The organism is Terriglobales bacterium (assembly GCA_035624455.1).
GTDB lineage: Bacteria > Acidobacteriota > Terriglobia > Terriglobales > Acidobacteriaceae > DASPRM01.
On record DASPRM010000068.1, the window covers coordinates 1 to 57,671 of the forward strand.

At 58.3% G+C, this 57,671-nt stretch carries 41 protein-coding genes and 1 tRNA gene (1 of these 42 running past the window's edge); 18 read left to right on the forward strand and 24 right to left on the reverse strand.

The features are described from left to right. From VEG30_07120 to VEG30_07130, 3 genes are all read right to left on the reverse strand, one after another. Positions 1-510 (reverse strand): DNA gyrase subunit A (locus tag VEG30_07120; protein HXZ79683.1); only part of this gene is annotated, 510 nt, incomplete at its 3' end. Positions 511-888: 378 nt separating this feature from the next. Then, positions 889-2,700: an ATP-binding protein gene (locus VEG30_07125; protein HXZ79684.1), complete on the reverse strand. Its 1,812-nt coding sequence runs from the start codon at positions 2,698-2,700 to the stop codon at positions 889-891. Between the two features lie 233 nt (positions 2,701-2,933). Next, on the reverse strand, positions 2,934-3,758 hold the full coding sequence (locus tag VEG30_07130; protein ID HXZ79685.1) for a hypothetical protein: 825 nt from the start codon (positions 3,756-3,758) through the stop codon (positions 2,934-2,936). A gap of 161 nt (positions 3,759-3,919) precedes the next feature. Here VEG30_07130 and VEG30_07135 point away from each other — a divergent pair, with 161 nt between their 5' ends. The 4 genes from VEG30_07135 (at position 3,920) to galU (ending at position 11,200) form a co-directional block, all read left to right on the forward strand. Further along, the gene (locus VEG30_07135) at positions 3,920-4,690 is read left to right on the forward strand and encodes a PilZ domain-containing protein (GenBank protein HXZ79686.1); all 771 of its coding nucleotides are present in this window, start codon (positions 3,920-3,922) and stop codon (positions 4,688-4,690) included. 133 nt (positions 4,691-4,823) lie between these two features. Beyond that, complete coding sequence (mfd, locus tag VEG30_07140; protein ID HXZ79687.1) at positions 4,824-8,375, forward strand: transcription-repair coupling factor; 3,552 nt, start codon at positions 4,824-4,826, stop codon at positions 8,373-8,375. Between the two features lie 175 nt (positions 8,376-8,550). Continuing rightward, on the forward strand, positions 8,551-10,260 hold the full coding sequence (locus VEG30_07145) for a DUF885 domain-containing protein (protein HXZ79688.1): 1,710 nt from the start codon (positions 8,551-8,553) through the stop codon (positions 10,258-10,260). 64 nt (positions 10,261-10,324) lie between these two features. Continuing rightward, a complete protein-coding gene (gene galU, locus VEG30_07150) occupies positions 10,325-11,200 on the forward strand; it encodes a UTP--glucose-1-phosphate uridylyltransferase GalU (protein ID HXZ79689.1) in 876 nt (291 codons plus the stop codon). Between the two features lie 16 nt (positions 11,201-11,216). On the opposite strand, the gene purD is transcribed toward galU, so the two are convergent. Further along, complete coding sequence (purD, locus tag VEG30_07155) at positions 11,217-12,488, reverse strand: phosphoribosylamine--glycine ligase (protein HXZ79690.1); 1,272 nt, start codon at positions 12,486-12,488, stop codon at positions 11,217-11,219. 185 nt (positions 12,489-12,673) lie between these two features. Between purD and VEG30_07160 the strand changes: the two genes are divergently transcribed. The 3 genes from VEG30_07160 (at position 12,674) to acnA (ending at position 17,591) form a co-directional block, all read left to right on the forward strand. After that, positions 12,674-13,366: a metal-dependent transcriptional regulator gene (locus tag VEG30_07160; GenBank protein ID HXZ79691.1), complete on the forward strand. Its 693-nt coding sequence runs from the start codon at positions 12,674-12,676 to the stop codon at positions 13,364-13,366. 72 nt (positions 13,367-13,438) lie between these two features. Then, positions 13,439-14,770: an Nramp family divalent metal transporter gene (locus VEG30_07165; protein ID HXZ79692.1), complete on the forward strand. Its 1,332-nt coding sequence runs from the start codon at positions 13,439-13,441 to the stop codon at positions 14,768-14,770. Between the two features lie 121 nt (positions 14,771-14,891). Further along, positions 14,892-17,591: an aconitate hydratase AcnA gene (acnA, locus tag VEG30_07170; protein HXZ79693.1), complete on the forward strand. Its 2,700-nt coding sequence runs from the start codon at positions 14,892-14,894 to the stop codon at positions 17,589-17,591. Positions 17,592-17,731: 140 nt separating this feature from the next. Here the strand turns inward: acnA and VEG30_07175 are convergent, their stop codons facing one another. From VEG30_07175 to VEG30_07190, 4 genes are all read right to left on the reverse strand, one after another. Next, complete coding sequence (locus VEG30_07175) at positions 17,732-18,865, reverse strand: glycosyltransferase family 39 protein (protein HXZ79694.1); 1,134 nt, start codon at positions 18,863-18,865, stop codon at positions 17,732-17,734. 122 nt (positions 18,866-18,987) lie between these two features. Continuing rightward, positions 18,988-19,947: a HEAT repeat domain-containing protein gene (locus VEG30_07180; GenBank protein ID HXZ79695.1), complete on the reverse strand. Its 960-nt coding sequence runs from the start codon at positions 19,945-19,947 to the stop codon at positions 18,988-18,990. A gap of 54 nt (positions 19,948-20,001) precedes the next feature. Next, positions 20,002-20,985: a HEAT repeat domain-containing protein gene (locus VEG30_07185; GenBank protein HXZ79696.1), complete on the reverse strand. Its 984-nt coding sequence runs from the start codon at positions 20,983-20,985 to the stop codon at positions 20,002-20,004. A gap of 165 nt (positions 20,986-21,150) precedes the next feature. Then, complete coding sequence (locus VEG30_07190) at positions 21,151-21,570, reverse strand: luciferase family protein (protein ID HXZ79697.1); 420 nt, start codon at positions 21,568-21,570, stop codon at positions 21,151-21,153. 161 nt (positions 21,571-21,731) lie between these two features. Between VEG30_07190 and VEG30_07195 the strand changes: the two genes are divergently transcribed. Both VEG30_07195 and VEG30_07200 read left to right on the forward strand, forming a co-directional pair. Further along, positions 21,732-22,532, forward strand: a complete 801-nt coding sequence (locus VEG30_07195) for a hypothetical protein (GenBank protein ID HXZ79698.1) — start codon at positions 21,732-21,734, stop codon at positions 22,530-22,532. Between the two features lie 269 nt (positions 22,533-22,801). Continuing rightward, the gene (locus tag VEG30_07200) at positions 22,802-23,170 is read left to right on the forward strand and encodes a nitroreductase/quinone reductase family protein (protein ID HXZ79699.1); all 369 of its coding nucleotides are present in this window, start codon (positions 22,802-22,804) and stop codon (positions 23,168-23,170) included. 259 nt (positions 23,171-23,429) lie between these two features. Here the strand turns inward: VEG30_07200 and VEG30_07205 are convergent, their stop codons facing one another. From VEG30_07205 to VEG30_07225, 5 genes are all read right to left on the reverse strand, one after another. After that, the gene (locus VEG30_07205) at positions 23,430-24,611 is read right to left on the reverse strand and encodes a PQQ-binding-like beta-propeller repeat protein (GenBank protein ID HXZ79700.1); all 1,182 of its coding nucleotides are present in this window, start codon (positions 24,609-24,611) and stop codon (positions 23,430-23,432) included. A 338-nt stretch (positions 24,612-24,949) separates the two neighbouring features. Then, positions 24,950-26,647: an RNA polymerase sigma factor RpoD gene (gene rpoD, locus VEG30_07210; protein ID HXZ79701.1), complete on the reverse strand. Its 1,698-nt coding sequence runs from the start codon at positions 26,645-26,647 to the stop codon at positions 24,950-24,952. A gap of 283 nt (positions 26,648-26,930) precedes the next feature. Next, positions 26,931-28,787, reverse strand: coding sequence for a DNA primase (gene dnaG / locus VEG30_07215; GenBank protein HXZ79702.1), 1,857 nt, complete (start codon positions 28,785-28,787; stop codon positions 26,931-26,933). Positions 28,788-29,041: 254 nt separating this feature from the next. After that, positions 29,042-29,914: an NAD(P)H-binding protein gene (locus tag VEG30_07220; GenBank protein ID HXZ79703.1), complete on the reverse strand. Its 873-nt coding sequence runs from the start codon at positions 29,912-29,914 to the stop codon at positions 29,042-29,044. A 122-nt stretch (positions 29,915-30,036) separates the two neighbouring features. Further along, positions 30,037-32,490, reverse strand: coding sequence for an endonuclease MutS2 (locus tag VEG30_07225; GenBank protein HXZ79704.1), 2,454 nt, complete (start codon positions 32,488-32,490; stop codon positions 30,037-30,039). Positions 32,491-32,585: 95 nt separating this feature from the next. On the opposite strand from VEG30_07225, the gene VEG30_07230 reads away from it, so the two are divergent. From VEG30_07230 to glmM, 5 genes are all read left to right on the forward strand, one after another. Then, positions 32,586-32,810 carry a DUF2905 domain-containing protein gene (locus VEG30_07230; protein ID HXZ79705.1) on the forward strand — a complete coding sequence of 75 codons (225 nt, stop codon included), beginning with the start codon at positions 32,586-32,588 and terminating at the stop codon, positions 32,808-32,810. Between the two features lie 82 nt (positions 32,811-32,892). Beyond that, positions 32,893-34,260 carry an exodeoxyribonuclease VII large subunit gene (gene xseA / locus VEG30_07235; GenBank protein ID HXZ79706.1) on the forward strand — a complete coding sequence of 456 codons (1,368 nt, stop codon included), beginning with the start codon at positions 32,893-32,895 and terminating at the stop codon, positions 34,258-34,260. A gap of 127 nt (positions 34,261-34,387) precedes the next feature. Beyond that, positions 34,388-35,269: a diadenylate cyclase CdaA gene (cdaA, locus tag VEG30_07240; GenBank protein ID HXZ79707.1), complete on the forward strand. Its 882-nt coding sequence runs from the start codon at positions 34,388-34,390 to the stop codon at positions 35,267-35,269. Between the two features lie 2 nt (positions 35,270-35,271). Further along, a complete protein-coding gene (locus VEG30_07245; protein HXZ79708.1) occupies positions 35,272-35,931 on the forward strand; it encodes a CdaR family protein in 660 nt (219 codons plus the stop codon). Between the two features lie 22 nt (positions 35,932-35,953). Next, on the forward strand, positions 35,954-37,330 hold the full coding sequence (gene glmM, locus VEG30_07250; protein HXZ79709.1) for a phosphoglucosamine mutase: 1,377 nt from the start codon (positions 35,954-35,956) through the stop codon (positions 37,328-37,330). 119 nt (positions 37,331-37,449) lie between these two features. Here the strand turns inward: glmM and polA are convergent, their stop codons facing one another. Both polA and VEG30_07260 read right to left on the reverse strand, forming a co-directional pair. Continuing rightward, positions 37,450-40,230, reverse strand: coding sequence for a DNA polymerase I (gene polA, locus VEG30_07255; GenBank protein HXZ79710.1), 2,781 nt, complete (start codon positions 40,228-40,230; stop codon positions 37,450-37,452). Positions 40,231-40,347: 117 nt separating this feature from the next. After that, on the reverse strand, positions 40,348-40,578 hold the full coding sequence (locus VEG30_07260) for a hypothetical protein (GenBank protein HXZ79711.1): 231 nt from the start codon (positions 40,576-40,578) through the stop codon (positions 40,348-40,350). 140 nt (positions 40,579-40,718) lie between these two features. Between VEG30_07260 and recG the strand changes: the two genes are divergently transcribed. The 3 genes from recG (at position 40,719) to cynS (ending at position 44,102) form a co-directional block, all read left to right on the forward strand. Further along, positions 40,719-42,905, forward strand: a complete 2,187-nt coding sequence (gene recG / locus VEG30_07265) for an ATP-dependent DNA helicase RecG (protein ID HXZ79712.1) — start codon at positions 40,719-40,721, stop codon at positions 42,903-42,905. Positions 42,906-43,031: 126 nt separating this feature from the next. After that, entirely contained in the window at positions 43,032-43,388 is a 357-nt protein-coding gene (locus tag VEG30_07270) for an STAS domain-containing protein (protein HXZ79713.1), read from the forward strand. Positions 43,389-43,661: 273 nt separating this feature from the next. Continuing rightward, positions 43,662-44,102 (forward strand): cyanase, encoded by a 441-nt coding sequence (cynS, locus tag VEG30_07275; protein HXZ79714.1) that lies wholly within the window; start codon positions 43,662-43,664, stop codon positions 44,100-44,102. Positions 44,103-44,363: 261 nt separating this feature from the next. Here cynS and VEG30_07280 read toward each other — a convergent pair whose 3' ends face one another. Together VEG30_07280 and VEG30_07285 are read right to left on the reverse strand one after the other, a co-directional pair. Then, entirely contained in the window at positions 44,364-46,604 is a 2,241-nt protein-coding gene (locus tag VEG30_07280; protein ID HXZ79715.1) for a PBP1A family penicillin-binding protein, read from the reverse strand. 123 nt (positions 46,605-46,727) lie between these two features. Continuing rightward, positions 46,728-47,945 carry a S41 family peptidase gene (locus tag VEG30_07285; GenBank protein ID HXZ79716.1) on the reverse strand — a complete coding sequence of 406 codons (1,218 nt, stop codon included), beginning with the start codon at positions 47,943-47,945 and terminating at the stop codon, positions 46,728-46,730. Positions 47,946-48,365: 420 nt separating this feature from the next. Here VEG30_07285 and VEG30_07290 point away from each other — a divergent pair. Next, a tRNA-Met gene (locus tag VEG30_07290) sits at positions 48,366-48,442 on the forward strand. 85 nt (positions 48,443-48,527) lie between these two features. On the opposite strand, the gene VEG30_07295 is transcribed toward VEG30_07290, so the two are convergent. The 7 genes from VEG30_07295 to VEG30_07325 all read right to left on the reverse strand — a co-directional run. Next, positions 48,528-49,268, reverse strand: coding sequence for an HD-GYP domain-containing protein (locus tag VEG30_07295; GenBank protein ID HXZ79717.1), 741 nt, complete (start codon positions 49,266-49,268; stop codon positions 48,528-48,530). Positions 49,269-49,289: 21 nt separating this feature from the next. Further along, the gene (locus VEG30_07300) at positions 49,290-50,606 is read right to left on the reverse strand and encodes a S8 family serine peptidase (GenBank protein HXZ79718.1); all 1,317 of its coding nucleotides are present in this window, start codon (positions 50,604-50,606) and stop codon (positions 49,290-49,292) included. Between the two features lie 124 nt (positions 50,607-50,730). After that, positions 50,731-51,201, reverse strand: a complete 471-nt coding sequence (locus VEG30_07305; GenBank protein HXZ79719.1) for a hypothetical protein — start codon at positions 51,199-51,201, stop codon at positions 50,731-50,733. A gap of 251 nt (positions 51,202-51,452) precedes the next feature. Beyond that, positions 51,453-54,311 (reverse strand): CHAT domain-containing tetratricopeptide repeat protein, encoded by a 2,859-nt coding sequence (locus VEG30_07310; protein HXZ79720.1) that lies wholly within the window; start codon positions 54,309-54,311, stop codon positions 51,453-51,455. Next, entirely contained in the window at positions 54,311-54,898 is a 588-nt protein-coding gene (locus VEG30_07315; protein ID HXZ79721.1) for a sigma-70 family RNA polymerase sigma factor, read from the reverse strand. The genes VEG30_07310 and VEG30_07315 overlap by 1 nt, the downstream gene beginning before the upstream one ends. Further along, a complete protein-coding gene (locus VEG30_07320; GenBank protein ID HXZ79722.1) occupies positions 54,895-56,667 on the reverse strand; it encodes an ABC transporter substrate-binding protein in 1,773 nt (590 codons plus the stop codon). The genes VEG30_07315 and VEG30_07320 overlap by 4 nt, the downstream gene beginning before the upstream one ends. Positions 56,668-56,697: 30 nt before the next feature. Continuing rightward, positions 56,698-57,671, reverse strand: partial view of an ABC transporter permease gene (locus VEG30_07325; protein ID HXZ79723.1) — the 3' portion only. The gene runs 40 nt beyond the window's last position; only the last 974 of its 1,014 coding nucleotides appear in the window; the start codon falls outside the window, past its right edge; it ends in the stop codon at positions 56,698-56,700.

Here is a 57,671-nt window from a genome sequence, read left to right on the forward strand (position 1 = left end):
GAAGTTCTCGACAAAATCGACCGTGTCTTTCTCGATGTCGGCCATCATCTCTTCGGCGATGGCGGTGAGGCGGCACTCGGTATAACGGTAGGCCGCGGGAGGATCGCCATCGACGGAGCCGAAATTGCCCTGGCCGTCGATGAGCGGATAGCGCATGTTCCAGGGCTGGGCCAGGCGGACGAGGGCGTCGTAGACAGCGCTATCGCCGTGCGGGTGATATTTCTTCAGACACTCGCCGACCACACCGGCGCACTTCATGTGCTTGCGGTTATGCAGCACACCCATGTCGTACATGGCGTAAAGAATGCGGCGATGGACGGGCTTCAGGCCGTCGCGAATGTCGGGCAGTGCGCGCCCGATGATGACCGACATTGAATAGTCGAGATACGAACGCCGCATCTCTTCTTCAATGTTGATCGGCTGAATGTTGGCGGCGCCAGGGCCCATGCCGCCGCCGCTGCCATCACCCCCGAGGGGGAGTTGATCTTGGGGATTCTGTTCGTCTGCCATTGGTTAGCGTTCCTTCAAGAGCTCAGTTCGTGCTCAAAATCTCGGGCTGCGACTTTTCATTGCGGAGGTCGAGCCCGCGTCACAATCTGCCGGAGCAGGGCTGCGGTGATCGATGTTGACAAAAACTCTGGGAGCGGCGAGATTCTGCGTAAATAATTGCATTTACAGGAAGTTACGGGTCGTTTGGGTACAAAGAAATTATATCACGGGGTACGAACGTAATATGGGTCGGAACTAACTGGAAGCAAGGGAGTTAATGGCTCAATTCTCGGGGGGGCCGAGCTGGGCTCGGCTTGACCGGACGACCACCCCAGCAAACCAAAAGCGGGTTTGCCGGGGACCCCGGACGAGGATGTCCGGTCCTACGTAATTACTAAATTAACTTGCGTCAAGCAATTCGCGGACCTTGCGCACCAGGAACTCGGTGCGAAACGGCTTATCGATCACATTTTCCCCTTCCGGCAGGGTTCCCTCGCGAGTCATAGCCTCAGTTCCATATCCCGACATATAGAGGATTTTGATCTCCGGCCGCCGCTTGCGGATCCGCCCTGCTGCTTGCGGTCCGGAGAGTCCGGGCATGATGACGTCGGTGATCATGAGGTGAATTGGACCCTGGTGCGCAACGGACGCCGCCACGGCCTGCTCCCCGTCCTTCGCCAGCAGCACCTGGTAGCCCTTGGCTCGCAGGATGTGATCGAGGAGAATGCGCAGGTCATCGGCATCTTCGGCGATCAGCAGTGTTTCCGCGGCCCGGGGGCCCTCGGCAGCCTGGGCGGCGAGAATCGGAACGGTTGCGGGTTTGGTTTCCAGTTTCTCCTCAGTTTTCGCCAGGTAAACCCGGAAGGTTGTTCCGCAGCCGAGTTCGCTTTCGACGGCAATGTGGCCACCACTCTGGGTAACGATGCCGTAAGTGGTGGATAGTCCCAATCCGGTGCCTTCACCCACCAGCTTGGTAGTGAAGAAAGGCTCAAAGATGTGGGACATGGTTTCATGGCTCATCCCGATACCGGTATCGGTGACCGCGAGCATCGTGTAGGAACCCGCTGTGACCTGGTGGGAGCGCGCGTAGTTTTCGTCGAGGTCGATGTTGGCAGTTTCGATGGTGAGGCTGCCACCGTCGGGCATTGCATCGCGCGCATTGACCACCAGGTTCATCAGGACTTGTTCCATCTGCGTGGGGTCGGCCTTGATCGCCCACAGGGCAGGAGCGGGATGGATGTGCAGCCGGATCTTCTCCCCGAGAATTTGCCGGAAGATAGTTCCCATCTCCGCCAGAATGCTATTCAAATCGAGCGCCACCGGATTGAGCTCCTGGCGGCGGCTAAAGGCGAGCAGCTTGCGAACCAGCGCTGTGGCCTTCTCCCCGGCCTTGATCACCTGATGGGTTTTCAGGCGCAGAGGATCTTCTGCAGCGAGCCGTGCTTCGATCAGGCTGGTGTAGCCCATCATCACGTTCAGAAGGTTGTTGAAGTCGTGAGCCACGCCGCCGGCGAGTTGACCGATGGCCTGCAGCTTCTGCATCTGGCGAAGTTGTTCTTCCAGCTCATGGCGCTCGCGCTCGGCAGTTTTTAGAGCAGAGATGTCGAGCGCGTAGATCACGCCGATCTGAGGAGTGCCCTCCAGCATGGCGCCGCCAAAGATCGCGTGAACCCGCGATCCATCCTTGCGCAGGAACTCCTTCTCGGAATTCGGCACCAGGCCGGTCGTTTCCAACTGCTGCCGCGCCAGTTGGTCGCGTTCGTGGTCTTCCGGTGGAGAAATCCGCTGCCAGCGCAGCAGACCCGATTTGAGATCCTCGCGGGTGTAGCCCAACATATCGAGGAAAGCTTCGTTCGCGTAACGCAGCGAGCCATCTTTCTCCCAGAAGAAAGTTCCGATCAGGTTGGCCTGGATTATCCGCCGCACGGCAGATTCGGCGCGTCGTCGAGCGGTGTATTCCTTCACCTCCGCGGATTGGAAGGCAAGCAGCAGGCAAAGACCGGTAAGAAGTACGAATATCAGCCCCTTGAGGCTTTCGAGCTTCCAAATAACCGGAGACGCGCCGAGGATCAGATGAAGGATGGCATCGGAGAACACCACCCAAAGCGCAGATAAGAGAATATAGGCGATGGCTATGCGAGACGACGCGGGACCGAGCGAAAAACCACGAGAGGTTTTCTGCCGCGAGGAAGAGTTGTTTTCGCCTGCCATGGCTTTGAAGGCACAACCGCCTGTGCTTTTGAGGAAACAGAAAATCCGAGACGGTGAATGTTATCCGCTAAATGAGCGAGCCCCAAGTCTAACGCGACGTGGTTAAGGTTTTGTGAGGATTTGAAGTGTGTTGCCCGGGAAACCTATGTAGCCCGTGGTCGAGAAACAAAAGGTGTTTCGACTCGGGCCGGGAACTCTTGGCCCGGCCCTCGCTCAACATGACAGGATCAAGGTCAATTTTTGTACGACGCAGGCAGGCTGAACTCTACGCCGCGATCTTCATTCACCTTCGCCGTCTGGTCCAGATCCAGGTCGGCGAGTTTGATCCGGTGGGCAACGAACGTCCCCAGATCAAACAGGGTGTCGCCCACAATCGCGTAGTTGGTGACCTGCTGTTGGTGGCCGTCCTTGAAAACAAGCACAGTTGGGGTGAGAGACCTTGGTGGCGCGCTTGGAGGTTCGGAAACCTGGGCGTCAGCAGCGGCGTTGGCTGGAGGTTGGGGGTCAGCTAACTTAGCCCTCTGGTCATAGTACCGGGGTCCTTCATAGGGTCCACTCTGCATTGGCGCGTACGGTCCATTGCCATAACGGTCGTACACGGTTGGGCCGGGGGGCTCTTCCTGTGGCTGATCTTCGTCCTGGGCGGAGGAATCCACGGCTACCGGGTATGGATACGCATACGGAACATAGACCGGATACCCGCCGCGACGGTCGTGGTCTGGGCGCCCATTATGCGTGCCTCTGGTATTTATCTTCTGCCCCAACAGCACGCGCCCGTTGGTGAAATCGATTGTCGGAGTGAAAGCGGGATTGATGCATCCCACGGGAGAAGCACACGCAAATCCGGGCGTGTAGCCGCGAGGTCCAAGCGAGGTCACGCTGGGACGCGCGCCCGGCGCAATATTTGTTCCGTTGTAGGAAGTGACGCTCGGCGCCGGGCCGTTGGCAAACTTTCCTGTAAACGAAGTGACCGATGGCGGTACGCCATAAATTTGCGCGAACAGCGGGGCAGCCGTTAGCGCAATCACCAACAACCCGAATTGGAATACGCGTTTCACAGTGGAATCGTACCTCTAAACGGGACCGGCGCAACTGGTTCCGTTAACTCTATACCTAATTAGAAACCTTTGTAGGACCAATGGTTGCGCAAAATCTGGGCCAGACGCGGAGTTCGCCGTCCTGGGACGAGCCTCAGTGGGCCAGCGAGAGCTGACAAAAAATGTCTCTCTGGCCCCAAGTACATGACCTCACGTGCGTTACTCCCGGTCAGGGCAACGCCTATCATGTCTGGGTGATGGAATTGCGCTCATTGCTGCTCAGTCGCGACGCCGAGATGACGGATGTGCTGAAGCGCGCCATGAGCGAGTTAGGCATCGGAGTATTCGTTTACACGATGCCGGAGTGGGCGGGCGAGGACCTACGCCGCCACAAGTTCGACGCGGTGATCATCGATTGTGACGACCTGCCGGAAGGCGTGGACGTGCTGCAGGCAGTAAAGAATACGCCTTCCAACAGCGATTCCATGGCATTTGCCATTGTCAACGGCCGCACCAGTCTGCAGGCGGCACTTGATATGGGAGCTCATCTGGCGCTCGAGAAGCCGATCTCGGCGGAGCGCGCCAAGTCGAGTTTTCGAGCAGCCTACGGCCTGATGGTGAGCGAACGGCGCCGTTACTTCCGATATGACATTGAGGCACCCGTAGGAGTGAGTCTCGATGAGAAGACGGAGTATGCCGGAGTCGCAGTTAACATCAGCGAAGGCGGGATGGCGCTGAAAATGAACTGCGTGATTGCTCCCAAGTCAGTGGCCCAGCTGCGATTTACCTTGCCGGGAAGTTCACAGGTGCAGTTGCGGGCGGTTGTGGTCTGGTCCGATGAGCAGGGCCGCGCGGGAGTGCGATTTGAACAGGTTCCTGCGGCCGCACGCAAGCATTTGGCTGAGTGGTTTGCGAAGCAGGAAGCGGCCATGGGACAAAAGCCCGCAGAGTAGCCACTAAGCGGCACAGCTCTTCGGTAATAACTCAGAAAGCAACGCCAAGTTCACCGAAATTTTCCGATAGCTCTCGCAATCCTCGCGGGCAGGAGTGCCTGCGCCACACATCGTCCTGTAAAATTGAAGAGCGATGATTCTGCCGTTCGTCCGCGAGCTGTTTGCGGACGTGGAGAAAACTTCCGCCTTTGCGCGCCTGACCTCCCACCTCAAGACGGGCGCGGGACGGATAGGTATGTCCGGGCTCGTTCCGACAGCTAAATCCCTGCTCATTCCGCTGCTGGCGCGCGCGGCGTCGCGGCCGCTGATCCTGGTAGTGGCCGATAACCGCGCCGCCGAAGAGATGCTCCCCCGGGTGCAAGGTTTTTGCGAGCTGACGGGAGCGCTTGCAGCGGATGCGATCGTCAGCGTTCCCGCCTATGACGTACTTCCCTTCGAAAATCTCTCGCCGCACGCTGAAATTCAGGAGGCACGAGCCAAGGCGCTGTGGCGGATTACCACCGGCGAAGCTCGCGTGGCGATCATTCCGGTAGCTGCCGCTGTCATGAAACTACAGTCGCCAGAGTATTACTTCGACTTGGGGCAGGTGTTCCACCGCGGCGAGGTCGTGGATATCGAGAAACTGGTGGCGCAGCTCAACCTGGTCGGCTATTCACGTACCGACGTGGTAGAGATGCCGGGTGAATACGCAATTCGCGGCGGAATTCTCGATGTATATCCGCCAGAATTTGATCGCCCGCTACGTGTCGAGCTGTTCGGGGATGAGATCGAATCGATCCGCAAGTTTGATCCGGCAACGCAACGTTCTTCCAGCCCGGTCGACGATCTGGTGCTGATGCCGCTGACGGATACACCCGTACGCGAAGAAACCCTGGGAGCGATTCACGCACGGCTGACCGGGGCGCGGGTCAGCGGGCGTGAAGAAGTAATCGAGGACGCGATACGCGCGGGAGGTATCACAGTGTTTCCCGGGTGGGAGCTGTATGCGCCTGTGGCAGGAGCTGGAGAGAGCATCTTCGGACTGCTACCGCAGGCAAGCGTGCTGATCAACGAACCCTCGCTGGTCAAGAGCGAACTGGAGCATTGGTGGGAGAAAGTAGAGAGTGCTCACGAACGCAGCGGGATTGGAAATCTGGTGCGACCGGAGGATCTCTATTTCGCTCCCGATGGTTGGTGGATGCGGGTCGATTCCATGACCGGCGCCGATTTGGAGCACCTCGGACTTGGCACTGATGAGGAAAGCCTGCACCTAAGTTTCAGCACGCAGCCGGCAATGAAATTTCATGGTTCCGTGGCGGCCATGGTGGAGGAGGTGAAAAAACTCGCTGCTGAGAATCAGCGCGTTGTCTTCGCTGCCGGCAATACAGGCGAAGTGGAGCGGTTGGCAGAAATTTTCAGTGAATACGGGGTCAGCTTCCGCCTGGGCAGCCGTACACCACGTCCAGGCGAGACGCACGTGGATGACGCCGCTTACCTGGCGGGCGAAGAAGTGCTGACGACGATCGTCAAAGGCTTCGTCCCAGATGGAGTGACGCTGCCCGAAGTCAACCTGGTGATCTTTGGCGCCAGTGACCTGTTTGATGAGTCGGAAGTGGCTGCGATTCGACCTCTGCGGCAAAAATCAAAGACTGCCGCCTTCGCATCCGATTTTCGCGATCTGGCCGTGGGCGACTACGTGGTTCATGTGGAGCATGGGATCGGGCAGTACGACGGACTGAAGGAAATACCGCAGACGGATGGATCGAATGCGGAATTCATGGTGCTGGAGTACGCGGAGGCAGCGCGGCTGTATGTTCCTCTGACCCGGCTTGATCTCGTACAGAAATATCGCTCCGCCGAGGGAGCCCGGCCGGTGCTGAACCGGCTCGGCACCGCGCAGTGGCAGAAGACCAAGGCGCGGGTCAAGAAAGCCATGCGGGACATGGCGGAAGAGCTACTCAAGCTCTATGCCCAGCGCAAGCTGGCGGAGGGCCATGCGTATCCCGCCGATACCGAGTGGCAGCGGGAATTCGAGGACGCCTTCGAATTCAACGAGACCGAAGATCAGCTTACAGCCATCTCCGACGTGAAGCGCGACATGCAGTTGGGAACGCCTATGGACCGTCTGCTCTGCGGCGATGTCGGCTACGGCAAAACTGAGGTCGCCATGCGCGCGGCCTTCAAGGCGGTCAGCGACAATCGGCAGGTGGCGGTGCTCGCTCCTACCACGGTGCTCGCATTTCAACATTTCGGGACGTTCAAGCAGCGATTCGCCGCATTTCCCATTCGCGTGGAGATGCTAAGCCGCTTCCGCACACCAAAAGAGCAGAAAGAGATTGCACAAAAGGTGGAGCACGGGCAGGTGGATGTCGTGATCGGCACCCACCGGCTACTTTCAAAGGACGTGAATTTTGCCGACCTCGGGCTGGTGATCATCGATGAAGAGCAGCGCTTTGGCGTACGCCACAAAGAACGGCTGAAGCAGCTGCGGAAGGAAGTGGACGTTCTGGCCATGTCGGCTACGCCCATCCCGCGGACTCTGCACATGTCACTCGTGGGTCTGCGCGACATGAGCGTGATCGAAACTCCACCCAAAGACCGGATTGCAATTCAGACCGTGGTCGCGCCGTACGAAGAGAAGCTAGTGCGTTCGGCGCTTGAACATGAGTTGGAACGCGGCGGGCAGGTCTATTTCATCCACAATCGTGTGGAATCGATTTACGAGATCGCCTCCCACGTGCAGGAAATGGTGCCACGGGCGCGAGTGATCGCGGGGCACGGACAGATGTCGGAGGGCGAACTGGAAAAAGTGATGCTCAAATTCGTGCGCCATGAAGCCGACATCCTGGTGGCCACGACCATTGTGGAGAACGGGCTGGACATTCCGCTGTGCAACACCATCATTATTAATCGTGCCGACCGCTACGGACTCTCGGAACTGTACCAGTTGCGCGGGCGGGTAGGACGCTCGAACCGCCGTGCTTATGCATACCTGCTGATCCCACCTGATACGGAACTGACGCCGCTGGCGCGGCGGCGGCTTGCCGCATTGAAGGAGTTTTCCGATCTGGGAGCTGGCTTCAAGATTGCCGCCCTCGATCTTGAGTTGCGCGGCGCCGGCAACATGTTGGGTGGTGAGCAGAGCGGCCACGTCGATGCTGTCGGATTCGAGCTGTACACATCAATGTTGGAGCGCACGGTTCGCGAGTTGAAGGGAGAGGTGGCCCCGCAGGAGGTGGAGACGCAGCTCAATCTCGGCATCAACATTCGCATTCCCGCGACTTACATTGCCGAAGAGAACCAGCGACTGCGCATGTACAAGCGCGTGGCGGGAGTAGAGAGCGAGAGCCAGCTGGCCGATGTCGCGGGTGAATTGGAAGATCGGTACGGGCCCCCGCCTGCGGCGGTGGGAAACCTGCTGGAGTATGCGACGCTCAAACTGCTGTGCCAGCGCGTCGGCGTGATTGGCATCGACCGCCATCGCGATGTGGTAAATATCAAGTTCGCGGAAAACGCAGGAATCGACCCAGAACGGCTGATGCGCTTCATCTCCCGGCAGAAGGGGGCGCAGTTCACACCGGCAGGCATTCTGAAATTCACCATGACAGCGACCGCGGCCGAAGAGGTGCTGGCCCGGCTCAAACGTTTATTGGAGGAATTGGCCGCGGAGCAGGTGGGAGCAACCGGAGATCAGGTGGTTCGGTAGTTCCGCAGCACTTGCTTATATCTTCCGGTGTATACAAACCCGACAAATGTGCTTTCCTATGGTAAGTTGAATCGTCTACAGACTGTCTATGCAAACTACAATTCGAGCCGTTCTCCTTGTGTTGATCGCGTGTTCTTTTTTCACTCAAGCCCAAACTCAGCAAGGAAACCATAAGATGGCGCAGCAAGCCGTGGCTCCTCCCAGTTCTAGCGCGGCGCTCGAGTCGTGGAACAAGCTGGTGGATGAGTATTTTGACGGGTTTTTCGGTTACCACCCCAGCGAAGCTACCGCCACGGGTTTTCATCAATACGATACGCAGCTAGAGGACTATTCGCGGAAGAATATCGATCAGCAGATCGCCTTCAACCGCCAATTTCGCGCCCGGCTGGAGAAATTCGATGCCTCAAGTTTGCCCCTGGAAGCGCAGCAGGATTACCAGTTGATCGTAGCCAGCATCAACAGCACGCTGCTGAGTTTGGAGAGCATCCGGCCATGGGAGAAGAATCCGGACCGCTATTCCAGCGGGATCACCGGCAGCGCATTCGTGATCATGTCGCGCAAATTCGCGCCGCCGGAGGATCGCCTGCGATCTCTGATCGCGCGAGAGAAGCAGATGCCGGCGGTATTTACGGCCGCCCGTGCCAACCTCAACAATCCACCCAAGGTGTACACCCAGGTGGCCATCGAGCAGATGCCGGGGCTTATCTCTTTTTTCCAAAAGGATGTGCCTGAAGCATTTGCCGGCGTGAAAGATCCGGCGTTGCTGGCGGAATTCAAAGAATCGAACCAGGGGGTGATCAGCGCGCTGGAAAAGTATCAGAACTTCCTGCAGGAAGATCTGCTACCCATTTCCCAGGGGGACTTCCGCATCGGTGCGGAGAACTACCGCAAGAAGCTGGAATACGACGAAATGGTCGATACGCCGCTCGACCGTCTGCTGGAGATCGGATACCAGGATCTGCGTAAGAACCAGCAGCATTTCAAGGAGGTAGCGGCGCAAATCGATCCCAAGAAGACGCCGCAGGAGATCCTGGACGATCTGGAAAAAGATCACCCGACCGGGGATAACCTGCTGCAGAGCTTTCGAGATGTCCTCAGCGGCCTGCGTCAGTACATCGAGAGAAACCACATTGTGACCATTCCGTCGCAGGTGATGCCGATTGTGGAAGAGACGCCTCCATTTGCCAGGGCGCTGACCTCGGCTTCTATGGATACACCCGGTCCCTATGAAACCAAGGCTACCGAGGCGTACTTTAACGTAACCCTTCCCGATGCTCGCTGGTCCAAACAACAAACCGAAGAATGGCTGCAGGGATTCAATCGCGGCACCATCATCAGCACGGCGGTGCATGAGGCGTTTCCCGGTCACTATACGCAGTTCCTGTGGCTTTACCACGCTCCGTCCAAGGTGCGGAAACTGGCCGGGTGCGCTTCCAATGCGGAAGGTTGGGCGCATTACACCGAGCAGATGATGCTGGATGAGGGCTATGGGCGCCCCCCAGGCTCACCGGCGGACCCTCGTTTCCTGCAGTTACGCCTCGGGCAGTTGCAGGATGCCTTGCTGCGAGATGCGCGCTTTATTGTGGGCATCTCCATGCACACCGGCAAAATGACGCTGGAACAAGCAACCGATTTCTTTGTCAAAGACGGATATCAGACGCACGCCGTAGCCGAACGCGAGGCTAAGCGCGGCACTTCCGATCCCACTTACCTGGTGTACACGCTGGGTAAGCTGCAAATCATGAAGCTGCGCGAGGACTACAAGCAGATCAAAGGCGACAAATTCTCGCTGCAGGAATTCCACGATACTTTTCTCAAACAGGGCTTCCCTCCGGTGAAGCTCATCCGTGAAACCATGCTGGGAAACAACAGCCCAGTGCTCTAAGACAACTCTGTTAGGCAATCGGGGAATCAGAGCGTATGCTCGCCAGCCCGACTGAGCCGAGATTATGAAAGTAAGGAAAGCAGTCTTCCCCGCAGCAGGATTAGGCACGCGCTTCCTGCCGGCCACCAAAGCCCAGCCCAAGGAAATGCTGCCGCTGGTCGACAAACCCATCATCCAGTATGGCGTGGAGGAGGCATTGGCGGCAGGCTGCGACCAGATCATCATCGTCACCGGACGCGGCAAGCAGGCCATCGAAGATCACTTCGACACCAGCTACGAACTGGAGAAGATGCTGGAAGAGCGAAAGAAATTCGATCTGCTAGCCATCGTGCGCCAGATCTCCGACATGATTCATGTCGCGTATGTGCGACAGAAGGAAGCCTTGGGCCTTGGACATGCCGTACTGACTGCGCGCGAGCTGGTGGGCGATGAACCTTTCGCCGTACTGCTTGCTGACGACGTCATCGATGCCCCCGTTCCCTGCCTGAAGCAGATGATGGAAGTATTCGAGCAGACTCAATGCTCAGTGATTGCCAATCAGGTAGTGGAAGGAGCCGCGATTTCTGCCTATGGCGTGATCGCCGCCAATCCTGTGGACGGGAAGTTCTCCGGAAGGCTGCATGAGATTACCAATCTGGTCGAGAAACCGCGACCTCAGGAAGCCCCATCGAAGTTCGCCATCATTGGGCGCTATATTCTGACCCCGCGCATCTTTGAGGCTTTGGAATCTACCGGTGTGGGCAGTGGCGGAGAGCTGCAACTCACCGATGGACTGCGCCAGCTGCTGAAGCACGAGAAAATCTACGGGTTCCTGTTTGAAGGCAAGCGTCACGACACGGGAGACAAACTGGGGTTTCTGAAGGCGACAGTGGAGTTCGCGCTGAAGCGCCCAGACCTGGGAAAAGAATTGAGGAGTTGGCTGAAGGATTTGCCGTTGTAGAAGCCGGGCCTGTTCGTCATCGCTTCACCGCCCGGGCTGCAATGTCCTTGCGGTACTGCATGCCATCGAATTGGATTTTGCCCGCCGCTTCGTAAGCGCGTGAGACCGCGGTGGCGAGATCGGGAGCACGGGATGTGACTCCGAGCACGCGGCCGCCGGTGGTGTAGTAGGTGTTGCCTTCTTTTCGGGTTCCCGCGTGAAAGACCTTGACGCCTTCCACGCGCGCTGCGTCTTCGAGCCCGAAGATCGGTTTACCCACTTCCGGGGTGTCGGGATATCCCTTCGATGCCAGCACCACGCAGACCGTGGAATCGTCCGACCACTTGAAGTCTCCGTCACTCACTCGTCCTTCTGTGGAAGCCATGAAGGCACCGAACAGATCGCTTTCCAGGCGCATGAGAATGGGCTGGGTTTCGGGATCGCCGAAGCGAGCGTTGAACTCCAGCACCATAGGTCCGCGGGCGGTCATCATCAAGCCACAATAAAGGATGCCGCGATATTCGATGCCCTCGGCTCGCATGTGGCTGATGGTGGGGCGCGCGATGTGCGTGACCAGCCAATCGCGCATCTTGTCGTCCACAATTGCAGGGCTGGAATAGGCGCCCATGCCGCCAGTGTTGGGACCGGTATCGCCGTCGCCGATGCGTTTGTAATCCTGTGCGGCGACCAAAGGAACTACGCGTTCGCCGTCACTCACCACTAGAAATGAGAGCTCTTCGCCGCGGAGATATTCCTCGAGCACGACGGCTTTGCCGGCATCGCCTAGAAGCTGGCCACTGAGCATCTTCTGGGCGACCTCGGAGGCCTCCTCGCGGCTCTGCGCCAGAACGACTCCCTTTCCCGCCGCCAGCCCGTCAGCTTTGATCACGATGGGAGCGCTGAAGTGCGGGAGAGCGCTTTTCAGTTCCTGCAAGTTTGTGCAGATAACGAAATGCGAGGCCGGAATGCGATGCCGCAACATGAATTCTTTGGCGAAAATCTTGCTCGACTCCAGGCGGGCGGCGGAAGCGGTAGGGCCGAAGATGCGGAAGCCACTGCGGCGGAATTCATCCACAACGCCGTTGGCCAGTGGCAGCTCGGGTCCGACGATGGTGAGGTCGGGTTCGATGCGGCGCGCAATCTGCAGCAGGGAAGGCACATCTTTGACCTCTGCGGGAATGCATTCAGCTTCGTCGCAGATACCACCGTTTCCCGGTACGCAATAAAGCTGTGAAATGCGAGGCGATTGGCGCAGTTTCCAGACAATCGCGTGTTCCCTGCCCCCACTGCCGATGACCAGGACTTTCATGTGTCTCCCGCGACCAAGGTTAGGGAAGTAACGCCTGCCGTGTCAAACGCTTAACCAGGCTTCGGCGGGGGCGTTTGCGATTCGATTTGAGGGTCGCGCCTGTACCGAAGTAACCGGGTTTTACCGCAGGAATTGATATTCTTGTGTTAATCGTAGTTAACCCATAGCGTATAATTGTAATTTGCATGATCACGGTATCCAAAGAGGACTACATCAAGGCCATTATGGAAGCCGAGAGCGAGGGCACGGATGTGATCTCGGCGACCCTGGCGCACTGGCTTTCGGTATCGGCGCCGGCCGTAACTATGGCGCTACGCCGCTTGAAGAAGGATGGTCTAGTGACGGTGCACGCCGATGGGCGGGTTCGTCTGACGGCGGCGGGGCGCGAGATCGCTCGCCATCTGATGGTGCGCCACCACCTGATCGAGCGGATGCTCCACGAAGTGTTTGGCATGGAATGGTACAAAACCCACGACGAGGCAGAGCGGCTGGAACACGCGGTTTCAGCGGATTTCGAGGCTCGCTTGGTGGAAAAACTGGGACGCGGGAGGGCCTGTCCGCACGGCAATCTGACCACGCCGGAGAGCCCCGCATCGCGCCGACGGCGGGGTCTGGTGCTGCTGTCCAGCGCCGAACCAGGAAAGACATACACCGTAGCTGCGCTGTACGAGCGCGACCGCAAGCTGCTGGAGTTTCTCGACAGCCGCGGCGTGCGTCCCGGGGCCAAGATTCATGTGGTGAACCGTAACTACGACCAAACCCTCACACTGGAAGGCGAGGCTGGGGTTGTGCCGCTGGGTGGAGCAGCGGCGGAGAGGGTTTGGGTTTCGGCAGACAAAAATCATCGCCATGGCGGGCGCTCAGAAACACGGGGTTAACTCCGGTTCACCTTTCTAAATTTGCTCCTGCTAAAGGGCAACAGCGGATCGATTGGCAAGGTCTTAGGCACTATGGCGAGCGATAGCAAAACCTGGAACCTGGAGCGAGAACAGCAGAGCCTGCCAGAGGTGCACCGCACGCTTCCCATACCTGACTCGCCGGCATTTCTGCGCAAACTAATCGCCTTCGCCGGTCCCGGCTTCCTGGTAGCAGTGGGATACATGGATCCCGGAAATTGGGCCACCGACCTGGCTGGCGGCTCCATGTACAACTACAAGCTGCTGTCGGTGATCATGATCTCCAACCTCATGGCCATTTTGCTGCAGAGCCTGGCGTTGAAGTTGGGAATCGTTTCCGGACGCGACCTGGCGCAGGCCTGCCGCGACTCGTTCAGCCGGCGAACCACAATTCTGCTGTGGGTGTTTGCCGAAGTTGCGATTGCCGCCTGCGATTTGGCGGAGGTGATTGGCTCGGCCATTGCTCTCAATCTTCTATTTCACATCCCCCTGCTGTGGGGCGTGTGCATTACCGCTCTGGACGTCCTGGTGATTCTTTTCCTGCAGCAGAAAGGATTTCGCTACATTGAGGCGGTTGTCATCACTCTTATCGCGGTGATCGGGGTGTGCTTCGGGCTGGAGATCTTGTTCTCGCGACCGAGCATGTTAGGAATCGCCCAGGGGTTCATTCCTTCGGCGCAAATCCTGAAAGATCCGGGCATGTTGTATATCGCCATCGGAATCCTCGGCGCGACGGTGATGCCACATAACTTGTATCTGCACTCGGCGATCGTGCAGACGCGTGATTTTGCCCGCACCCGCGAAGGCATGAGGGAAGCGATCAAGTATTCGCAGATCGATTCGGCGGGGGCGCTGACGATCGCGCTGCTTGTGAACGCCGCCATCTTGATCGTTTCAGCGGCCACGTTCTACCAGGCTGGATACAACCACATAGCCGAAATTCAGGACGCTTACAAGCTACTTTCCCCGTTGCTGGGAGTGACGGGTGCGAGCACGATCTTTGCCCTGGCTTTGCTGGCTTCAGGGCAGAACTCCACGCTGACCGGAACCCTGGCCGGTCAGGTGGTGATGGAGGGATTTCTGAATATCCGTTTGCGGCCCTGGCTGCGGCGGCTGATTACGCGTGCGCTGGCCATCATACCCGCAGTGATAGTCACGGCGATTGCCGGCGCCAGCGGTACTGCCAGGCTGCTCGTCCTCAGCCAGGTCGTGCTGAGCATGCAATTGAGTTTCGCCGTAGTTCCCCTCGTTATGTTCACCAGCGATCGCCGCAAAATGGGCGAGTTCGTCAATCCGGCGTGGTTGAAAGCACTGGCGTGGGTGACGGCTGTGTTCATTGCGGTGTTGAATGCGTGGCTGCTGGTGCAGGCCGTGCATACTGTTTAGCTGAAGAGTACAAAAAGCATTCCCGAGAGATTACACTAATCTGTTTGGGAGACGGGTCTCCGGCGTCCTGTTTGCATCGCACTCCCGAACCCTACATCCAACCTAATTGAAGGTACTTCACATGAATAGTTTTGGCAGCCGCTCCGTGTTTCGCGTCGGAGGCCGGGAATTCGAGATCTATGGTCTCGACGCTCTGGATAAACAGGGAATCGCCACCCGGCATTTGCCTTATTCGCTGCGAATCCTGCTCGAAAACCTGCTCCGCAATGAGAACGGCACGGTCAAGAAAGACGACATCCTCACGCTCGCGAAATGGGATGGTAAGAAGCCTTCGAGCCAGGAGATCGCGTTCATGCCGGCCCGCGTCTTGATGCAGGATTTCACCGGCGTGCCTGCGGTCGTGGACCTGGCGGCGATGCGCGATGCCATGGCGCGGCTGGGAGGCGATCCCTCCAGAATCAATCCCATTCAGCCGGCGGAATTGGTGATCGATCATTCAGTGCAGGTGGATGAGTTTGGAACCCCGGCGTCATTTCAGCTCAATGCGGAGATGGAATTCCAGCGCAACAAGGAGCGTTATGCCTTCCTGCGGTGGGGACAAACGGCGTTCAAGAACTTCGCCATTGTGCCACCCGACACCGGCATCGTTCACCAGGTGAATTTGGAATATCTGGCGCGGGTGGTGTTTATCGGGCCAAAAGGACAGAGCGGCCATCCGATGGCATATCCCGACACGCTTGTCGGCACGGATTCGCACACTACCATGATTAACGGGCTCGGCGTGCTGGGTTGGGGCGTGGGTGGAATTGAAGCCGAAGCCGCCATGCTGAATCAGCCGGTTTCAATGCTGATTCCGGAAGTCGTCGGGGTGCGGTTGACTGGCAATCTGCGGGAGGGGTCGACCGCTACCGACCTGGTACTCACGATTACGGAGATGCTCCGCAAGGAAGGCGTGGTAGGCAAATTCGTGGAGTACTTCGGTCCGGGTCTAGCGAATTTGCCGCTCGCTGACCGCGCCACTATCGGCAACATGTCGCCGGAATACGGGGCTACGTGCGGTATCTTCCCAGTGGACCAGGAGACGCTGCGCTTTCTGGCTTTTAGCGGCCGGTCCAAAGAGCAGATCGAACTGGTCGAAGCCTATTGCAAAGAGCAGGGGCTGTTCCACACACCTGATTTTCCAGAAGCGACCTACTCCAAGGTTCTGCGTCTGGATCTGGCGAGTGTGGAGCCCAGCGTTTCCGGACCTAAGCGCCCGCAGGACCGGGTTGCGCTCAGCCACATCAACCAGTCGTTTAGCGATGCTCTGCCTTCGTTGCTGAAGCCTAATGCCAAGACTCCGGCGAATGCGGCAAAAGTATCCGGCAATGGCGATCTGCGGTCCAATTTGCACCACGGGAGCGTAGTGATCGCGGCTATCACCAGCTGCACCAATACTTCGAATCCATCGGTCATGCTGGCCGCAGGTTTGCTGGCCAAGAAGGCGGTCGAGAAGGGGCTGAAGCGGCCCGCATGGGTGAAAACATCGCTGGCGCCCGGCTCGAAAGTCGTGACCGAGTATTACAAGACTGCGGGACTGACGAAGTACCTCGATGAACTGGGCTTCAACCTGGTGGGATACGGTTGTACGACGTGCATCGGGAATTCCGGACCGTTGCCCCAGGAAGTGTCGGAGTTGGTGAACGAACAAGATTTGGTGGTGGCCTCGGTGCTGTCCGGTAACCGCAACTTCGAAGGGCGCATTAACTCCGAAGTGAGGGCCAACTACCTGATGTCACCGCCATTGGTGGTGGCGTTCGCGCTGGCTGGACGCATCGACTTCGATCCCGTGAATGATCCGCTGGGCAAAGGCAAGGATGGCAAGCCGGTCTATCTGCGCGACGTCTGGCCCACGCAGAAAGAAGTGGATGAGACGATCCGCCGGTGTGTGAAGGCGGAACAGTTCAGCAAGACCTATAGCGAAGTCTTTGAAGGAGACGAGCGCTGGCGGTCGCTGAATGTGCCGCAAGGCCAGACATTCCGCTGGGACGACAAATCCACCTACATCCGGCAGGCCCCATACTTTGACGGCATGAGTACGACCGTGCCGCCGGTTCAGGAGATCACAGGAGCGCGCGTACTGGCAAAGCTGGGCCATAGCGTGACTACCGATCACGTCTCGCCCGCGGGATCGATAAAGCCGGACAGCCCGGCAGGAAAGTACCTGATCGAGCGTGGCGTGGCAGTGAAGGATTTCAATTCATATGGCTCACGCCGCGGCAATCATGAAGTGATGGTGCGCGGCACCTTCGCCAATACGCGGATTCGCAACAAGCTCGTTCCCAGCCGCGAGGGCGGCTACACGCGTCATCTTACTGATGGTCAGGAGATGAGCATCTACGATGCCGCGATGAAGTACAAAGCTGAAGGCGTGCCGCTGATTGTTCTGGCAGGTAAAGAGTACGGTTCGGGATCGTCGCGCGATTGGGCGGCGAAAGGACCGGCGCTGCAGGGTGTGCGCTGCGTGATCGCCGAGAGCTTCGAGCGTATCCACCGTTCGAATCTGGTGGGCATGGGCATTCTGCCGCTGCAGTTCCTTCCCGACCAGGACGGGGACAAGCTCGGGCTCACCGGCGAGGAGGTGTTCGACATCATCGGACTGCGGGCAATGCTCGACAACTTTAAGCCCGGCAGCACGGTGAAAGTGCGGACGAAAAAGAGCGACGGCAGTACGTCAGAGTTTGCCTGCACGCTGCGCATCGATACACCGCAGGAAGTGCTGTACTACAAGCACGGCGGAATTTTGCAGTATGTGCTTAGGCAACTGCTGGGAGGCAAGTAGGGCCACGGATCAAGACGGATAACACCGATCCTGAATTTCCCTCAGGGGCTAAGGCCCGATCGATTTTTGCAGCTTTTAGGGACGGCCTGAAGGCCGTCCCTTCAAAACCCTTCGCCACAAGTGAGTCTTTCCGCAACTTTTTACAGGCGCAGCAAACCGCTGAGGCTGAAGATCACGTGTCCCAGGCATACTCCCAGAACAACGCCCAGCGCCACTCCCGCGTAGCGTGACTCCAGCAGATCAGAAAAAACTCCAGCGATGAAAACGTATGCGAAGGGCAATGCGATCGGGTAGAAAACGAATCCGCCTTGATGGGGGAGCAAGAACCCCATCCCCAGCAGCAGAAGGAACACCAGCAAGGGTGCGATCACGCCGAAATAACGGGGGCGGGGCCAGGCAGCGAAGGTCGCGAGGGCAATCACCAGCAACAGAGCGACCGCTGGGACCTCCCAAAAGAACGCGGCCAACAGGTTGTAGGTGATCTTTATGCCAAGCATCTGGGTTTGGAATTGCAGCGCGCGCGAGCTGCTTACCGCCTGCACCAGTGTGGCGAGGTGGAATCCGTACGAGGCGAGCAGCAGGAGCACTCCAATCGCGCAACCCGCAGCCAGGATGGCGATTGCGGCTCCCCGCCGTTCCGGAACCAGATAGAGCATGAACGCAGCGGCTAGCGGCAGCAGGACGATGAGCGAACACTGCGAGGCCACGGCCACGCCCAAAGCCACGCCCAGAAGCAGGATGCGCCGCCAGTTCCAGAGCACTACCTCGCGCTGGGCATAGAGCGTATGGGCTACAGCAATTGAAGTAAAGATCAGCCCAAAGGCTCCCCAGGCAGCGCCCGATCCGGGCTGAACCGTGGAACTGCGGATCACATCCACAGGCGAAAAGGCAAAGAGCACCAGGGACAGGTAACCGCCGCGGTTTCCAAACAACCGCCGGGAGACGTACCACAGGGAGGCTCCCAAAGCGACTCCCATGAACATGAATGGCAGCCGCGCGAGCCAGCGCCAGTAACCGGGCGGCTCGTCTCCGCTCAGCACGTGACGCACAACTGGCGCGGCGGCAAGCAGGCCAGTCAGGGGCGAAGCCTGTTCCGTCTGCGGGACTTCGCCAGCCTTCCATTGCCGCAGCCCCTGATCAATCGTATTCAGTTCCCGGTCGCGCAGCGGAACCCTGCCAGCAAACCACAGGCACTGAACAAAGAACGCCAACAGCAAGATTCCGGCGATGAATTGGGGAGTGCCGAAGCGCCCACGTGTGAAGTAGGAAGCCATGCAGGACGAAGCAAATGTTGTATCACGGAGAGAAGCAGTCAGCACTTCAGCAGTCAGTAATCAGTAATCAGTAATCAGTAATCAGCAGTCAGCAAAGCAAATCTCGCGAGTGTGCCTGAAGACTACGGGTGCGGGCTGGTACCTGGCTCCGTTTTCGGCTGATTCAGGCGCTGGTCCCACCATCCTTGCCACGCCCAGGTATCGTCTTGCAGGTCGGTTCTGCCAGTGATCTCGCGCAGTGCGTCGAAGACGTTATGCCGATCGGGATCTGTGAGACGTCCGGATAACTCGATCAATTCCGGTACGGCGTGCCAGCGCTGCTCCTCGGTGAGCATGCCGGTGCGGGCGGTGCTGTGGGAGGCCTGGGCGCGCACCTGCGGGTCGGAATCGTCGCGGATGATCTTCAGCAGATCGGAGGCGGAATCCTCGCTGCCAATCATGGCCAAGGCCTGCACCGCCGCTACACGCACCTTGGGGTCGGGGTCGTGCAGCCAGGTGAGAAGCCATTCGCGCACGCGCTGCGGCTGCACTCCGCGGTTGGCCAGCATGCCGAGCAGACTAGTGACTTTGACCCGCCTCGATGGATCAACCTGGGCTTCGTTGATGAGCCTGCTGACGGTTTCAGGCGTCTTCTCCAGGTCGAGAATCGCCAGCCGAACTTCAATGGCTGCGGCGCGCACGCGCACGTCATTGGCCGCCATGGCTTCATTCTCAAAGGTGGTCAGCGATTCTGTGCGGGCAATGTGCCCGTACCAGGTGGGCGCCAGCTTCTCTATGACCTCGGTAGCGCCCTCATCGTGGTTGACCGCGGCTTGCAAGAGCCGCTCCGCTTGCTCTTGTGGAGGACGGCTCGGGATGTATTCGGTTTCATGCTCCGAATATTTGGAGTGAGTTGCCGGCAAAACCGGCCCTGTGACACTGGCATTGTGTCCCGTGATGTAGTGCCACGCGGCCTGGGCCACACCCGAACTCACGCCAAGTACGCCTATGAAGATGACCACACACGCGGCTGCGAGCGTCCATTGCAAGCGACGGCGGCTGATGGAGATGGTGAACAGGGCGGGTTCGGGATCGCCGATCATTTTTTTCTGCGCTTCGTTTTCTCGCGCCGTCCGGTTAGCCCTTGCTCTCGGCGGCTAGCTGTTGCCGCGCACTGTCCAGGTTTCCGGACCGTAGGGCTTGGCATGACCGTCTTCGTTCAGCCACTTCCGCCACGCACTGGCATCATTGGGAAGGCTCACATTGGTGATCTCGCGCAGCGCCTGGAAGAACCAGGTGCGAGTTTCCGGATCGACATCGTTGCGCTCCACATACTCCACCAGCGTGGAAACGGCCAGCATGCGTTCCTCCTGCGTGTAGGCACCGGATTTCGCCAGGCCACAGCCTGCGCGCTCACGCTGCGTGCGGGTTTTGCCGTCATGAAAGATCCGCAGCAGAATTGGTATGGTTTCCTTGGTGCCGACGATCGCGATCGATTCCACCGCCCAGAACTGAGTCTTGTCGTCAGGATCGTCGACATAGCGCTCGAGGGCATCGATGACGCGCTCCGTCTGCACGCCACGATTGCCCAGCATTCCCAGCGCCCAGGTGGCGTGCGGGCGAGCAGAAGGATTTTCCGCTGCCATGCTTACCAGCCGGTCGACGGTCTCGCCATCTTTGGGGTAGTTGAAGGTCGCAAGCAGGAGCTCAGTGGTGGCAGCGCGGACGCGCAGGTCATTGCTGTAGCGGGCAGTCAGATCGAGATCGTTGAGCTTCTGGGTGAACTCGAGGTGGCCGCGCCATTCATCCACGTGCTGCTCGATGAGATCGGTGGCGCCCTCGTAATGGTTGGTGGCGGCCTGCAAGAGCTGCTCGGCCTGCTGCTGCGGAGGAAGGCCGAGGATGCGGTCGATCTCGCGCTGATCAAGCTTACGGCCGGTGGCTTCAACCGGCGGCCCCGCCACACGGATGCGCTCGCCCGTAAGCTGCTTCCATGCCGCCTGCACGGCGCCTGACTGCGCCAGGGCTCCCGCCGCTGCCAGCAGGGCTACCAGCAAGATGATCCGGCGCAGGCTGGATCGAGTTATCCCGACCGTGACGACGTCCCTGGCATTCTCTTCTGCAGACGTGGTTAGCGGCATAGTCCTCCGCCGTCCGAGTTCTGGGGAGGAGCGCGGCAAGCTCAGACCTCCATCATCCGCATTATTTAGGAAAACGCACTCTTTGGTGGGCACCTGCACGTTCCCAAAGTAACTTGCAGGGACAAGGGGAGGTGAAGCTGAGGCTGCGGAATAAGCCGGTGCCTGTCAAATTGCGTGAGCAAACAGCGGAACAAACGGCTGAAACAGCGATTCCAACTCGGCACTCAGGTGCAGGCGCTCACTCTCGGTCTTAAGCAGCGCACGCGGATCAGGCGCCGTCTTCAGCGCATAACGCAGGTAGGACAACCGCATGAGCCAGATGGCATGCTCGAGATCCTCTTCTTTGCGCACATGAAATGTCGCCCAGCCGGAATTTGGGACCCAGTGGTGCTCCTCGGCCAACCCCTTCGCCAACAGGGCATCACGCACCGGCCGCGGAAAGGGAATGTCCACAGTCCCATTCGTGTGCAGGTGTCCGACTTCCGCATTGCCATAGCGGAATTCCCTGCCTCCAAAGCGGTGGGGATGAACTGAGATGTGCGGCCAGGAAGAAACAGTGTCTTCGAGCTTCTTAAGATCATTCATGGTTGCACGCCTGTCTTATCTATCTGTTCGATGACTAGACGCGATCGCTCGATTCAGTCCGGTTGTGGCGTATTGGGAGGTCGCCTGAATCGTGGCAACATCTCGCAGGCTAGAATACGATCCTCTCGCGAGGAAGCACTATGGGCAGGGTGTCGGCCGTCATGTTCCTGGTACTCTCAGCAGGTACGTGGTTCATATCGGCGGTGCCAGCTCGACTACCGAACGAAACCCTGCTGTCTTCTGAAAATGCCTATAACCCGATACCGAGTCCTGATGGGAAATATATTGCCTTCGTCCGCATCGGATGGAATAAGCGGACAGCCGGACTGGGGCGTTCCAGTCTTATTTCGCAAACCGCTCTGATGGATCCGGGCGGCAACCTGGTTGCGAAGCAATCGTTAGCAGATTCTTTCTTGTCTGGCTGGACGCCGGACGGCAGTCTCCTGATTTGTTATCGCGACGGCGAGTATTCCCTCGTGCGGGTTGACGGAAGTAACTCAATCAAAGAACAACTCCCCGCCGCGCCAGATGTGCTTGGCACAGAGCGAGTCTCCTATTTTGCTCGTTCAAGAGCTGCGATCTGGAGTCATTCAGTCGGGAATATTACCGTGCTTGAGACTCCATACGGCGTTCTCGCACAGCAGGATGGTTGGAAGGGAAATCTGATCGCTCCATCGCCGAACGGAAGGTACCTCGCAATTGCGGGCGACTGGCCCGGTTCTCGTCTATGGATTTACGATCTTGAACTGGACAGCTGGACGTGTTTAGGCGATATCAGCATTCACCCGGACGAGAATTGGGACTACATCAAGCCAAGCTGGAATCCCTGGTTTGCTGATGGTTCGCGACTTACATTCTTCGCCCGTAAGAATTCGGTTCTTGTTATCACCTTGCCTGATGGCAAGCAACGGCGTGATGTCCAGATTTGGGGCACCTGCAGCTCTAGCGACACCATCACCTGATGGTCAATTCGTAGCTTACGTCACATTCGAGCCACGGCCTAGGAAACTGCGTCCGGACCTTCAGTTCTGGGGAGGAACACGCATCTGGGTTGCGCCAGCCAATGGAGACTTCAAATCGCTGGCGGTCACCGCCAAGAGTGCGGACGAAACTTACGACTTACGATGGCTTGACGACCACACATTGGTTTTTGATCGTGTTGCGGATGTTCAGTTCTATATGCAGGCGCAGGTCTGGAAGGCGGACGTCAGGCGCTAAGGGGTGAAAACCCATGTCGACAAACTCCAAATCCATTCTCCTCGACCGCCTCTCCCGTTATAACCAGATCGACCTTAGCGTGACCGGCAGAAAGTCGGGGCGCACGATCTCCAATCCAGTTTGGTTTGTCCTGGAAGGCAAGACGCTCTACCTCTTGCCGGTACAGGGATCGAATACGCAGTGGTATAAGAACGTACTTACGAACCCTAGCATTGGGATCGCGGCTCGCGATGCAAAAGGCGAGTTCCGTGCTGTTCCCATCAAGGACGCGAAGACGGTGAAGTCAGTGGTCGAGAAATTTCGCGAGAAGTACGGCGCCGGTGACGTGAAGAAGTACTATTCCAAGCCCAACGTCGCGGTTCAGGTCGAGCTGGGGATGTAAGTTTCCTGCTGCGAACCGTGTGTGATCCTCACCAGACTCCCTCAGGGGCTGAAGCCCGGAATTATTAGGCGCATAGCAAGGAAGCTGAGTCGCGCGGAAAAGCAAAACGCAAGGTCCTTCGACTCGGACGCGGATTGGTATACCGCGTCCTCGCTCAGGATGACAGCGGGAAGACAGCTATCGGAGCGAGGGTCTCTTGTGAGGTCGGCAGGGCCCGCTGAACTCAGTCCACATCTGGTGTCGGCACCGCAGGAATCCGTTACTCGATCGCGTACACGCAATCGTCCTCGCCGCCGAAGTAGAGTACGCCATTGCTGACCACGGCCGATGAGACGATCCGCTCATCGGTCGCAAAGACGCCCAAAAGCCTTCCGGTATCGGCATTCAACCACAGCATGGTGCCGTAGAAATCGCCAACGTAAAGAGTGTTGCCTACGACGACGGGAGAGGCGAAGACATTCGCTGGCTCGGGCGATTTGGCCTGCCATTTCACCTGGCCGGTCTTGGCGTCGTAAGCCTTGATGTCCTGCGCATCGGACGTGCCCACGATCACCATGGCTTTGTAGATCGCCGGCCCGCCGATCACCCAGGAGAAGTTTTCCTGGTCGGCTCTCCAGCGCAGCTTCCCGGTCGCTACTTCGACCGCATAAAGCGCGCCGTCACGTGCCCCAAAGAACACCGCGCCCTCGCCGACGGCGGGTGTGGACTGTACTTCCCCGAGAGGAAAGTACTGGTTGCCGGCAGTTTTGAACTTCCACTTCAACGCGCCGCTTGCGGCGTCGAGGGCATACAGGTTTCCGTCCATGCTCCCGGCATATACCACGGCATCCGCTACAGCTGGGGTTGCCCGCACTCGGCCGGCCGTTTTGAATACCCACTTCCGCTTTCCGGTCGCAGGATCGAGGGCATAGATGTTGCCGTCGGCGCTGCCGATATAGAGCGTTGCATCAGCAATCACTGGTGACGAATGCTCGAATTCCCACTTGCCATTCGACATCAGTTTCGGATCGGGTGGGATTGGCATACCTGTTTTCACCGTCCACCTCTCACGACCAGTACGGGCGTCCACTGCGTGGATAGCGGCGTCGCCGGCCTCGAAGAACACGGTGTCACGATAAACCGCAGGCGACGAAGCCACTGCGCCCGCGGCCTGGCATTTCCATTTCGGCTTGCCGGTTTGGGCATCAAGAGCGTAGAGGTGGCCGTCGTTGCTACCGATGTACAGCGTGCCGGCATGGAGCACGGGAGCCGAGCGAATTTTGTTTCCCGTCTCGAAGCTCCACTTCAATTTGCCAGCAGGAATTTTGCTATCGGGATAGACACCCGTGTGCTGCGGGTCTCCGCGGAACATGACAGCATCGCTCGCGTTCTGCGCGGTTGTTGAAATGCTAGAACAGGAGATCAGCAGGGAAACGGCCAGCAGCGCTGATGCAGTTTTCATGCGTGTCTGTATACGACACCCCATATGGGATGGCGCAAGGACTCTTGACTCCGGGGGATGTGATGTTCGGTTGGCGGGATGTGTACTCAGCGCCGCAAGGCAGTTCGTTCTGGACCGCTGCTGAATTCGGCGAGGGCGTCGGCGAGACTGTCGGCGAGACTTATCACTGTGTAAGGCCGGGGAATGAATTTTCTTCGGGGGCTAAAGCCCAATTGACTTTGAAGTCCTCAGGGAGGGCCTGAAGGCCGTACCCTTCAAAGCATACGACTCGGGCCGGGTTTGGTGAGCCCGGCCCTTGCTCAGAATGACAGGTCAACAGGTTGGAGTTTTGAAGCGCCTTAGTCGCGCACTCCGTCGAGAAACGCCCGCAGCTTGCGCGAGCGCGAGGGATGACGCAGCTTGCGCAGCGCCTTGGCCTCGATCTGGCGGATACGTTCGCGAGTGACCGCAAACGACTGCCCGACTTCCTCCAAGGTGTGTTCCGAACCATCTTCCAGACCAAAACGCATCTTGATGACCTTCTCTTCACGCGGCGTGAGCGAGCGCAGCACCTGCGCCGTCTGGTCCTTCAAGTTGACATTGATCACGGCTTCGGCCGGTGAGACCACAGCGCGATCCTCGATGAAATCGCCCAGGTGTGAGTCTTCCTCTTCGCCGATCGGGGTCTCGAGCGAGATCGGCTCCTGCGCGATCTTCAGCACCTTGCGCACTTTTGCTACCGGAATGTCCATGCGCTTGGCGATCTCTTCTGAAGACGGTTCGCGACCGAGTTCCTGCACCAGTTGGCGCGAAGTGCGGATCAGCTTGTTAATGGTTTCGATCATGTGCACCGGAATGCGGATGGTGCGGGCCTGGTCCGCAATGGCGCGGGTGATCGCCTGGCGAATCCACCAGGTGGCATAGGTCGAGAATTTGTAGCCGCGGCGGTACTCGAATTTATCCACCGCTTTCATCAGACCGATATTGCCCTCCTGGATCAGATCGAGGAATTGCAGGCCGCGGTTGGTGTACTTTTTGGCGATCGAGACCACCAGGCGCAGGTTGGCTTCGATCAGCTCGCGTTTGGCCTGCTCAGCATCCATGTCGCCCTGGATGATGTCGCGCTGGGTGCGCTTCAACTCCAGGATGCTGGCTCCGGCTTCAGCCTCCAGGCGCTCCAGATCAGCGCGCAGCGTGCGCGCCTGCTTGCGAAGTTCCTTCTTGGCTTCGTCGCTGCGAGCGGCGTCAGCCTTCTTCTCGACGCTGTCCACCTGGCGTTCGAGAGCGCGCATGGAATCGACGGTCTTGTTGACGCGATCGATCAGCCGCTTGCGCTCGCTATTGGTGAAACCCAGCTGGCGAATATCCCGCGAGAGCTTTACCAGCTCGCGGCCCAAGGTCCAACGCACCCTACGGCCCTCGCGCAGCTTGCGTTTCACCGCCGGCAGCGCCTGCAGCTTCTCGGTGAGCTGAGCGGCTTTCTTGTAGTGCTTATTGATCTCGTCGATTTTCCCGGTGATGTCCTTCAGCCGATTGATGAGCACATCTTCGGTGATTTCCTCTTCATCGAAGATCACTACTTCCCGAATAGAGCGGACGCCCTTCTTGAGGTCTTCGCCGAGAGCGATGATTTCGCGAATTACGATGGGGGAACGCGAGATCGCCTTGAGCACCTTGAGCTGGCCGCGTTCGATGCGCTTGGCGATTTCTACTTCGCCTTCGCGCGTCAGCAAGGGCACGGTGCCCATCTCACGCAGATACATACGGACCGGGTCGTTGGTTTTTTCCAGCGCGCCCGGAGTGAGGTCGAGCTCGACCTCGTCCCCTTCTCCTTCGACTTCTGCTTCAAAGCGCTTGTCGAGCGCCGAGGACGGCAGCTTGGAACCTTCCAGCAGGTCGATGCCTTGCGTCCCGATGGTGGTGAGCAGATCGTCGAGGTCCTCAGGGGAGTGCAGGTCGTGGGGAATCAGGTCATTGACTTCGTTGTAAGTCAGATAGCCTTTTTCCTTGCCTGCATCGATCAATTTCTTAATATCGTACTTATCGTCAAGAGCCAAAGCGGAATACCTCTCGCGGCGCACGGTTAGGAAGGAATAACCCTTCCGACAGTTTGGAACTTCGGCGGGAACTCTTCGGAACTATAACGTGAGCGGAAACCTACAGATTTTAGCATGGCCGCACGGCTTGGTGAAGCCAGAGCTACCACAAAATCAGCCGTCGTTCGCCTGCCCAGCGCCGTCAATAACTTAGATGTCAGCCAGCCCTATCAGGGTTCCCAAAATCCGCCGAATTCCCGCCTTGCAAGCCTCTAAAATTGCAAGAATTCTGCAAAAATCGAGGTTACGTCCCGGTAACCCTGTTCCCCAGGTGCCCGGCGCTGAGTTCCCGGTCGATCTCCAGCTTCTTTTTCAGCAGTGTAGTCAAGCCCGCCGTGTCCTGCTTTCGCTCCGCTTCCGCGATCTCAGCCCGCACCTGTCGCTGCGAGCGCTCCAGTTTCCGGCGCTTCAGGGCCAGGATGGCTCCCTCCAGAAGCTCGGGAGTGAGTTCTTCTTCCTCGCTCATCAGGCATTCGGCCATTAACTGCCGATCGCCTTCTCCCAGTTCCAGGGAACCCGGAGATGCATCTTCAGCCTCCAGCAGCGCGGAAATCAGGGACTCGGCCGCAAGCCCTTCGTGCAGGGGCTCGATCTTGAGGGCGAAACGCGCCTGTCGTGCGGGATCGAACTCCTCTTCCGCTCCATCCCGTGATGAAACATGCCCATCGGCTCCGCCCAGCATTCCACGAAATGAGAGAGCGCGAATCAGAATGCGCTCTGCCTCGGTGACCTGCGCCACGGGCGGCGCCTTCACCTGCCTGGTTCCCCGCGCGGTAGCGGCATGCCGAAGCTCCTGCCGCAGAACGGTGGAGTCAATTGCCAGTTTCTGCGCAATTTCGCCTGCGATCTCGTCGCGAGCTATGCGACTCGGCGCCCGCTGCACGTGAGGCAACAGGAAATTCAGGGCCTTTACTTTGCCCTCGGGAGTCCGTACCGGAAATTTCATGCGTGCCCGTGCGATCAGATAATCGAAGTAGCGTGGTGCGGACTTGAGCGCTGCCGCATAGGCTTCCCGGCCTTTCTTGCGGATGTAGAGATCAGGATCAAAACCTGCCTCCAATTGGACGACCTTGATGTCGAAATCTTCCTCCACCAGAAGAGCCAGCGAGCGCTCGGCCGCCGCCGCTCCGGCGAGGTCGGGATCAAAACTGACCACGATATTGCGGCTGAAGCGTGCCAGCAGCCGTGCCTGCGATTCCGTAAAGGCTGTGCCGGAGCTGGCCACCACGTTGTGAAATCCAGCCGCAAACACCGAGATGCAGTCCATCTGCCCTTCGACCAGGATCGCGTAGCCCAGCGCGCGGATCGCCTCCTTGGCGCGGTCGAGATTGAACAGGATCCGAGACTTGGAATAGATCGGGGTCTCGGGGGAGTTCAGGTACTTCGGCCCCGCCTTTTCGTCGGCGGAAAGCGTACGGCCCGTGAATGCGATCACCCGCCCCGACTCGTTGGTGATGGGAAAGGTTACTCGGTTGCGGAACTTGCTGTAGATAGGATCAGCGGATTTATGTGCAGTATCGGCGGAATCGTGTTTCCACGAAAACAGACCCGAGGTCCGCAGGATTTCTTCGTCAAAGTCGCCGCGCAGCCGGTCGCGAAGCAGGAATCCCGACTCCGGGGCGTAGCCAATTCGGAAGCGCGCAATCATCTCTTCATTCAGGCCGCGCCCGGCGAGATATTCACGGGCATGCGCTGCCTCTGGTTTACGCAGCTGCTCCTGGAACCAGGCGCAGGCGCGCTCCTGGACGTCCATGAGCTGCATGCGCAGCCGCGCGTCCCGCTCTTCAGTGGGACTATCGAACTGCATTTTGGGAAGCGGGATATCCAGCTTTTGTGCGATCAGCCGCAGCGCTTCGGGAAACGTGATGTTCTCTATTTTCTGAACGAAGCTGAAGACATCGCCAGACGCGCCGCAGCCGAAGCAGTGATAGAACTGCCGAGTAGCGTGCACGGAAAAAGACGGCGTCTTTTCGTTATGGAAAGGGCAGAGCCCCTGATAATTCTGCGCCCCCGATTTGCGCAGCTTTACGTAATCACCCACGATGCGGACGATGTCCGCCTGCTGCCGGAGGGTCTCCTTGAAGTCGTGCGGGGTGGGCATTAGGTCAGTATTGGCGCGGAATGGTCAGCCAGAAAATAACTATCCTATCAATGCTGTGCAAAAGCTGTGGGAAACGGATCTTTCCGTTCAATATGTGAGGAAAATTCTAACCGCTCGCTGTTGGGCAGAGGAGCGGCGTCAGAACCGGTGCGGTGGCGAAGAATCTCTGCGACTCTCCGACCAAATGCACAGATTCTTCGCTCCCTGCGTTCGCCCAGAATGACCCCGAAAACCTCTTGCTTGAGCGCCTACGCTTACGCGCTGGCGGCCTGCGGCTGGGTAAAGGCGGCCAGGTTCTCGCGCAGATATTGATCCAAAGTGATGGGGGCGCGGCCGATCAGGTTGCGGACCAGCGAATCCGTCTTACCGTCGCCGCCCTCGCGGTAGTAGCGCTGCAACTCCAGGAGCGCATCCACCTGCCACTCCGGCATGCCGAGCCCGAGCATGCTCTTCTTCATCTCCGCTGGAGGCAGGTCGACATAGCGCACCTGTTTGCCAATTTTCTTCGAGATCGCTGCCGCGACCTGGTCGCAGGTCAAAGCCTCCGGCCCATTGAGTTCGTAGGTCTTGCCCAAGTGCTCGCCGCCAGAAATGGCAGCCGCGATGACCGCTGCGATATCGCGCACGTCGATATAGGCAATGGGCGCCTGGCCGTATGATCCGTAGAATGCGCCCTGCTGCCGGATGGTGCCAGAGTAATAGGTAGCGATATTCTGCAGGAACGTGTTCGGACGGATGATGGTGTACGAAACGCCGGAGCGCTTTAGCATCTCTTCCACTTTGGCGTGCCAGCTGGGAAAAGAGGAGTTGAATTCTCCTGCGCCCATCGCGGAGTTCAGGACGATTTGGCTGATGCGGCGCTCCCGGCAGACTTCAATCGCGTTGGTTTCGAGCTCGACGAGTTGTGGTATCGGGCCGCACACAAGAAGGACCCGGTCGATTCCCTCAAGCGCGGCCGCGAACGAAGCTCGATCTGCGAAGTCGGCGATCGCGACAGGCACTCCTGCCGGCGCGGCGGCTGCGTCGGACTTGGAACGATAGAGCGCTTTCACCGGTTGCTTGTCCGCAATCAGCTGTTTGAGGACGGCACCTCCGACATTTCCCGAAGCTCCGGTAACCAGAATCATTGGACACCTCCCCCTGCGGAGTTTGTAGCTCAGTGAGGACAGGCAAGATTGCCTATCCTACACAAATTAGAACAATGGATGGGCCGGGTAGTCGGGTGGTTGCGCTATTTCTTAAGTGCAGCTCAGAGCCTCAAATCCACCACCGTGGCCCCGCCTCCGCCCTCATTCTGCGGCGGTTCGCTGACAGACGCCACGTGCGGATGCGACTGCAGATACTGGCGCAAAGCCTTGCGCAGAATGCCCATGCCGCTGCCGTGCACGATGCGTACCCGCGGCATACCTGCCAAGAACGCTCGATCTACGAACTTCTCCACTTCGCGGGTGGCATCGTCCACTGTCTGCCCGATCACATTGATCTCCGCAGGCACGCTCTCGTCTCGATCAAGTTGAACATTGACACCATGCGCGCGCGCCACTTTCACTGGACTGTCCGAGGCTCGGGCAACCACAGCAGCAATATCGGCGCGTGGGATCTTCATCTTCATGATTCCCGCTTCCACCTCGAACATGTCACCGTCCAGCTTCCGCCTCACCACTGCGTTTCGTCCGAGAGAGCGCAATTGCACGGTGTCGCCTTCCGAGACATGCTGCACGAGTTGTGGGCGCGCATTTGGATCGCCCACGTCGGCACCGGAAGTATGTGCTACCACCGTCTGATCGAACTGCTCGCGCAGCTCGCGGCGCATTTTGGCAATGCGGCGCTCCGCGTCTTTGGAGAGCTTCATCGACATGGCCCGGTCCTGCACCGCGTTGACCGTTTCGCGCACGCGGTACTCGAAATCCTGCATTACATTCTCAAGCTTCTTCTCCATTTCACGCAGCTTCGCCTTTTGCTCTTTCAGGCCTTCAGCGGCAAGCCGCTGCTTTTCGCGCTCCAATTCCTGCTCGCGAGCATGGAGTCGAGTCCGCTCTCCTTCTGCTTGGCGTAACTCAGCGTGCAGCTTATCCAGAAAACGAGCGACGTCCTGTGTTTGGGTGCCCAGCCGAGCGCGAGCTGCTTCAACGATCGCCGAGTTCAATCCCAGTCTTCCGGCGATATTGATTCCTGCTGAAGCCCCAGGAACTCCCATGCGCAACTCATAAGTAGGTTGCAGAGTCCGCTCGTCGAAGCCAACTGCCGCGTTGAGCACGCCCGCGGTATTCGCGCCATAGACTTTCAGGGAAGTGTGGTGGGTCGAAATGATGCTGATTGCTCCCAGGCGGCGAAAGTGATCGGCGATCGCCACCGCGAGCGCCGCACCTTCCTCGGGGTCGGTAGCCGAACCCAATTCATCCAGCAGCACCAGCGAATCCGGGGTAGCCGTGCGGGAAATGGAATCAATGTTGGTGACGTGAGCAGAAAAAGTTGAAAGGTTCTGCTCGATCGACTGGTAATCGCCGATATCGGCCAGTACGTTGTCAAAAACCGGCAGTTCTGCTTTTTCGGCGGGCACCGGCACTCCCGACTGCGCCATCAGCGCGAGCAGGCCAATGGTCTTCAGCGAGACGGTCTTACCGCCCGTATTAGGACCGGTGATTACCAGTTGGCGAGCTTCGCCGGAGAGTTCCACGCTGATCGGAACCACCGAACCGTGCTTGGCCTTCAGGTTGCGTTCCAGGAGTGGATGGCGGGCATTGTGCAGGAACAACGCGTTCTCGCCCAAAGTCACAGTCGTGCAGTTGTACTCCTCCGCAAAGCGTGCTTTAGCGAACTGTAGCTCAACTTCAGCGAGAATCTCAGTCGCCAGGGCGATCGCAGGAGCCTGCTCCCCCAGGCGGCGAGTCATCTCCAGCAAGATGCGGTGAATCTCTGTCTGCTCTTCTTCGAGCAGCCGAACCAATTCGTTGTTTTGCTCGATGGTTTCCAGAGGCTCGATGAACACCGTCTGGCCGCTGGAGCTCATCCCGTGCACCACGCCCTGCACGCGCTTCTTCTGCTCGATTTTCACGGGAATGACGAAGCGCTCGCCGCGAATGGTGATCAAGTCTTCCTGTACCGCTCCCTCTTCCGACAACCGCCGGAGATAACTTTGCAGGGACTGCGAGATCAACCGCCGCTGCTTGTCGATGTCCCGACGGATCTGCGCCAGCGCCGGCGAGGCGTGATCATCGAGGGTACCGTCGGGGAGAATTTTGTGGCGAAACGCCCGAAGGAGTTCAGTGAAATCGACGAGGCCGGATGAGAGCTGCGCAATCGCAGGCCACGGTTTTTCTAAACCTGACTCATTGGGGCGCAACTTCGAGGGCGGATTCGCGATAATTGCGCTCCACTCGTCCGCCCGGTCGGCAACCAGCAGGATCTCGCGGATCTGGCTGGGCTCCAGCGCAGCGCCCTCGATCGTAGCTTGCTCCAGCAGTTGCTTGGGATCCCGCAGGTCGCAAAAATCAAAGCTGCCGCCGGCGCGCAGAAGTTGCCGGATCTCGGCAGCCATTTGCTGCTGATTCTGGATCCAGCCACGATCGTGGGTGGGAAATAGGGAATCCACCCGACCCTTGCCCAATGAAGACCAGGCATGACCGCGCAGCACATCGCGCAGCACGTCAAATTCGAGAACGCGGGAGCTAGTGTGGGAAAGAGGCTGTGGCAATTCAGACATGTGCCTGGTTCATCTTAACGCAGGCGAAAAGCGGGTGGGCGAGGGTGATCGCGCTTGCGGCACGCCAGCCCACCGGGAGGCGATAAAATTGCGGTATGGGTGGTTTAGGCAAGCTTCTGATCCTTGCAGGCGGGTTGCTGATCCTGCTGGGACTGCTATTCGTGGTAGCTGGCCGCTGGAATCTTCCGCTCGGCCGCCTTCCGGGCGACATCTCTTATCGGGGCAAGCACACCGTCTTTTACTTTCCACTAACCAGCTCGATCCTTGTAAGCATTGTGCTCTCATTGCTGTTTTACCTGATCAGCCGTATCAGCAAGTAAGCCGAAGTTTCAGCGCCTGCCCACCGTGTCCACATTACCCCGGCTTGGTCTTAGCGCCCTGCGTGAATGTAAACTGGGCGCAATGTCCCTGGGCGACCAGTTAGGCTTCACCTTCCAAACCGCGCGTCGGGTGTGGACCGTAGCCGAACTGATGTCGGCCGTCCGCACGCAACTGGAGCGTGAGTACACCGACGTCTGGGTGGAAGGAGAGATTTCCAATTTCCGTCCAGCCGAGTCCGGACACATCTACTTCACGCTTAAGGATGACAACTCGCAATTGCGGGCGGTGATCTTCCGCTCCCAGGCACGACTGCTTCGCTTCCGTCCGGAAAATGGGCTGCAAGTAATCGCGCGAGGACGAATTACCGTCTACGAAGCCCGCGGCGAGATGCAGTTGACTGCCGAGTATCTGGAACCGAAAGGAGCGGGCGCGCTGCAGGTCGCCTTCGAGCAATTGAAGGCCAAGCTGGCGGCCGAAGGACTGTTTGAGGCATCCCGAAAGAAGCCGATTCCAGCCCTGCCCCGACGTATTGGAATTGTTACCTCGCCGCGAGGAGCGGCTATCCAGGACATCCTGAATGTTCTCCGCCGCCGTCACGAATCGGTTTCCGTGTTGATTTACCCGGCGCAGGTTCAGGGGGAGGCGGCGCCCTCAGAAATCAGCGCAGGAATTCGTTACTTCAACCGCACCCGCAACGTGGACGTCATCCTGGTTGCCCGTGGTGGCGGATCGCTGGAGGACCTTGCGGCTTTCAATCACGAAGGTCTGGCGCGCGTGGCGGCGGCATCGACTCTTCCCGTAATCTCGGCGATCGGGCACGAGACGGATTTCACGATCCTTGATTTTGCCGCTGATCTGCGGGCTCCAACCCCATCCGCGGCTGCGGAATTGGTGGTGCAATCGAAACATGAGATTGAGAATCGAGTATTAAACCTGCGCCAGCGGCTGGGTCGCGCGGCTCGGTATCGAGTCTTGCAGATGCGCCAGCGGCTTACGGAATTGGCGCAGCACGGCGCCTTCCGCGGGATGGTGGATGCAATTCGACGCCGTCAACAGCGCCTTGACGAGCTCGCTTTCCGCCTGACCACCGTACAGGCAAACCATCTGCGGAAGAATCATCGACGGCTTGATGTCGCGGCCGCCAGGCTGCGGCATCACGATCTGGGGCGCAGACTGCTATACATCTCCCGCGAACTGGCGAGCCGGCTGGGCGCGCTCTCCGGCGCCACCCGTTCGCAATTGCAACGCAAGCGGGCCAGGCTGGAACAACTGAGCGCTCAACTCCAGGCGCTCTCCCCTACGAACATTCTGGAGCGCGGATACGCGCTCGTGTTCAATGCTGCCGGCGAACTAGTGAAAGACGCAGAACAGGTAAGAGCAGGCGAAGAAATTACCGCTCAGGTCGCGAAAGGGAAAATCGGCGCGGTGGTCCGTGATCGCAAACCCTAACCCGGCAAGGGCCACAGTTTTTTCTTATCGGGAGTGCCCGGGCACGCACCCTTGGAACCTAACTCGCTGATTTAAAATAGGAATGTAAATCTCACTCCCTCCGGATCACATTGGGAAAGGATGCCGGATGCCGCACATTTTTGGGCACTTACCGCACATGTCTCTCACTTCGGTGATCGACATCCTGCTGGTTACAGTGCTCATTTACGAATTCCTCGCGCTGATCAAGGGCACACGCGCCGTACCAGTGCTTGTCGGAGTGGGATTCGTGGCGCTGGCGTTCTACGTGGCTCACGTTGCCGAGCTGCGGGCGGTGAATTTCCTGATGGGCAATCTGCTGCCCTACGCCATCTTTGCGCTCATCGTTGTATTCCAGAACGAAATTCGGCACGCCTTGGCGAAGATCGGGCGCAAGCTGACTTTCTCCCGTAGCAATCATGGCATGGCCGAGGCCTACGATGACATAGTGCTCGCCGCCAACCTGTTCTCCCAGAGCCAGACGGGGGCCTTGGTGGTGATCGAGCGTGAAATCGGCCTGCGTACTTACATTGAGAGCGGAGTTCCACTCGACGCCAAGCTCTCCTATGATCTGCTGGCGACGATTTTCCGTCCCAGCGCACCCTTGCACGACGGCGCGGTCATCGTGCAGAAGGACCGTATCGCGGCTGCGGCGTGCTTTTTGCCGCTCTCGATGAATCCGGTGCTTTCTACTCAGCTGGGCACTCGTCATCGCGCAGGAATTGGAATTACCGAGGAAACAGATGCGGTGGCGGTGATCGTTTCCGAAGAAACCGGCGCGATAAGCCTCGCGGTAGCTGGCAATGTCGAGCGCGATCTCACCGTAGAATATCTGCGCGAGCGGCTGGGAGAACTTCTCCGCCGCTACGTTCCGCCCATGGCCCTTCCGGCTCCTTTGGGGAGGCCGGAACCAGAAGAACCTACCGAGGAGAGCCGCGATTCTTCCCAAAGCCGTGCCGGCTCGGCAGGCGAAGGCACCCATGGAGTCTGAGCATGGTGGAATTTATCCATCGTTATGTGCTGCACAACATCGGACTGAAGCTGATCTCCCTTGTGGCGGCAACGCTGTTGTGGATGGCCATCGCCCGTGAGCCGATGGAGGAAGTCACGCTCAGCGTTCCTATTGAATACCAGAATGCTCCAACGAACCTCGAGATCAGCACTGATGCACTGCCCCAGCTGCAGGTGCGGGTAAGTGGGCCCTCCAGCCGGATACACTCCTTGCGTCCCGCCGAGGTGCACGCGGTAATCGATTTGGTGGGAGCAAAGCCCGGCGAACGCACTTACGATCTCAGCACCTCGCGGGTTCGCGTACCCCGAGATATGCAGGTTGTGCAGGTGATTCCCAGCCAATTCCGCGTCAGCTTCGATAATCGCGCCACTCGAAGAGTGCGGGTCGAACCACGAGTGGTGGGAAGCTCAGCCCCGGGATTCAATCTGGAGCAAGTCGTGCCGGATCCCGATGCTGTTACCATCGTCGGCCCGGAGAAGCACGTTGCTGAAGTTGATTCTGTTGTTACCGATCCCGTCGATGCCAGCGGATTGATGGGGAAAGCAACTTTCACTACTCACGTGTACATTTCCGATCCCCTGGTGCGATTGGCTAGTCCGTCGACGGTACATGTTACTGTGACAACCGGGCGGGGACATTAGGACTCAGGAGAACGTACTGCACATGAGGATGCTTTTTGGAACCGACGGAATCCGTGGTGTGGCGGGAGAGCCGCCCCTGGACTGCAACACAGTTTTCGCTGTTGGGGTTGCGCTTGGCCAGCATCTGACGCGGAGCCATCGAAATCCACGTGCGGTAATCGGGCAGGACACTCGCGAATCAAGTTGCTGGATCGCGGAGGTCGTCACCAAAGGTCTGGAATCCGCCGGGGTGCGGGTGACTAGCGCTGGCATCATCACTACCCCCGGGGTGGCATTTTTGGCGCGCCAGGCCTTTGAGGCGGGGATCGTTATTTCGGCGTCGCACAATCCGTGGACTGACAATGGCATCAAGGTATTCGGGCACGACGGCTACAAGCTGTCCGATGAGGTTGAAGAGCAGATCGAAGAGAGCATCTTCAAGCTGTTGCATGGCCGCAGCCAGGAATCGACTGTGGCCAGCGCGGCGATGTCCAAGGCTCCGGAGTCGGTCGGCACTCATCCTGAGCTGCTTTCGCAGTATGTCGATTGGCTCAGCCAGCAGGTGAGGGGGGCAGACTTATCAGGACTCACTGTGCTCGTTGATTGCGCCAACGGAGCGGCGACCCCGGTAGCGCATCGTGTTTTTCAAGCTTGCCGAATTCGAGCGGACTATCTGCACGACACGCCGAACGGCCGCAACATCAACGAAGCCAGCGGAGCGCTGCATCCTGAAGTTGTGGCCGCAGTTGTTTCTGCGGCGAATGGCAAGTACGACCTGGGTGTTACCTTCGACGGCGATGCAGATCGTGCCTTATTCTGTGATGCCGCAGGAAGAGTCGTGAATGGTGACGCGGTGCTTTTGCTGGCAGGACGCGAGATGCAATCCCGGGGCACACTCAAGGGAAACGCAATTGTGGCGACCACGATGTCCAACATGGGCCTGGAGGTTGCACTCAAGCACTCTGGCATCCGCATGCTGCGCGCTCCCGTGGGCGACAAGTACGTCCTCGAGCAGATGCATAGCACCGGCGCGACTCTGGGCGGCGAGCAGTCCGGCCACATCATCTTTCGCGACGGCGACGCCACGACTGGCGATGGCCTACTGACAGCTTTGCGGGTGATGCGAGCCGTGGCTGCTTGCGGCAAGCCGCTAAGCGAGTTGGTCGCTGACCTAAGAGTGTTTCCACAAGTGATCCGTAACGTGCGGGTGCGCGAAAAGAAGCCGCTGGATCAGCTTTCGGAGGTGAGCACCGTGATCCGGCAGGCGGAATCTGAACTCAACGGTAGTGGCCGCGTAGTCGTTCGCTACTCGGGGACGGAGGCGCTGGCGCGGGTGATGGTGGAAGCAGAGTCGGAAGAGAAGATGAAGCGGCTCACGGAAGCCATTGCGGGGGCGATTCAGAAAGCGATCGGAGTGTGAGATTTCCCTTCCGACGCTGTCTATCGCGGAACCGCGAGGTGTTTCGACTCGGGTCGGGGCTGGTTAACCCGGCCCTCGCTCAACATGACAAGTAGTAGGAGAACGGCGGCACGGCAGGATCATTCTAAATCCCGCCAGTTCGGCCCTACTCCCAATTCCACCAGTAACGGCACTCGCAATGGATGGACATTCTCCATCTTTTCGCGGACGAGGCGGCGCATGATCTCCACCTCGTCTTCGGGCACTTCGAAGACCAGCTCGTCGTGGACCTGCAGCGTCATTCGCGATTTCAGCTTCCGTTCCCGCAACTCGGCGTCGATCTGGATCATCGCCAGCTTGATGAGGTCAGCGGCCGTGCCTTGCAGAGGCGTGTTCACCGCCGTGCGTTCGGCGAAGCCGCGCTGGTTGGCGTTCTTGCTGTTGATGTCGGGGATGGGACGGATCCGGCCAAAGAGCGTTCGCACTCTCTGATCGCGCCGCGCTGCATCGAGCGTGCGATCGATGAACGCCCGCACCCCGTAGTATTTCTCGAAGTAGGCATCAATGAACTGCTTGGCTTCCTTGGGCTCGATGCTGAGCTGCTGTGAGAGACCGAATGCCGATAATCCGTAGACGATGCCGAAATTCACGACCTTGGCGCGCCGGCGGTGCTCGGCGTTCACCATCAGCGGAGGGACGCCGAACACCTGCGCTGCGGTGAGCGTGTGAATGTCGTCGCCGCGGCGGAAGGCATCCACCAGCAGCTTGTCTTCCGAAAAGTGAGCCAGCAGGCGAAGCTCGATCTGCGAATAGTCCGCCGACATCAGCACGCAGCCGGGTTCAGCGATGAATGCAGCACGAATCTCGCGACCCAGTTCGGTGCGAATGGGAATGTTCTGCAGGTTGGGATTTTTGGAAGACAGGCGTCCCGTCGCGGTGTTGGTCTGATCGAACGTAGTGTGCAACCGCTGAGTGCATTGGTTCAACAACGCAGGCAGGGCATCCACGTAGGTGGATTTCAACTTGGACAGCTGGCGATATTCGAGCACCAGCTTCGGCACTTCGTGTTGCAGAGCCAACGCTTCGAGGACGTCCACCGCCGTAGAAATCATCTTGCCCTTGCCATATTTCACGGGCTTGGGCAGATTGAGCTGATTGAAGAGCACATCCCCGAGCTTCCGCGGAGAATTGATGTTGAACTCCGTGCCAGCCGCGTCATAGATCTTTCGCGCGACCGCACCGATCTCGCGGTCCAGGCGCCTGGACATCTCCGCCAGCACATCGCAGTCAATCTTGACTCCGGTTTTTTCCATGCCGGCGAGCACGGGAAGCAGAGGGAGATCGATGTCGCGATAGACCGCAGCCAGTCCAGCCTGCTCTATTTCTTTGCGCAAGGATTCGGCAAAGCGATACGTAACATCAGCTGATTCGGCCAGCGATCCTGAGAGATTAAGATTGAATTTCCGCAGCGCAATTTCCGGCAGGCGATGGCTGGAGTACGTTGGATCGAGAAGATAGGAGTAGAGCATGGGCTCATCGCGCACACCGGCAAGCGCAATCCCGCGCTGCTCCAGGGCCTGCATGGCGCTCTTGTAGTCGTGCACCGACTTGGGAATCCCGGGATCTGAGAGAATGGATTTCAACTTGGCTGCGGTGGGTGCATCATCCCAGTTGATGACCCACGCTTTGCCAGACGTTGGTGAGACGGCAATATTCCTAACCGTGGGCGGTGCCGCCATTGTGGCGGCTACCAGCAGCGGGGCTTGTTCCTCGTCGGATTCGGTCAAAGACTCGTCCGGCGTTCCAGTCTCGCCGCCGTCCGCCGTGAAGTCTAATGCCACTGCCAGCGCAGCACCGGCAGGTAGCGCAGACAGTGCATCCGCAACTTCCTTCGGCGATTTAGCATCGCGATAGTCGGTCTGGCTCAGGTCGATACCGGAGACCAGATCTTTCAGCAGAGAAGTAAACTCCAGTTCTGTGAACAGGGCCCTCAGCTCTCCGATTTTGGGATCGGCCGAGCGCATGGGCTCGAGATCGAGCGTGATCGGTACGTTGCAATCGATCGTCGCCAGCTGCTTGCTCCACAGAATGTTCTCGCGATTCTGCAGCAACGACTCGCGATATGTTTTCCGCTCGACCTCCTGGGCACGATCCAGCGCCGCTTCGACCGTGCCAAAGCGCTGGATGAGATCGACCGAGCCTTTATCACCAATGCCCGGAGCGCCAGGAATGTTGTCGATCGAATCTCCGCGTAGCGCCATCACGTCTATCACACGCTCCGGTGGCACGCCCAGGATTTCCTCTACCTTGGCGCGGTCGGCGATCAGGTTGTCCTTGGGCGGGTTCAGAACGAGGACTTTTTCATTGACCAGCTGCAGCATGTCTTTGTCGCTGGACACGACATAAACCGGATAAGAGAGCTCCGCAGCCTGGCATGCCAGTGTACCGATGACGTCATCGGCTTCGAAGCCCGCCACTTCGAGTATCGGAATGCGATATGCCTCCAGTGCCCGCCGGATGTAGGGAATCTGCTGCGCCAGGTCGCCGGGCATCTCTTTGCGATTGGCCTTGTAGCCCTTGTACTCGATTTCCTGAAAGGTCTGTGTCTTCAGATCAAACTTGCGGACCGCGGTGACTGTTGCGGCCTGGGTGTCCCGAAAAGTAGGGCCGGCAGGATCGAAGATGGCCGCCAGGTACTCGGGATGGAAGTCGTCCCGAAGCTTGCGCAGCATATTGATGAACACGTAGCTGGCGCTGGTGGGAATGCCGGTCTTGGTAGACATTCCCCGCGCACGGGCCATGGCGTGGTAGGCGCGGAAGATGAACGAAAAGGCGTCAATGAGAAAGACGCGGCCTTTGGCCTCGGGGGTGAGCGCGGCTGGCGGGCTTGCATCAAGCTTTTCGTCGGTTAGCTGCGGCACTGCGAGCGCCTGGGCCAAGCTCGAATGAACGGATTTTCTTTTTGCGGGCAACTAATCAAGTTTAGCAGGGGGTGAGAGGTAGAAAGGCCGGGCCAAGAGTGTCCGCGTCATATATGGTTATTTGCGGAACTCCGAGCGAGTCGCGCGGCGTTTCAGGATCAGCTCGATCACTCCGTAGACGACCACGCAAACCCAAAAATCGATGACCAAGCCGAGGTCGATACGAGGCACTCCCAGAGACACGCCATGGCGGGCGGCAGGCGGGAGTACCGGCATAAGAATGAGGAAATAGATGGCATTCCCGATCAGGACCGCGGCCAGCGACTTATAGAAATTACGGAAAACCATCCACTCTCTTTGACACCGCAGCCGCCTTCCGGGCTGCACAGAATGGCGAAAGAAACTCTGGGCAGTTCCCAGTTACGAACAGCGGGCTTCCGAGCCTCATCCACGCGAAAGCTCCGGCAACCCTGCTAACATCGCAGACAATGCTGGAGTTAGACAGCCAGGTGCAGTACGTAAAAGGCGTCGGCCCGGCGCGTGCGGTGGCGCTCGCCGCCAAGGGTATCACCACTGTCGAAGATCTGCTCTATTACCTGCCGTTTCGCTACGAGGACCGCTCCAACCCGCGCCGAATTGCCGACTTGCGCCCCGGGGAGATGGCAACCCTGGTTGCCGAAGTCCGCACTTCGGCGCTGTTTCGCACCCGGCGCATGCCCATCTTTGAGATGACGGTAGGCGAGTTGGGGGATCATCGGCCTCCCGAGTTTGGCAAATCGCCTCCCGCCACTATCAAGTGCATGTGGTTTAACGCGACCTATCTCAAAGATCGCTTCAAGCCGGGGCAGGTCCTTGCCCTCTACGGCAAAGTGGAGGAAGACAAGCGGCATCCTGGACGTCTGCAACTGATGCAGCCGCAGATCGAAGTGCTGAGCGAGGACCCCGAAGAGAACGAAGAAGCGCTGCCCGAATCCCTAGAGATCGGCCGCATCGTGCCCATCTACGAAGGCATGGGGAAGGGGATGCTGACCTCGCGGGGTTTGCGGCGCGTGATTCGCAGTGCTCTGGAAAGCGTGAATCCTGAGCTGCCTGAAACTATTCCTGAGCCGGTCCGTAAGCGCATGGGGCTAATTCCCCGCATGCAGGCGTTCTGGCGCGCGCACTGGCCCGAGCCGGATGAACCCCTGCGCAATTTGCAGGCTTCGCGCAGTGCAGCGCATATCCGCCTCATCTTCGAAGAGCTCTTTTTCCTGCAACTCGGGCTGGAACTTAAGCGCCGCAGTCTCCGGGAACGCCCCGGGATCTCGTTCCGCCTCGACGAATCCATCCGTGAGGCTCTCAAGCGAATCTTGCCTTTCAAGCCCACCGCCGCACAAAAGAAGGTCCTGGGAGAAATTGCCGCCGACATGCGCCAGGCGATCCCGATGCGACGGTTGCTGCAGGGCGACGTAGGATCGGGGAAAACCATCGTTGCGTTCCAAGCGGCCATCATTGCCATCGAAAATGGCTACCAGGTCGCACTGATGGCGCCCACGGAAATCCTGGCTACGCAGCATTACTTTTCTGCCCGCAGCATCCTCGAAAAAGCGGGGTACCGGATCGTGCTGCTCACCGGATCGCTCGAACAGGACCGCAAACGCGACATCCGCCGCCACCTCGCCCAGGGCAATGCTCAGCTGGTCATCGGGACACACGCCTTGATCGAGGAGAAAGTCGAATTCGCCCGCCCGGGGCTGATCATCGTGGACGAGCAGCACCGATTCGGCGTGATGCAGCGCCTGAAAATAATGAAAAAGAGCAGAGATGACGCCGAGAATACTCCGGAACCAGACGTTCTCGTCATGACCGCCACTCCGATTCCCCGAACACTGGCTCTCACCATTTATGGCGAACTCGACGTGAGCATCATCGACGAGTTGCCACCGGGCCGCACGCCGACCATTACCCGCCGCGTAGCAGACACGCGCTCGGATGAGGTCTTCGACTTCGTCCGCAAGCAGGTTGCAGCCGGTCACCAGGCGTATGTGGTCTATCCGGTGATCGAGGAAGGCGCAATGGAAGGGGAATTGAAAGCCGCGATCCAGATGTATGACGAGCTGCGCAAACACATACTTCCCGATCTGCGAATCGGCCTGCTGCACGGGCGCATGGAGGCCGACGAAAAAGATTCCGTCATGCGGCGCTTTCAGAGGCGCGAGCTGGACATCCTGGTATCAACCACAGTGATTGAAGTCGGGGTGGACGTTCCCAATGCCACCGTGATGGTGATCGAGCATGCCGAGCGCTTCGGGCTCTCGCAACTTCATCAGCTGCGCGGACGCATAGGGCGCGGCGCTGCCAAGTCTTATTGCATACTGATGACCGGCAGCAAGATTTCCGAGGAGGGCGAGCAACGTTTGGCTACCATGGTCCGCACCCAGGATGGCTTCGAGATCGCCGAGACGGACCTGCAACTGCGTGGGCCCGGAGAATTCTTCGGAACCAGGCAATCCGGGATTCCCAGCTTTCGAGTCGCCAACCTGGTGCGCGATAGGGAGCTTATGGAGGCCGCGAGACGCGAAGCGGCGTTCGTCCTCAGCGGCAGCGCGGAGGTGCCTCAGTCGGAGGTCAGCCGCGCCCTGGTGCACCTGCGGGCCAGTTGGCAAAGGCGCTACGGCCTGGTGGAGGTAGGGTGAAATCGCAGAATTCTTGACACGATTCGAGAAACACCAGAACATTAGCCGTGCAGCAGCGCAGCCTGCGTGTCTTCAAGGACACACAGTGAGCTTATTCGGCACTCCCGCTCAAGGAGGTCTTCCATTATGGCTGTGAATCCGGTCGCTCCCACTCCCGAATTGCAGCTCGACACTGAAGAGACCCAGGCAGAAACGATTATCCACTGCAGTGGCAGAGTTACCTCATCCACCTCGCCGCTACTGCAGGCCACGGTTAAGAAAGTGATTCCCGAGAAGAAGACCATCGTTCTAGACCTGTCGAAGGTAAGCTATCTGGACAGTTCTGGTATCGGTGCGCTGGTCAGCGTATGGGTTTCGGCGAAGAGGAACGGGTGCGAGCTGAAGCTGGTCAGCCTGAGCGATCGCGTGAAGGAACTGCTTCACCTGACCAATTTGGACAAGCTGCTTGCCACATCAAGATTTCCTGATAAGCCGAGTTTTTAGCCGGGAAACCTCCAGCACGTTCACGCGCGGCTTCGGTCGGTCGCGTACTCCGGGGTTGTCTGAAAATTCCGGTTGTGTGCCAGCGTTCAGCGTGCTGCTCGATGATTGATCGTCGTCGTGGTGTTCAGGCTTCACTAGTCGATTCAGGACTTTGATTCCCTTCATCAATATTTCTAATTTAGCCGCCCAGCGAGCTCCGAATACAATCCGGCAGTTCAAACGATCTTCTGTCGCCAAGGCGCAGAGCTCGGTATCTTTCACTCGGAGGGGACGATGGAAATCAGCGCCGCAACAGAAAAGCTGCTCGCCGCCAAGAAAGCCAAAGGACTGAGTTTCGGCGAACTCGGCAAAGTTATTGGGCACGACGAAGTATGGGTAGCTGCTCTGTTGTACGGACAAGCCAAGGCCAGTGAGGAAGAAGCCAAGAAACTGGGCTTAGCCCTCGGCGTTTCAGCCGAACTCGCTGAGCCTCTTATGGAATTTCCCAGCAAGGGCTTGGGCCCGGTGGTGCCAACTGACCCCCTGATCTATCGCTTCTATGAAATTATGCAGGTGTACGGAATGCCCATCAAGGCTGTGATCCATGAGAAGTTTGGCGACGGCATCATGAGCGCCATCGATTTCAGCATGCACGTCGAAAAGGAAGCCGACCCCAAGGGCGATCGCGTAAAGATCACGATGTCAGGAAAATTTCTCCCGTATAAGAAGTTCTAGGGATGCGAGCTAAAATAAGTTGTCATCCGTTTCCATGCGGAGATCGATATGTGCAGCAACTTCGGCTTCAACCACCATCCCGGGAGACCCCCGGCGGCACTGGAATCGAGCTGGTATTCCTTCTTAGTGCGATTGCTGGCTCGTCTCCGGAGAAGGCTCCAAAAGCAGGCGGCACTGCCTCTGCAGGCGGACGATTCCGCGAAAGATAAAGAGGCCGACGAGTTCTGCATTCACCGCTGATAGACGATTGCAGCCAGCAGGCTAGTGAGTCTCCCCGTCCCCAGGATGGAAATCGGGAGTGTCCAGTTGCTGGGCCACAGATTTGGAAGGCAATACCGGAGGTTCGGGAAACTGCTCCTGATCTTTTCCTTTCAGTGCCACCTTCATGAAATCGACCCAGATGGGCAGAGCCGCCTGGGCGCCGGTTTCCTTATTCCCCAGTGACTTTTTCTCATCGAAACCCACCCAAACGCCGCAGGTCATCGAAGGAGAAAAGCCGATAAACCAGGCGTCGGTGAAGTCGTTCGTCGTGCCGGTCTTGCCTGCCAGTGGATGATTCAGTTTGCTGGCAGAGTAGGCGGTGCCGTGGAGCACCACTTCGCGCAACATTGCAGTCATGATGCGTGCCGTACGCGAGCTGACCACATCGTGCACTTCCGGATAGTCCTCCTCCAGAACATGGGCGCCGTAATCCTCAACTTTCCGGATATATCGTGGAACGACGCGAACGCCGTCGCCGGGAAAAGTCGTAAACGCGCTGGTCTGCTCCATCAGGGTAAGGTCCGCGGAGCCCAGCGCCACTGGCAGATACGGAGGAATAGGCGAGGTTACGCCAAATTTCCGCGCGTATTCGATCACGTTCTTAATTCCCACACGATCGGCGATCTTTACCGCTGGAATGTTGCGTGATTGCGCCAATGCCCGGCGCAAGGTGATGGTGCCTTCGAACTTCCCGTCGTAGTTGTGAGGCACCCACGGTCCGGAAAGAGTGTCAAAGCTCACCGGGGAATCCACGACGGTGTCGTCGGGAGTCATTCCATCCTCGTCGATGGCTGCGGTGTATACATACGGCTTAAAAGACGATCCAACCTGCCGCTGCGCCTGGGTAGCACGATTGAACTTGGAGAGGTCGAAGTCGCGGCCGCCGACCATGGCCTTGATGTCCCCGTTTACGTTATCGATCGCCAACAACGCCCCCTGAGTTCCGGAATCCTGCTCGAGCGTGACCTGCGCGCTATTGTCGGGTGAGATAGCCGTCACTCTTACGTAGACCACGTCGCCGTTGGCCAGGATCTCGTCAACTCGCTTGTGGTGGGTCCAGGCGATCAGCGCGGGGGTAATCTCGCTGGTGTATTTTCCCAGTTTCACTTCCGCCCGAGCCGGCGAGATCGAAGTCACCAGCGCGTGCACGTAGGATCCGGCCTGAATGGGCTTGCTCCAATCAGGGTGATCGAATTTGTTCAGCTCGGTCCCTTCGGCAATTGCGTTTTCCAGCTTGCCTTTCCAGCCATGGCGGCGCTCGTAGGCGGCCAAACCGTCCAACACTGCCTGATTGGCGGTGGCCTGCAGCTCGGAGCTGAGGGAGGTATAGACGCGCAGGCCACCCTGGTGAACTTCATCACTGCCGTATTTCTTTTCCAGATAACGGCGGATTTCTTCGACAAAATAAGGCGCCAGATAATTCGGATCTGCCTGGAGATGCAGCCGCAGAGGAGAGTTCTTGGCGCGTGCGGCTTCCGAAGCGGTGATCTTTCCATCCTCCAGCATGGAGTTGATTACCAGGTTGCGCCGGCGCAAGGCGCGGTCCGGATTGTTGATGGGCGAGTATGCATTCGGCGCCTTGGGCAGACCTGCCAACAGAGCGGCCTCTTCCAGCGTGAGATCTCGCGCCCGCTTACTGAAGTAATACTGGGCTCCCGCTTCGAATCCATACACGCCATGCCCAAGAAAAATCTGATTGGCGTAGAGCGTGAAGATTTGCGGCTTGGTAAAACGCCGTTCAATCTGGATGGAGAGCAATACCTCCTGCACCTTGCGGTTGAAGGTGCGCTCAGGGGACAAGAACAAGTTTCGAGCCAGCTGCATGGTTAAGGTCGAAGCGCCTTGTGCGCGCGTGCCCGACGTCAGGTCACGATAGGCAGCGCCAATGCCGCGCCACAGATTGATTCCCCAGTGCTTTTCGAAATCCTTGTCTTCGATGGAGATGATGGCGTCGCGCAGGAGCTTGGGGAAATCATCGTAGGAGACCACGATGCGGCGCTGCAGCGCAAACGAACCAATCACCTTGCCCTGATCATCGTAGAGTTCCGTGACCGAGCTGGGGCGATAGTGCTCCAGTTCACCAATCTCGGGCAGATCGGTGGAGTAGACCAGCAGCAGCCCGCCCAGTGCGCCGACCATGGCGGAGGCCAGCACCAGAAGGCCAAAGATCATCCACCGGACAAGCCGTTTTCGCCGGGGCTGGTGAGCCGCAAGCTCTTCAACCGGTGTCTTGGTCGCCATAGCTCTCGTTGAGGCTCAGAATAGCACGTTCAGATGACGGCATTCGGGATTAGCAGCGAGGGTCCGATAAAGCAAAATGGCGGGCTCAAGCGGCCCGCCATTAGCTCAAGATGTGCACAAACGTTAGCTCTTGTTTACGCGTTTGTTGAGCACTTCGATCGCGCGTTTGAGCTGATCGTCGTTCTGCTGTGTCCGCGGCTTCTTCTCCGGTTCGGAGGGATTGTTTTCGTCTTCGTCCGGAAGGATGAAGTCGTCGTTGTTGTCGGCGACCATAACGGTGGGGGTCACCGCGGTGTCCTGAATGGCTTTGCCATTGGGACTGTAATATTTGGCGACTGTAAGAATCAGAGCCGAACCATCGGGAATATCGATGACCTTCTGGATGGATCCCGCCCCAAAGGTCTTATCGCCCACCACATCGGCGCGCGCATTGTCCAGCAGCGCAGCGGCCACGATTTCGGCAGCGCCGGCGGTGCCGCGATTCACCAGAACTACTATGGGCAGACTGGTAATGTCTTTTTGGGGATCAGCATTGAAAGTCTCGCGCGGGTACTTTTGTCCCTGCAGATAGGCGATCGTTCCATGGTTCAGGAACAGATTGGCAACCGCAATGCCTTCCGACTCATCGCCCTCGGCACAATTACGAAGATCGAGCACGAGCTTGCGCGCTCCGTGGTCCTGGAGGTCTTTGATTTTGGACGCCAGTTCCTGAGCTTTGCCTTTGGTCAGAGCATCAACCTTCAGATATCCAATTCCGTCGTCCAGGGTCTTTTCGGATACGGGAGGAATCTTCTCGACATCGCGAACAATGGTGAGGCGCAGCGGCTCGGCGCGACGGGCGCGCACGATGGAGACATTCACATTCGAGCCCTGCGGACCGGAAAGCATGGTAAGGATCTCGGCCAGCGACAAGTCGCGCGTGCTCTTTGACTCGATCGATTCAATGATGTCGCCGGAATCAATGCCCGCTTTATCGGCTGGGCCTCCGGGGATAACGGAAACCACCGCCGCATAGCCGAAGCGCTTCGAAACTGTAGCTCCGATGGCAGCCCTTCCTTCAGTCTTATGGCTCTTGTATTCCTTGTACTCAGCGGGGCTGAGATAGCTGGAATTGGCATCCAGTGATTCCAGCAATCCATGCAAGGCCCCGTCAGTTACCTGGGGAATATTGGGCTCTTCCACGTACTCCGTGCGCACGCGCGAGAGGACTTCGCTGTAAACACCCAGCTGCCGATAGGCGCCATCATTGGAGGCAGCGCGTACCCGCAAACCACCCATAACTGTGAAGAGCACTAAAGCCAGGGAAAGGACGAGAAAGCAGGCTTTCAATCTCTTGGACATGAACACCTTTTGAGAGGAGCAAATCCCAGCTGGAACTTACTTCCTTATTATAAGGCCCTATCTGCTCATTATAGAACGGTTCGGTTATCCCAATGGCTGCTCTCCTCTGGGCTGAACCCTTGGGAGCATCCATCCGTACCAGCACTCTCGTTTAGATGTGCTGCACTGCTTATTTGGACGCCATGCCGGGGAAAATGTTGCTGAAAATTACCGATGATCCTGCGAAATTTGGAACAAAAAAGGGCCGCTGGCGGCGGTCCCGGAATTGCTGAGTTGGCGCCTGCGGAGTTTCGCATTGGTGCTCGTTGCCTGCGGTTTGACACTCCTGCGCAGCGACTCATAGAATCAATGTGGACGCACTACGATGTGCCCAGTGCGGCGCAATCCTTCCGGTTTTTCGTTAAGGATTCCCTTCAGTCTGGCGGTGTAGCTCAGGTGGCTAGAGCGAGGGTCTCATAATCCCTAGGTCGTTGGTTCGAGTCCAACCGCCGCCACCAGAAACAACTGGTTTCGCCTCGGCTTGCTCAACAGCGAGGGTCTCGGCTTCTCCCACGCTTGGGGGACGCCCGCAAGCGGGCTCAACTAGAGTGCGGCGGCGGTACTAGTGCCGGCGGCGGCGAAAACATCGGCGGCTTCATTTTCTGCGATGGGAATAAAAGCCTGCACCACGTTGGAATCGAACTGGGTTGCGCTGCTCGCCAGCAGCCGGCGGACCGCCTCTTCATGTGGCAGCCCCTTGCGGTAACAACGGTTGGAAACCATCGCGTCGTAGGCATCGATGACAGAAATGATGCGTGAGACGGTGGGGATATCCTCTCCCTTCAAACCTGCCGGGTAGCCTGTGCCGTCCATGTTCTCGTGGTGATGCAGCGCGTACAGGCTGGCGTCTTCGAGGCCTGGAAACAAGCGCAGGATGGACCAGCTGTACTCGGGATGGCGATTGATGAGCGCGCGCTCCTCTGTGGTCAACGGTCCTGCTTTTTTCAGGATGGCATCGGGCACGCCGATCTTGCCGATATCGTGCAGCAAGGCGGCAACCTCGACCTGATAAAAGTGCTCTTCAGGAATGTTCATCTTGCGCGCGACCCGGAGTGCCCACTCTGCCAGTCGTGTGCTGTGGACACCGGTGTTGATGTCCTTTAAGTCCAGCAGTTGGTTGAAGGCGCAGATCACCGAATTGCGAAGCGCCAGCTGCTGCTCCTCCAATTCTTTGACTCGAAGCAGCAGCTCCAGTGAATCGGCGAAAGGAGTCGTGATCATCGCCGAGTTATTGATGGTCGCCTCCTGCCGCCACAGCAGCGAGTGAGATGTGTGATCTGCCACTGGCAAACCCCTCTGCGTTCCTCACCGCAAGACGTAACAGGCTGTAACGGCCTGGAAGGTGTCCAGACGTCCCCAGCCCATATCGGGATCGCCAATGTAGTGAGCCAGCGCCAGCCCCCAGGGCACACTCGAACTGCTGCAGCCCCCGCCGTTGTTCCCGAGCATTACGGCCGCAGTGCCGGCAACAAAGGGCGTGCTGAACGACGTGCCCCATCCTGCCGCATAGGTACCCCAAGGATATGTGGTCATGATGCCTTCCCCGGGCGCAGCCATCCACACCGGTGGCGCTCCGTAATTGGTAAAGCTGGACTGGACATCGGAGTTGGAGGTGGAGGCGACATCAATTACTCCCGGCAGCCCGGCGGGATAGACGACCGTCCGAAGACCATCGTTTCCGGCCGAGGCCACCGAAACCACTCCCTGGCTGTTGGCGTAACGAATGGCGCGGGCGAGTTCCGTGGAATAACTGGTGTAGTCGAAGCTCATATTGATCACGTCAGCCCCATTCTTGACCGCGTAATAAATCGCCCGCAGGACGTCGGAATCGTAACCGGTGCCATCGGCGTGGAATGCCTTCAAAGGCATGATTTTTGCCTGTGGCGCCACCAGGTGCACCACCCCGGCCGTCATCGTGCCGTGTCCGAAGGCGGAATATTGGCTGCCATCAAGAACCGCGACGGTCCTCTGATCCAGCACCGCCACAGTGCGCTGGTTGACCTCGGCGGTTTGCGCCGAGCTGCTGTCAGGACTGGCATTCACGTCGGCTTTTTCCGAGCCGCCGCTGACGTTGCGGGTGAAGTCGTATCCGCTCACAAGCACGGGCATCAATACCGGGTGTGTAGGATCGACGCCGGTATCAATTACCGCCACGGTCACACCTGCGCCTGCAGCATTGAGGACGGAATGAGTCTGGTCGGTGCGAATAAGCTGATTACCGGGCTGGGTCACGTAACCGCGCCACACGGTCGCGCCGTAATACGAAACCGGCGTTTTGTCGCTCAGGTAGGAAGGCGGGGAATCTGCGTACGCTGGCTGGGTGTTTACCACCTGATCAATTTCAACTGAAAGCACCCCAGCCTGAAGGCTCAGGCGGAGGATTCCGGTGATGGGATCAAGAATCGCCGGGAGGGTCACCAGGAACAACTGCCCGTCAGGATCGCCTAGTCCGGTAACTACATGGCAGCCGGTCAAAAGGCAGGTGAGATTGATACCGGGCAATCCCAGCGAGTCCCGCACAATCAGACGCGTCTGCGCTTGCAGTGCGGGAGCGCCCAGCGAAATCAGCAGCAAAAAAACCACCAGGCAGTGAAAACCGGCCCTTGCTCGAATACCCTTCATAAGCTCAATCCCCTCTCATCGGGCGCTTGGCGGCGGGGGATGAGCGCGAGTCTAAGATCTGGCTTGGCAGCGCGCTACTTACAGCCGTAACCCGGTTCTGGTCTCTTACGTAATTGGTAAACATTTAGTCCAGGCTCCCCAATGGGATCCACAGCGTCTTGCGGTCTATAGTTGCGATCGAGACTCGCAAGTCACGTGTTGCTTCAAATTCGAACTGAAACTCGCCGTATTTATTGGCTTCAGCCGCGGTTACTTTCTCTTTGCCCATCCACAAAACTACGGTGGCGTTTCCCGGCCAGCAGAGCGGCGCCTGCTTGTCGAGCACTTGACCAGATGCATAAATGCGGCTTGACTGCGGCTGCCGCTCAAAGCGCAAATCCACGGTGAGGCCTTCAACCTCGAATACGAGTTGGCGGGTGCTGACTGAGCCAGTGCGCACGCCCGCCGCGAGCGGCTGCAGCAGGCTGTCGTAGACAAGGCTGGCGATAGCAGACTCTGACTCATTCGCTTCGGTGCCGGCGAAGCCTAACTTCACCAGCCGCACAAGATTCTCGGGAGGTGTGTATTCGCTTTCACCGGTGGCGAAACGTTCCATTCCTCTCCAAAGATCAAAATCAGCTTTGCATTCTGGACAGCCTGCCGTGAGATGGGCTTGGAGTTCGTGCGTACGGTCGACGACTCCGACACCGCGGACAAAATCGGCCCAAGCTTCTTCGGAAAAATGCGGCATTCAAGTCCTCGTGTTTTTTGGGGATGTCGCCCAACCAATGGGGCGTTTCTTTCATTGAATAAGGGAGGGCAAGCGCTCAAGAAATATAGCTATTAAGAAAAAAATACTTGGGCTCATTACCCCTTTCCTATCAATAAGAAAGGCGCCCAGTGATAGGGATGGGGGTAGCGCTCCCGTAACTCCAGCATGGTTCCCTGCATAGCTGCGGGAAGGGAAAAACCCTGCCCGAGCCGGGTGTAAAAGCCGATCATGAAATCTTTGGTGCTTTCGTCATGAACGTCCCACAGGCTAAGGCTGAGGGTATGCGCTCCAGCCTGAAGGAGACCTCGTACCAACCCGAGAAGCTCATCGCCCTCGGTGACCACGTTCAGTCCGGTGGCGCAGCCACTCAGCACGATCAGTTCGGCGGGCAGTTGCAGGTGATAAATGTCATATAAACTCAGGTGCGAGCCTGCCAGACGAATGGCCGAAAACATTGGATTGTCCTGGCGAAAATAGCCATGAGTGGCGATATGTATGACGCGGCTGTTGCGTCCATGGGCCCGCAAGACCTCTTCGGTGGCGGCCTTTCCGACAAAGAGCCGCGAATTTGACAGAATCCGGCTGAGAGCCTCGACCTCAGTTTGAATCGAGGGAGCCTGTGCATCGGGAATTCCCAGGATCAGCGAATCGCTGGCTGCAGTAGCTTGCCTGTTCTGACATAGGGCATGAATGCTGGCGCTGGGGGCATAGGAAGTGGTGTAGCGGTCTACCAAGTAGGAGTCGCCATCGTGCAGGGCATGAAATGGAATGTAGTGCAGGAGCCCGTGTGGTACGAAAACCAGATGTCGCGCATCGAGGAGATGGCGAATAGGTGCAACCAGTTCCTGGTAGAGGCCTTGAAGATGCGCCTGTGTGGCGTGCAACAGGGATTCGCCGAAGGTAGCCACGTACTGGGGATCGAGGCGGAATTTTGATAACTGAAACTGCAATAACTGCGATAGCTTTTGAATCCGCGAATGCACCGTGACTGGCGTGATGCGAAGCTGGTCGCGACTCAACACGCAGGCGATGATCCTGTCCTGGATGCGAAAGTACTCAACCAGCGCTGTATCGGGTGCGAGGGCGGCGCGAATCTGCTCCAGCGGCATCGCAGAGGCGACCTGCAGACCCGCTTCGCAGGCTTCCGCAATCGTGGCTTCCTTGAGGGCGCGAGCCAGATCGGACTCGCGCGCACTCGCCTGCTGCTCTAACTGTCTGATCCTTTCGGGTGAACGCTCTTCCGGCCGCAGCTGTTCGCGCTCGATCAGGTTGTAGTACCAGTTCAGTTCCTCGCGCAGATTTCGAATCGATCGCACCAATTCGCTTTGGCCCGCGTCGGATGCGCTGCTCACATGCAGTGATTGGCTGAGCAGGTCCATCAAGGTCCGCGATTTTGCCAGCTCGATGTAAGCAAATGCCTCCTCAAAGCCGCCGGGACGCCGCAGGCACAGGTCCACCAGGTTTTCGTACACTTCCAGCTTGTTCTGGAAGAAAGCGATTTTCAGTTCCTCGCCGCGAAGGTTGCTGCGCAATCGTTCTACGGACTGGCGGGCGCGGACATAGGATTGATAGGCCTTCTGCTCTTCTCCGAGGGCGCGCTCAACCTCACCCATCAGGAACTCGGCCTGATACTTCAGAATCGGCGAGTCGAATTTCTCCAACCCGGACAGCGCCGCCTGGCAATGTTGCTGGGCCGCAAGAGAATCGTTCATGCGCAGCGAGATTCGAGCCATCAGTAGTTGAGCAAGTACCGCCTTTCCGCGCATCAACGACGTTCGAAAGAACTCGTGCGCGCTAAGGCAGAGACGGCGTGCCTCGAACAGTCGCCCCTCGTTAAACAACACTAAGGCTTCGTAGAGATCGATGAGGGAAGGCCAAACCTGGTTTTGATCGCGGACAAACATCTGCCGGGATTGTGCGAACAGCTTCACTGCCTCAAAGGCCTGGCCAGTTCGGCTTACGGCTATCGCGGTGAAGGCAAGTGCCTTGGCGGCCTCATAGCCAAATCCCAGTTGTTGAAAGCCTTCGTATGCATCCCTGCCCAGTTCAGCGGCCTCGGTATTGAGGTTCAATTCCAGGTAAATTTCCGACAGGTCCAGATTGCAGAGCGCAGACTGATAGGAGTCATCAGCTTTCTTTGCGCTTCTTGAGGTGTCCCCAAGCATATGGATCGCCCGTCCATACTCGCCGCGCAGAAAGTAGAGGTAGGCGATGTTGTAGTCGGCGTAGGCCACCAGGATTGGCATGCCCTTCTGCTCACAGTGCTGGCGCGCAATCCGGTGAAACTCCAAAGCTCTGGGAAAATCGTTCAGGCTGATGTGGCAGAGGGAGATGTTGCTGAGCACGGCGGCGAGGCCTTCCGCATCGTCGTGCTGCAGCAACTCATCATAGGCTTGCCCGTAGAAGGCGAGCGCTTCCGAGAATCGATCCTGGCGGTGATAGATGTTTCCAACATTGATTTCCAGCCGCGCCAGGCGGTGCGTGTTTCCTTGCCGGCGGAAGATTTCGCGTGCCCGTTCCGCGTGCGCCAGGGCCTGATCGTGACGGCCAAGCAGCAGCAGGGGCTGGATAGAGCCGCTCAGCGTGCGAGCAAGCTCGGTGTCGGCCTGGGCTCGCTCAAAGAGCAGGATCGCCCGCTCATGCAAAGCGATCGCGGTCGCGTGCCGATCGAGGGCATACATGGCATTGGCTTTAGCGCGGAGACCCTTGGCGAGCGAAATGGTGTCACCGCATGCCTCGGCAATATTGATTGCGGTATCTGCCAGACGCTCCGCGCGGTGGGTATCGACTCGCACTTCCTGCCAGACACGCTCAGTAAGAAGCCGTACGACTTGCGCCCAGTCGATCGCCGGCTGCTGGACAACTAACCTTTGTTGGCTTGCGGAATCCTCCAACCTGAGGAGCTGGTCAATGGTCGCGTCCATTTCGGTCTTCGGGGCCGCCTGGACGCTCATTAAAATCCCTTCTTCTCTAAATGCTTTCTCAGGCGCGCCAGACAGCGCCCGCGAATAAAGCCGATGGAACCAGTCGCCAGCCCGAGTTCCTGAGCGATCTCTTCATAGGGCCGGGCGGGAATTTCGAAGAAGAGCATGTGAATCAGCTGGCGGCAGCGCGCCGGCATCTCGGAGATGGTGTCCCGCAAGGTCTGCTCCTTTTGCAGTTGAACCAGCAGCTCCTCGGGAAGCATCTCAGGGCTTTCCTGTGCTTCTGTCGCCGACGGCTCGAGCTGCACTTGCCGGCCTTCGGCGCGCTGGTGGTGCAGACACTTGTGATAGCAGGTTTGTATCAGCCACTTCGGCAAAGCACGGTGGTCGCGAAGCTGCGGCAGCTCCGAAAGCAGGTCCACACAAACCGCCTGAAAGACGTCGGCGGCTTCCTGATACATTCCCAGCTTGATAGGAATCGAGTAAATAAGATTCTTGTACTTATCAATCAGCGCTGCCCAGGCCTGCGGGTCGCCGTTCAGGCATTGCCTGATGAGCCGCTCATCGGCTGCGCCGGGCGTTCGCTGGGCCTGTATTGTGGATGCAGCAGTGGTCACGGCGCCCCCGCATTTCCCTGGGGCGCGCCGACGTAGAGTTGCTCTACGTTCCACAAGGTGTACGGATCGAGCACCGCGGGATGAAAGTTGCCCACGCGAGAATCCGCTGCGGCCAGAATGTTGGGAGTCGCCAGGAAAATGAAGGGGAGGTTTTCTGCGATCAATTGTTGAACCCGGTCATAAAGCTGCTTGCGCCGGTTGTAGTCGAGGGTGACCAGTTGCTGCTGCATGAGCTGATCGGTTTCCCGCTCCCAGGCAGTAGCGGGTTGGGTCTCGCCGAGATGCCATAGATGCGATGTGCCGTTAGACATCCACACATTCATCTCCGGATTGGGGTCGGCGTCGCCTCCACCTAATCCCATAATCGCGGCTTCATAATCGAAACTCTGAAAGACGCGATCAATGAGGGAGCGGAACTCCAGGGGCACCACGTGTACCTGCATGCCAAGGTGTGACAAATCGTCTTGCAGGATGGTCGCCATCTTCATGCGCTGACTGTTAGAGGAGCTGGTGACGATCGAAAACTCCACCCTCTGCCCAGAGGCATCCTGCAGCTGTCCTGCCTGATTCCAAGAAAAGCCTGCGGCCTTTAGCAGCTCGCGCGCGCGATCAAGCGAATGCTGGGGGTGCGGAATGGTGTTGTTGACCCATAGCTTGTTGCCCGGCCCCACATTTCCCCACAGCGGTGCTCCGCGGGTTCCGTAGACCAGGCGAACAATGGCCTCGCGGTCGATGGCTACTGATACCGCCTGACGGAATTTCAGATCGCGAAACCACATCTGCTTGCGCGCAATGAGATCCAGTTTTTTCGCGCTTAAATCGTTCTGATTGAAAACCAGGAAGTTGTATTCCAGGCTGGGCCCGAGATCGGCAAGCCGGAACCCGGTGCGGGAGCGCTCGCGTCCCAGCAGGTTGTAGTTGTCCGAACTCAGCCGGCTGATTACATCGGTTTCGCCCGCCTCAAAGCGCATGACCTGGGCGTCTTCCGTGCCCACGAAGAGAAATACCAGTTCGTCAAGGTAGGGCAGACGATGGTTTTCCTGATCGATTTTCCAGTAATAAGGATTTCGTTCCAGAACCAACCGCTGCCCGGGCACATATTGCTTCAGCCGAAACGGTCCCAGCCCAGCGATATCGCTCGGCGAGACATTCAAAGACCATGCCTGGATGAACTTCCCCTCGCGATACGGCCGTTCCAGCAGATGCCTGGGCAACATTGCCAGCCCATCAAAGAGCCGCTCAGCCGCGGCATAAGGACGCGGCAAGGTGAAGCGCACGGTGTACTGGTCGAGTCTGGTAACCGTGATGGGCTTGCCATCGATGATCAGGAGATCGCGCTGCGGCGAATCAACTCTCTCATCCATGTAAACGGCGAATGAGAACACGACATCGTCAGCATCGAAGGGGTGCCCATCCGAAAAGCGAATTCCTTTACGTAGAGACAGGGTGAAGGTCCGGCCATCAGGGGAAATCTTCCAGGACTTGGCCAGCGCGGGTTGGGTCTGCTGGGAGGCGCGGTTAATCTCGATGAGGTCCGTCATCATTCGCCCAATAACTTCCCGCGAAACCGCATCGGTGGCGAGCACAGGATTCAGTGTTTTGGGCTCGGCGCGCTCACCAACGGTGAGATGTCCGCCATAGTGACCGGAAAGACCCTGCGCTCGCTCGAGTTCTTCAAGCGCATTGAGTTTTTGGGGAACCGGCGCCGCTGCATGACACAGGCAAGCGAGCAGACACACCATCAACATCAGGCTTGTGACTTGCTTCATGACACCCCTATCCCCACAGAACTCAGATTTCTAGGTTGGTTGAAATTCTAGCCGGGAATGCAGGTCATCCGCGAGCAGGCTGTAGATTACGGAAGTAATGACGAGCGCCGCTGCAGGCGCCAGCAGCCATGCGTAGGAAACAAGAACGCTGTATTGCTGCAGCGTGCTGAGCATGTTGCCCCAACTGGCCACCGGTTCATTGACTCCCAGTCCGAAGAATGACAACGTGACTTCTGCCGCAATGTATCGCGGCGCGAGCAGAATAGCCTGGGTCAGCAGGACCCCAGTGACGGCAGGAAAGATGTGTCGCCGCAAGATATAGAAATCCGATCCGCCGAAGCCGCGAGCGGCTAGAACATAGTTTCGTGATCGTGCACTGGTAACAATGCCTCGCACCAGACGGGCGGGACGCGCCCAGCCGATCAGTCCGATCACACACGTGAGGAGGAAGAAGGTTCGGCCGGGGCTCAGGTGCAGGGGCAAAAATGCCCGCACGCCCAGTAGAAAATAGAGCCACGGCAAAGAAAGAAACAGTTCCGTTGCGCCCATCAGCGACTCGTCCGCCCAGCGGCCGTAGTATCCGGCCAGCATACCGAGAATGGTCCCTGCCAGCAGCGCGATGAGGGTAGCGGTGAGGCCGGCCGCCACCGAGATTTGTCCCCCGTAGAGGACGCGAGAAAATTCGTCACGCCCAAAACCATCAGTGCCGAGAAGCGCGATCCTTCCTGGCTCCTCCACCCCAAACAGGTGCCAATCACTGGCGAAGAGGCCAAGCAATTTGTAACTGGAGGCCTTTGCGAAGATGTGAACCGGGAAAGAGCGGCTGGTGTCCTCCTCATATCCATCGGGGCCCGTTTTGTAGGCATAGACAAAGGGCCGCCAGTGCAAACCGGAGGAATCGCGAAAATGCAGTCGTGTGGGAGGCGCGTAGGGAAGCTCCCGATCCTGAGCAGCCGGATCATCAGGCGCTACGAAGCCCGCGAACAGCAGCGGCAGATGGATCG

Excerpts from the sequence above, each read along its gene's own strand:
- VEG30_07125 (HXZ79684.1), bottom strand. The coding sequence starts at position 2,700 with ATGGCAGGCGAAAACAACTCTTCCTCGCGGCAGAAAACCTCTCGTGGT.
- VEG30_07135 (HXZ79686.1), top strand. The coding sequence starts at position 3,920 with ATGTCTCTCTGGCCCCAAGTACATGACCTCACGTGCGTTACTCCCGGT.
- mfd (HXZ79687.1), top strand. The coding sequence starts at position 4,824 with ATGATTCTGCCGTTCGTCCGCGAGCTGTTTGCGGACGTGGAGAAAACT.
- VEG30_07145 (HXZ79688.1), top strand. The coding sequence starts at position 8,551 with ATGGCGCAGCAAGCCGTGGCTCCTCCCAGTTCTAGCGCGGCGCTCGAG.
- galU (HXZ79689.1), top strand. The coding sequence starts at position 10,325 with ATGAAAGTAAGGAAAGCAGTCTTCCCCGCAGCAGGATTAGGCACGCGC.
- purD (HXZ79690.1), bottom strand. The coding sequence starts at position 12,488 with ATGAAAGTCCTGGTCATCGGCAGTGGGGGCAGGGAACACGCGATTGTC.
- VEG30_07160 (HXZ79691.1), top strand. The coding sequence starts at position 12,674 with ATGATCACGGTATCCAAAGAGGACTACATCAAGGCCATTATGGAAGCC.
- VEG30_07165 (HXZ79692.1), top strand. The coding sequence starts at position 13,439 with ATGGCGAGCGATAGCAAAACCTGGAACCTGGAGCGAGAACAGCAGAGC.
- acnA (HXZ79693.1), top strand. The coding sequence starts at position 14,892 with ATGAATAGTTTTGGCAGCCGCTCCGTGTTTCGCGTCGGAGGCCGGGAA.
- VEG30_07175 (HXZ79694.1), bottom strand. The coding sequence starts at position 18,865 with ATGGCTTCCTACTTCACACGTGGGCGCTTCGGCACTCCCCAATTCATC.
- VEG30_07180 (HXZ79695.1), bottom strand. The coding sequence starts at position 19,947 with ATGATCGGCGATCCCGAACCCGCCCTGTTCACCATCTCCATCAGCCGC.
- VEG30_07185 (HXZ79696.1), bottom strand. The coding sequence starts at position 20,985 with ATGCCGCTAACCACGTCTGCAGAAGAGAATGCCAGGGACGTCGTCACG.
- VEG30_07190 (HXZ79697.1), bottom strand. The coding sequence starts at position 21,570 with ATGAATGATCTTAAGAAGCTCGAAGACACTGTTTCTTCCTGGCCGCAC.
- VEG30_07195 (HXZ79698.1), top strand. The coding sequence starts at position 21,732 with ATGTTCCTGGTACTCTCAGCAGGTACGTGGTTCATATCGGCGGTGCCA.
- VEG30_07200 (HXZ79699.1), top strand. The coding sequence starts at position 22,802 with ATGTCGACAAACTCCAAATCCATTCTCCTCGACCGCCTCTCCCGTTAT.
- VEG30_07205 (HXZ79700.1), bottom strand. The coding sequence starts at position 24,611 with ATGAAAACTGCATCAGCGCTGCTGGCCGTTTCCCTGCTGATCTCCTGT.
- dnaG (HXZ79702.1), bottom strand. The coding sequence starts at position 28,787 with ATGCCCACCCCGCACGACTTCAAGGAGACCCTCCGGCAGCAGGCGGAC.
- VEG30_07220 (HXZ79703.1), bottom strand. The coding sequence starts at position 29,914 with ATGATTCTGGTTACCGGAGCTTCGGGAAATGTCGGAGGTGCCGTCCTC.
- VEG30_07225 (HXZ79704.1), bottom strand. The coding sequence starts at position 32,490 with ATGTCTGAATTGCCACAGCCTCTTTCCCACACTAGCTCCCGCGTTCTC.
- VEG30_07230 (HXZ79705.1), top strand. The coding sequence starts at position 32,586 with ATGGGTGGTTTAGGCAAGCTTCTGATCCTTGCAGGCGGGTTGCTGATC.
- xseA (HXZ79706.1), top strand. The coding sequence starts at position 32,893 with ATGTCCCTGGGCGACCAGTTAGGCTTCACCTTCCAAACCGCGCGTCGG.
- cdaA (HXZ79707.1), top strand. The coding sequence starts at position 34,388 with ATGCCGCACATTTTTGGGCACTTACCGCACATGTCTCTCACTTCGGTG.
- VEG30_07245 (HXZ79708.1), top strand. The coding sequence starts at position 35,272 with ATGGTGGAATTTATCCATCGTTATGTGCTGCACAACATCGGACTGAAG.
- glmM (HXZ79709.1), top strand. The coding sequence starts at position 35,954 with ATGAGGATGCTTTTTGGAACCGACGGAATCCGTGGTGTGGCGGGAGAG.
- VEG30_07260 (HXZ79711.1), bottom strand. The coding sequence starts at position 40,578 with ATGGTTTTCCGTAATTTCTATAAGTCGCTGGCCGCGGTCCTGATCGGG.
- recG (HXZ79712.1), top strand. The coding sequence starts at position 40,719 with ATGCTGGAGTTAGACAGCCAGGTGCAGTACGTAAAAGGCGTCGGCCCG.
- VEG30_07270 (HXZ79713.1), top strand. The coding sequence starts at position 43,032 with ATGGCTGTGAATCCGGTCGCTCCCACTCCCGAATTGCAGCTCGACACT.
- cynS (HXZ79714.1), top strand. The coding sequence starts at position 43,662 with ATGGAAATCAGCGCCGCAACAGAAAAGCTGCTCGCCGCCAAGAAAGCC.
- VEG30_07280 (HXZ79715.1), bottom strand. The coding sequence starts at position 46,604 with ATGGCGACCAAGACACCGGTTGAAGAGCTTGCGGCTCACCAGCCCCGG.
- VEG30_07285 (HXZ79716.1), bottom strand. The coding sequence starts at position 47,945 with ATGTCCAAGAGATTGAAAGCCTGCTTTCTCGTCCTTTCCCTGGCTTTA.
- VEG30_07300 (HXZ79718.1), bottom strand. The coding sequence starts at position 50,606 with ATGAAGGGTATTCGAGCAAGGGCCGGTTTTCACTGCCTGGTGGTTTTT.
- VEG30_07305 (HXZ79719.1), bottom strand. The coding sequence starts at position 51,201 with ATGGAACGTTTCGCCACCGGTGAAAGCGAATACACACCTCCCGAGAAT.
- VEG30_07310 (HXZ79720.1), bottom strand. The coding sequence starts at position 54,311 with ATGAGCGTCCAGGCGGCCCCGAAGACCGAAATGGACGCGACCATTGAC.
- VEG30_07320 (HXZ79722.1), bottom strand. The coding sequence starts at position 56,667 with ATGAAGCAAGTCACAAGCCTGATGTTGATGGTGTGTCTGCTCGCTTGC.